Here is a 57,671-nt window from a genome sequence, read left to right on the forward strand (position 1 = left end):
TCCAGGCCCGAGGCGTCGACCGCGCGGCTGTAGTCGCGCAAGGCGCTGACCACACCGCCGGCATGCGTTTCGAACGCAGCCCAGTCGATGCGCGCCTGAACCGGCGCGGTGCCGCCCGCGCTAGCGGGTGCGGCTGGGGATTGAGGGGAAGCAGCGGTGTCACTCATGGTGAATCAGGTCCAAGCCAGATCGAACGGCGTCCGATGAAGCTCGCAGTTTCGCAGAGCCGGGCGCCCCTGCCGAAACTCAGGGGCGCAGCGTGGCCGCCTGCGCCTGCAGCAGATGGAAACCCCGCACCAGGTCCACCAGGGTCTGGGCCTGGGCGTGCAGGCTCTCGGCCGCGGCGGCGCTCTCTTCCACCAGGGCAGCGTTCTGCTGCGTGCTGGAGTCCAGATCGGTGATGGCCGAGTTGACCTGACCGAGGCCGGCGCCCTGCTCGCGCGTGGCTTCACTGATCTCGGCCACGGCGGTGCTGACGCGGCCGATGCTGTGCACGATCTCGCCCATGGAGCGGCCGGCGGTTTGCACCAGCTTCAGGCCGGCATCGACCCGCTCGCTGCTGCCGCTGATCAAGCCCTTGATCTCGCGCGCCGATTCGGCGCAATGCTGGGCCAGGCTGCGCACTTCCTTGGCCACCACGGCGAAGCCGCGGCCCTGCTCGCCGGCACGGGCGGCCTCGACGGCGGCATTGAGCGCCAGGATGTTGGTCTGGAAGGCGATCGCGTCGATGGTGCCGATGACCTCGCTGATCTTGCCGCTGGCACGGCTGATGCCGTCCATGGTCTGCACCAACTGCTCCATCACCTCGCCACCCTGCTGGGCAGCGGCATTGGCGCTGAGGGCCAGATCGCTGGCGACACCGGCGGACTCGGCCGTTTGGGTGACCGCCACGGTCAGCTGCTCGACCGAGCTGGCGATCTGCTGCAGGCTGCTGGCGCCGCTTTCGGTGCGGCTGGACAGGTCCTGGCTGCCCGCGGCGACCTGCGAGATGGCGGTGGAAATGCCATCGGTGGCCAGGCGCACCGAGCCGATGGTGCGGGCCAGCTGCAAGCGCATGCGCTCGACACTGCCGGCCAGCAGGCCCAGATCGTCATGGCGCAGGGCCTGCACCGGCTGGGACAGATCGCCCTCGGCCACGCGCAGCACGGCGGCATTGAGTGCGGCCAGCGGCTGGCCCACCCAGCGGCGCAGCAGCCCGTACAGGCCGGCCGCCAGGGCCAGGCTGGCCAGGCCCAGGGTCAGCCAAAGATGGCGCTGCACGCGCCAGTGCTCGCGCAAGGCCTCGGCATCCGAGACCTCGGCCAGCACCCACCAACCCGTGGCCTCGCTGCGCTGACCCACCAGCCAGGTGTCTTTCTGCTTGGGGTTCAGCAAGGCCGGCGCCGGGCCGGCGAAACCGGCCGGCTTCTTGAACATCTCCTGCAGGAAACGATCGGCCTCAGGGCTCAGCTCGGCCACCGGCTTGCCGGCCTGGCTGGGGTGGGCGCGCAGCAGGGGCTGGCCCTTGGCGCCAGTCGGGTCCACCAGGTAAAGGCCACCGGTTTCGAAGAGCTTGACCTCGCGCGTCAGCTGCTCCAGCGAGCGCTGGAACTCCGAGGTGTCGAAGCCGACGAAGAGAATGCCGACCACCCGACCCGCAGCGTCCTTGACCGGCTGGTAATGGTTCATGAAGGGGCGGCCGAAGAGGACGGCGCGGCCGACATAGGGCTGGCCCTGCATCAGCGTGGCATAGGCCGGGTGATTGCTGCCCAGCAAGGTGCCGACGGCACGCTCGCCGTTTTCCTTCTTGAGCGAGGTGCTGATGCGCAGAAAGTCATCGCCCTGGCGCATGAAGATGGTGGCGGCGCCGCCGGAATTGCGGCTGAAACGGTCCACCGCCTCGAAATTGCCGGCTAGGCGGGTCTGCTCGAATTGCAGGTCACGGCCATCGGCACTGAGGCTGAAGCTGCCCTGGAACTCGCTGGCAAAGGTGTTGTAGAAACGCTCGACCATCAGCCGCGCGCTGTTGTCAAAAGCATCGGCCATTCGGGCCACCGAGGCCGCCTCGCTGGTGGCCAGCGCGGCGGCGCGCTCGCGTTCCACGCCGTTCGATTGCAGGCTCAGGCCCAGGGTGGTCAGGCCGATCAGCAGGGCCACACCGAGGCCGCCGATCCAGGCCACGCGGCGGGCCAGGGAACTGGGGCGGCCGGCGCGTTGCGCGGCCGGCATGGCTTGGGTGGAGCGTTGGGTGAAGCGTTGGGCGGAAGAAGAAACAGCTACAGCGGGAGAGGCAAACATCGTCAGGGTCCAGGCGGTCGGTCGTCGTTGATTCGGTCATTCGCACAGCCATGCATGCCGCCCGGCGGTCCTCGGGGACTGCCGCTCAAAGGCGGAATGAAGAACGGAAAAGGAATCGCGATCGCCAACAAGCAAGGCCGGCCCGGTCCATGAGAACGGGCAAAACGCGTCAGACGATGAACACAGGCCTGAGATCGGGCGCACGCGGCGCCGGTGAAGGGCGAACTCGCGGGCAAGTTCGCAGTCGAGACCGGGATGAACCCGTCCTCCTTGTCAGGCTGTGGCGGCCCCGCTGTCGTGGCGCGCGGAAGCAGGCTGATGGGTTGTGGCGCGGCCAGGCGTTCACCATTCCGTGCCTCCGCGGTCGTAGACCGGAAGCTTTGCGACCCCGTTTTTCAATCGGGTGTGCCAACACCAGTTCTCGCCAGGCCTTGTGGGCCTCTGGTTCTGAACTGGTATTTGATTGTGATCAAGACTCGATCGCAAATCAAGGGAAAACCCTAGGTCTCGCGACGCAACGAGACATCGTTCACGGCCGCGCCTTCCCGGCCTCGCCTCGCTGCTCTTCGCTGCACCGCCGCAGCTCAAGGCCGGTAGAGGCGGATCTCCGAGCGCTGGTAGTTCCAGACCGACACATAGGATTTGAGGAACTGATAGCCCAGACCCAGATGCGGGCCCTGGCCCGGCGCATCGCTGGCGTCCAGGGTCAGGTGCAGCTCCTGCAAGGGCGGCAGGGCTACACCCTGGATGCTGAGCCCGCTGAGACTGGCGCGCAGATGCTGCGAGGGCTGGCCCAGCAGATAGCGCCCCGGCGTGACGCGCAGCAGCCCCTGGGCCTCCAGTTGCTCACGCAAGGCCGGGCTCAGGCGCAGGGAGCCCAGGTTGCCGGTGTCCACGGTGGCGCGCAGGCGCTGCCCGCCCAGCTGCACCTCCAGCTCCGGCATCTTGCCGTTCACCCCAGTGGGGCGAAATTTCATGACCAGAAGCAATGCCGCGGCGGGATCCGGCCGGTACTGCGGCACCTCGTCCGCTTCCGGGTCCGCAGCCCCTGCCGCAGGCAGGGCAAAGAAATCCAGGATCTGCTGCTGGTAATCCAGCGCGAACTCGTAGTCACGGCTGAAGCCATGGCCCAGCATGCCCAAAAAGCGTTCGCTGATGGCGGCCTCGAGAAAACTGAAGTCGGCATGCGGCAGCCCGGCCAGCGGCGCGAAGGCCAGCTCCCCCGCCAGCACCAGATCGCGCAAGGGCGCGCGCTGCCGGTACAGCACCAGGGCCTGCCCGGAGGCGGCATGGCCGCGCGCCATGAACTGGTCCTTGGCCATGGGCAGCACATGGCGGTTGATGAACAAGGGGAACTCGGTGCCGGTGTCGAACATCAAGCGCCCGGCCCGCCTGCCGACCTTGGCGTCGATCAGGATGTAGCCATTGACCCGATGAAAGGGCAGGCTGAAACGCGCGCGCGGGGTGGCCAGCAAGGCCGACCCAGGCCCCGCCCCTGGCACCCCATTCGCGCCGGCTGAACCCCAGGGCAACGCCAGGGCTGCGGCGCTGGCGCCCCACTGTTTCAGGCAGCGCCGGCGCGCGCCGCTCGTCAAAGACGGCGCGCGCTCCCGTTTCAAGAACCCACCTTGGCGGTCACCGCCTGGCGGGTCTTGGCATCCTCGATCCAGACGGTCGAGCCCTGCTTCTTCAGCTCGCCGCGCACCACGTACTGGCCGTCAGGCTCGGGCTTGAAATCGACCACGCCCTCGGTGGAATACCAGGTGCCTGCCATCTGGCTGGCCATGGCCTGAATCGGCGCTGCGGTGGCGTGGCTGGCCACCAGCTTGACCTTCATCGGCCGGGCCGGCAGCGCCCGGCTGGTGAACACCGTGGTCAGCGCAAAGCCCTTGCCCTGGCTGGCGCGGGCACTGTCGCCGATGGCGTTGTCGATGCGATTGCCATCGATCTCGGCCAGCACAAACATCTGGGCTTTGGTGCCGTCCTCCAGCCGGCCGGAATCGGTCACGGTGGCGGTCGGGCCTTTGTAATCCGCTGGAATGGGCTGGTAGCTGGCGCAGCCGGCAAACAGAGCCGAGACGGCCAGCAGCGCAAAAGTTGAACGCAGACGCATCGAAAAATCCTCCCTGTTGAACCGGGGCATTCTGCGGGAAAGGAGGGCTGCTCGAGCGCACATTCACTCAGGGTTTTACAGAGCCACCGGCGTGCGGCCGCCCGGAGGCTCAACGCCGGGTGTCTGGGTCCCAGTGTTCGACGATGCGGCCCTGCGCGTCCAGGCGGAAGAGATCGAACCAGGTGCTGGTGTAGGTCTGGCCCGGCGCCTTGGGATCGGCATGCACCGAGACAAACACCAGGTTCACCAGGTCGCCCTCGGCCAGGATGGCCACCAGAGGCGCCTCGACGCGCGCCGCCACCGGCCGCGGCTTGCTGAACTTGCGGAAGAACTCGACAAAGCCCGCCCGGCCGTTCGGCACATTGGGGTTGTGCTGAACATAGTTCTCGGCCAGGTACTGCTCGGCGCGGTCCAACTGGCCCGCCTCCAGCACCTCGCGCCAGAAGTCGTAGACCCGCTGCTTGTGGGCCGCCAGGCGGGCATCGTCGCTGTGCAACAGGCGGTCGTGATCAGGCTCCGGCATGACCGGGCTTTGCGCCTGCACGGCCGCAGCGCCCAGCAGCAGCATGGGCAGCGCCAACAGCCAGCCGGCGGCCCGGGGGCGCAAGCGGGCCGTGCTCAGCAGTGCAATCTTCATGAGGCAAGCTTCCTTCCGAGTTTTACAAATGCAGGCATTGGACGCCCGCCAGGCCGCACGCGCGCCCACCCTGTGCTCGGTGCCCGCCCGGCTGGGACGAAACGACCAGGGATTGATGCCCGGCCTCTGCCACCCCACGAGCCGCAGCGCGAGATCGGCCCGCCCGCGTGCACATCCCGTTATGCTGCGCGGCTGTTCACCGCGAGACCGTTTTCATGATGTCCACCCCGGCTTCAGACTCGAACACCCACCCGGCCGCCGGGGCGGCCCGCCCACGACGCGCCACCCGTGACATCTCCGTCGGTCTGGAGGTCTTGCTCGCCGAGATGGCGGACGCCGGGGCCCCGGCCAGCGAACCCTTCGATGTGCTCATCATCGGCAGCGGCTACGGCGGTGCGGCGGCGGCCGAGTATGTGTCGCGCTGCGCGACGGCCGATTCCCCCGATCGGCCCATGCGCATCGCCGTGCTCGAGCGCGGCCAGGAGTACCTGCCTGGCGCCTTCCCGCGCCGCATGGCCGATCTGCCCGGCCATGTGCGCTTCGCCACCGCGGGCAGCGCCGAGGTCAAGGGCTACCGCAAGGCCCTGTTCGACTTCCGCCTCGGGCCGGATATGTGCGTGGTTCTGGCCAATGGCCTGGGCGGCGGTTCGCTGATCAATGCCGGGGTGATGGAGCCGGCCCTGGCCTCGGTCTTCGAGGGTGAGCGCTGGCCGCAAGCCCTGCGCCGCGACCCCGGCCAGATGCAGGCCTGGTACGAGCAGGCCGGCCGCGCCCTGGGCAGCCTTGATGCGCAAGGCCAGCCCAACACCATCGCCCGCCTGAGCGGCCACCGCCCGCGCCGGGCCGACTTCCTGGCCCAGTTGGGCGCCGAGGGCGCCGTGCCGACTCGCCAGGTGCCCATCACCGTGGCCCTGGAGGCCGCGCCGCGCAGCGCCGCCGGCCTGCCGCTGGAGCGCTGCATCGCCTGCGGTGACTGCGCCACCGGCTGCAACCAGGGCGCCAAGGAATCGCTGGACACCAATTTGCTGCGCCAGGCCCAGGCCCGTGGTGTGCGACTGGTGACGGGGGCCACGGTGCGCCATCTGGAGCGCAGCGCGGGCGATGAGCCTGTTTGGACCGTGCACCTGTCCCACACCGACGAAAAGCTGAACGCCCGAGAGCCACGCGATCTGCAGCTGCGCGCCCGGCATGTGGTGCTGGCGGCGGGCAGCCTGGGCTCGACCGAGATCCTGATGCGCTCGCGCGAGCAAGGCCTGCCCCTGTCCGACCGGCTGGGCGAGCAGTTCAGCGGCAATGGCGATGTGCTGGCTCTGGCCGTCGATGCGCCGGGCGATCTGAACGCCCTGGCGGACGAAGACCAGGCGCCCGCCCAGCGCGAGGTCGGCCCCACCATCACGGGCCTCATTGATGTGCGCGAGGCGGGCGGCTTTGTGATCGAGGACCTGGCCATCCCGGGGCCGATGCGCTGGGCCTTTGAAGAGAGCTTCGCCATGGCCGAAACCCTGCACGGCCTGGCCCGGCCGGACCGCAGCGAGCATGGCAGCAGCCTCAGCTTCGACGACCCTTATGCCATCCCGGTGGCGCGGCGCCCGCGCATGCTGCCGGTGGCCGTGATGGGCCTGGATGCGGCCATCGGCCGCCTGCACAGCCCGGCGCGCAAGCAGCAAGCCCCCGAGCCCGGCACCCTCGGCGTGCACTGGCCGCAAGCCCGGCAAGACCCCGCGGTTCAGGCCCGCCACGACTGGCTGAACCTGCGTCTCGCTCGTCATGGCGCGCGCCTGCTGGCCAACCCCATGTGGCGGCTGCTGCCGGCCGAGATGAGCTTTCTGATCAATGACCAGCGCGGCCCCATGCTGACCGTGCACCCACTGGGCGGCTGCGCCATGGGCGACGAGGCCAGCCGCGGCGTGGTCAATGAATGGGGCCAGGTCTTCAGCGGCCGCTTCGGCGAGGCCGTGCACCCGGGCCTGGCCGTGCTGGACGGCGCCATCGTGCCGGCCGCCGTGGGCATCAACCCGGCGCTGACCATCACCGCTTTGAGCCTGCGCGCCCTGGCCGGCTTGCGCCAACGCTGGGGCTTGGTCGAGGGCAAGCCTCGCCAGAAGCAAGACCTGACACCGCGCCCCGTCTATCGCCCGATCGACCCCGAGCAGGCACCCGCGAGCCAGCCCACCCTGGCCGAGTTCCGCGAGCGCATGGGCGGCTATGTGCGCCTGCCCGGCGCGCCGGGCGGCGAGCTCAAGTATCTGGAGCTCACGTTTGTATTCGAGCCGGTGGCCCTGCAGGACTTGCTGCAGCCGGGGCCGCAACGCCGCTTGCAGAGCGGGCCCGGGGGCCAGAGCCGACTGCGCCTTTTCGACACCGCCGCCGACCCCGACTCGCCCGGCCGGCCCATGATCGTCAGCGCCGACCCGCAGCGCCAGGGCCTCAAGCTCTGGATGCATGCCGAGCGTGAGGACCGCGATGCGCGCTGGCTGGCGCCGCTGGAGCAGGCACAGCTGCAGGTCTTCCACCGCGCTCGCAGCAGCCACCGCCAGCGCCGCTGCAGCGCACTGAAAGCCTGGTTCATGAATCGCGGCTGGCGCGACAGCATGTTTGCCTTGATGGACAAGCTGCAGCAAAGCGAGGCGCCCAAACCCCGTTTCGGCCCTCGCCCCAAGGACTTTCTCGAGCGGGCCCGCAACGCCCTGGCCCTGGCCAGCCATGGCGGCCAGCTGCGCCTGATGGAGTACCACGTCCATCCCCAGCGGCCGGAGCCGGGTCAGGTCTTGCCCGCCTGGCTGCAGCCGCTTTATGCCCAGCCCCTGCACGGCGTGAAGCGCATCAGCTACACCCGTCGCTCCAACCCCTGGACCCAGCTCAGCCGCATGAGCCTGGAGGCGCCGCAGCTGCCAGGCCTGGACGGCGGCACGCCGCAGCTGGACCTGGATCTCTTCTACCTGGCCCGCCAAGGCCAGCCCCTGCTGCGCATCACCCAGCAGCAGGACCTGGCCAGCGCCATGCGCGATGTCGGCTCCCTGCTCAGCTATGTGCTGCGCCTGCTGATCGGCGTGCACATCTGGAGCTTCCGCAAGCCCGACGCGGCGCCGCCGCGCCAGCCCCAGCGCCTGCCGGCCGAGGTGCCGGGCCTGCCGGCGCCCGAGATCTGCGAGCTGGCCGTGGGCCGGCGTGGCGAAGCCGGGCTCTCGCGCCAGCCGGTGCAGACACGCGAAGCAGACGATGACGACCAAGCCGTGCACCTGCGCTTGACCCGCTACCGCGCCAAAGCCGGCGGCCATGGCCAGCCGGTGCTGATGCTGCACGGCTACAGCGCCAGCGGCACGACCTTTGCGCACCACTCGGTGCAGCCGGGCCCAGCCCAGCTCTTGTGGGACGCCGGCTTCGACATCTGGATCGCCGACATGCGCACCAGCGCCGGCATGCCCTCGGCCCGCCTGCCCTGGACCTTTGAGGAATGCGCGCTCAACGACATCCCGGTGGCGGTGGACCATGTGCTGCGCGCCAGCGGCAAGCCCCAGATCGATGTGCTCGCACATTGCATGGGCTCGGTGATGCTGCACATGGCCTTGCTGCAGCCTCAAGCCCAACCCTTCGAGCACTTCTACCCCCTGCGTCAGAAGCTGATGGCCGGCGGGCTGATCCGCCGGCTGGTGATCTCGCAGGTCACGCCCAAGATGATCTTCTCGCCGACCAACAGCTTGCGGGCGCAGCTGATGCAGTACATCCGGCCCTACCTGCCACTGGACGACTACAGCTTCCGCCCGAGCGAGCCGGCGGGCCTGACGGACCAACTGATCGACCGTCTGTTGTCCAGCCTGCCCTACCCGGACAAGGAGTTCGACATCGAGAACCCGCCCTTCCCCAGCCTGCGCAAAACGCCGTGGACGGCCACCCGCCATCGCATGGACCTGCTCTACGGGCGCGACTTCGCCATCGGCAATGTCGATCAGCCGGTGTTCGATTTCATCGATGACCATTTCGGCCCGCTGAACATGGACACCGTGGCGCAAGCCATCAACTTCGCGCGCAGCAACGAGATCACCGACTGGAGCGGCGCCAGCCTCTACCTCGATGACATGGCCAAGACCCTGGCCCAGCTGCAGCAGTTCCCGGTGTTGTCCATCCACGGCCAGGACAACGGCCTCTGCCAGGCCGAGAGCGCCGAGCTGACGGCCGATCTCTACGAACAGGTGGCGCCAGGCCGCTACCGTTTCCGCGTGATCGCCGAGCATGGCCACCAGGACTGCCTGATCGGCCGCCACATCGAGCAACGCGTCTTCCCCCACATCATCGGCTTCCTGAAGGAGGGCTTGTCGTGATGCCCCAGCGTCTCCCCCCTGCCGAAGCACAGAGGCTCGACCCGGAACTGCGCAGCGCCCACCCGCCCCTGCACCGCCTGGAAGTGCGCCACCGTGCGGCACCCGCCGCCCTGCCCGACACCGATGCGCCAGCTGGGCAAGACCTGGCCCTGGTGCTGACCGCCTTGCAGCCCGAGCTGGGCTGGCCGCGGCTCTGGGCCTGGCTGCCGATGCGGCGCGTGAGTGCCGATGAATGGCAGCCGTTGCAGCCCGATGCGCCCCTGGCCAGCCAGGCGCGGCTGCAGGTGTTTGAGAAGCCGGCCGGCGATGGCACGCGCGAACCCCTGCCCGGCGAGCCGCTGCGCCATGCCATACCGATGGACTTCTTCGAGGGCGGGCCCGATGAAGATGCCGCCCTGCTCTGCCTTCTCGTCTACGCCGACGCCCGCACGCCGCGCCGCGAGGGCGAGCGGCCGCCACCGGGCCTGGAAGACGCCCTGCGCGACGCCCTGGCCCAGCCGCCGCTGAGCTGGCGCCACGCCCTCGTACAGCGGCCCGACACCCAGCCCGAGCAGGCCCGGCCTGGCCAGGCCCTGAGCCTGGTACTGGCCGCCTGCCAGTACCCGCCGGGCGTGCTCGATGCCAGCCAGCCGGCCGACACCGCGCCCGAGCTGGTGGGCCCAGCCCAGGCCTCGCTGGCTCGATTGCTGGCTTTCAGCCGCGAGCATGCGCGCGGGGCTGAGCTGTCCTTGCTGCTGCTGGCCGGCGATGAGATCTATGCCGATGCCAGCGGCGGCCTGGCCGATGCGGGCACGCGAATCGAGCGTTATGCCAAGCCCTACCAGCATTTCAAGGCCGGTCTGGTTCGGCATCTGCCGCCCAGCCTGGCGCGCATCGTCCACGCCCCCGACGACCACGAGATCGAAGACAACTGGGAGCCTGTCGCTGACCCCTCGGCGCCTGGCGGCCTGCGCCGCGGCCCCTTCTTTGAGGCGGCGGTGGCCGCCGCCTGGGCGGCGCGCTGGGAGCCCGGTGATGAGCAGGAGCGCCCGGGGCTGTTCCAGCATTTCTGGCACGACTTCGTCTGGCGCGGCGCTGCTTTCTTCATCGGCGACACCCGCACCGAGCGCGAACCCCGGCATAGCAGCAACTGGCGCGAAGCCCGCATCTTCAGCCCGGAGCAGGAAGCGGCATTCGCGCACTGGCTGCGCAGCCATCGCGAGCGCCCCCGCCTGGTCTTGACCGGCTCCCTGCTGCTGCCGCGCCGCCGCGCCTGCCAGGAGCATGCCGCCAGCGCCCTGCACTCGGACGCCTGGTGCGGCTACCCGGCCAGCCTGAAGTCTCTGCTGGCCGAGCTCTGGGCCCAGCAGGCCGACGGGGTGGTGTTTCTCTCCGGCGACGAGCACCGCTCGGGCTTCGTCAGCGCCGAGATCTGCGCGCTGGACGCCAATGGCGAGGCCCAGGGCTCAACCGTCCGCCTGCACAGCATCCACAGCTCAGCCCTCTACGCCCCCTGGCCTTTTGCCGTCACCGATGTCGAGGCCCTGGCCGAGCCCGACGAGTTCACCTTCGCAGGCCCCGAGGGTCAGGTCTTGCGCTGCCGCGTCAGCGCCTGGACGGACTTCCCCGGCGATGGCTTCGCGCTCTTGCGTGTGGAAGGCAGCGAGCTGCAGCTTTGGTACGACCGGGCCGGGCGGCCGCTCCATCGCCTCAGCGGGCCGGACTTGCCGGCGCCGGATGGGCGCTTCCCGCTGGGGCTGTGAGCTGAAGGCTCAGGGCTTGGCAGCAAGCTCGGCGGCTTCGGCCAGGTGCTTGCGGTAGCTGTCGAGCACGCGCGGGCTGCGGCCGGCGGCCTCGGCCAGGCTCAGGGCGCGAGCGAACTCGGCGCGTGCTTCGGCGCGACGGCCCAGCTTGAGCAAGACCTCGCCGTGGCTGTCGGCGGCATTGTCTGACTTGGGGTAGAGCCGCGCATTGGCCCAGCACCAGGGCCGACAGTTGCACGCGCAGCACCTGCTTGCCGTCGCCCAGGATGGAGCACCTCCGCTATCAGCGTCGGCATCGCTCAAACCCGGCGCAAGGAACGCTCTATCCCTTCATCAACCTGATCAAAGCTTCCATGCACTTCGGGTATCGACGACCCCAATCCACGAGGTGCGACTCAAGCAACTCTGGGCCTGTTTGGCCAAATTCAGCAATGAAGTTGCGGGCTCCTACGGCCCAAATCTCTTGCAAAACTATCTCGTCACGGGATTCAGCAACCCGGGCCATCTCTTCCAGCAAGGCCCGCGCCGCCTGCGGGTCCCGGCTGCGCAGGTCGTTCAGCAGGTTGAACGCCGCTTGGGCCCACTGCTCCCACAGCGCCGCTTCGTCACGCGCTTTCGCGGCCTGGGCCATCTCGTCCAGCAAGGCCCGCGCCGCCTGCGGGTCCCGGCTGCCCAGGTCGTTCAGCAGGTTGACCGCCGCTTGGGCCCACAGCTCCCACAGCGCCGCTTCGTCACGCGCTTTCGCGGCCTGGGCCATCTCGTCCAGCAAGGCCCGCGCCGCCTGCGGGTCCCGGCTGCCCAGGTCGTTAAGCAGGTTGACCGCCGCTTGGGCCCACAGCTCCCACAGCGCCGCTTCGTCACGCGCTTTCGCGGCCTGGGCCATCTCGTCCAGCAAGGCCCGCGCCGCCTGCGGGTCCCGGCTGCGCAGGTCGTTCAGCAGGTTGAACGCCCCTTTGGCCCGCTGCTCCCACAGCGCCGCTTCGTCACGCGCTTTCGCGGCCTGGGCCATCTCATCCAGCAAGGCCCGCGCCGCCTGCGGGTCCCGGCTGCCCAGGTCGTTCAGCAGGTTGACCGCCCCTTTGGCCCACTGCTCCCACAGCGCCGCTTCGTCTGCGACTCGAGCAACTTGATGCATGTGCCGCGCGAGCTGCCAGGTTTCGGTTGGAAACTGTGCTGACAGACGGGCCAGCAAGTTGACACCAAGCAAAGCCCAAGCCAAGGTCCCTGAGTCCGGAGGCGCTTGGAACAACAAGGCCATGGCAGTTCTGGCGCCTCCTTGGTACTCAAAGAGGGAATCCTGACGCAGGGTTTGACTCAGACGGTCCAGGAAGGCTGCGCTACCCAATGGATTTGCCCGCCAAGCCACGGCCATCAGTGCCTGACATTCAGCTGTGGACTTTTGACTCAACTCGGAAAGAACAAAATGCTCGCCCACCAGATCCGGTTCGAGCGGCAAGACTTCGGTACGAGGGGGCTCGCGACCGGTCATTGCGGCAAACAAATCAGGGTGCAAATGAGGGTTCCAACTTGGCAACAAACCAGGGATAGGTACCTCCGGAACCCTGCCGTGTTGCAATGGCAATCCACCACTGAGAGTCGCCAAAGCAAGCAAGGTTTCCTCGGCCCGCCCGGATCCCAGGCCGGCCGCCTCACAAGCCGGGCGCCAGAACTTGGTGCGCCAACGACGGATGACTTCATCCATCAGGAGCCCAGTGTCAAAGGACTGAAGTTCGGGGCTGCCTTTTGACGACGCCAAAATCATGGCATCTGCCAGCATTAGCGCGAAAAGCGGCCGCTCTTGCGCATCCAAACGAGCAAGCGCCTGCAATGTATGGGCCCGCTCTGGGAGCGAGCGATGCGCAGCCTGGTAGGCCGCCTCAAACAAGGGCCAGGGGTCCGACAGTGCGCCCAGCTTCATTGGGCGTTTGAGCTCGCCGGTTTGCCTCAAAGCATGCTCGGCATCCCCTCGCGCCACAATGTCTTCGAGCAAACTGCGTTCATCGGCTTCACGCAGCAGAAGAAGGACTCGAACTGGACACGCCAAAGGATAGAGGGCCTCAGGCATGGTGCGACTGGCAAGGGCATGGAGCAAAGTTCGCGTGCGAGCTGAATCCTTGGTCGCGTAGTCCAGCACGATCAAGGTTGGAACCAATGGCTGCCACCTCAGCCAGTCACGCTCACGCTCTGCATCCGGTAGAAAACCTGCATACCATCCCTCGCGTTGGCTCAAACAGAGCTCCAATGCCAGACGGCTTTTGCCTGCACCGCCAGGCCCTTGAATCACCAACCAACGCAAGGGATCGGCACCTGAGAGAAAGCTGCCCAGTCGTTGCAACTCACCCTCTCTGCCAAAGAGCGGAACACTTCGCGACCCGAAATAGAGCCTGGACGCGTTCTCAGTGCTCCAAGCGGCTGGAGCGAGCAAGGGCAAACGGAGGTAGGGCTGCTCGTAATGCTTCTTCTCGACGGCGCGATGCCCGGGTTGATTCTGGGCAAGAAGAAAGCTGCGAGCCCGTTCAAAGGAAGCAGAAAATCGGTCTACAGGCTTGACCAAGCTCCGATGATCAGCCTCTGCCACAAAGTCGAAATCTCGATTCCGAAAACCGGCTGTAGAGCTCCACTCACCCACCACACCGTCGCCACCAGCCACCACATGACGCACTTCGATGTGGCGATCGGCCTCAGCCTCCGCCCAATCCCGTCCTAAACGACTCATGAAATCAGAGCCAATGGCGAGGTCACGATCCTGGTTACCCAGCCGCGGAGACAGAGCGGACCCTAAATGTGGAGTTGCAAAAGCCAGAATACGGCGCAAGCGCAAGGCACCCGGACCTTGCAATTCGTTCAATGCAGCCCTGCGCGCGAGCAGTCCACCCATGCTGTGAGCGAACACCACGATCATGTTGTATTGCTGAAACTGGGGCGTATCGAGGTGACCTAGGAAGCAACGAGCCAATTCATCAATGCCAGGGCCGGCACCTGCGAGGTTGGTGGCGTACTCATAGGGCTCGGCGATCTCAAACCGTTGCGCGACCTCCTGGTCAGCTCTGAGCAATTCAGGGAATTTTCCCCAAGTCTGCCTATCACCTCCTCTGCCGTGAACAAAAACAACCAGCGACTTGGTACCGGACCTACCCACCTGAATGCCTCCCCGTCTTCTGATTCTTCAGGCGCGAAGTCGCTGTTGCGGAAACAAACCGCCGCGACCCAGAGTCAGCACCTATCGTTTGCGATCACCTAAAGCCGTCCTCGGCCGCGGCCAACGACGGATCTTGCACGGAACATCGTAACGGCAAAAGTCGGCGTGCATGTTGATTAAGAATGGTTAATGCCATTCATGCACATGCTCCAACCACTCAGCAGAGCCGTCGAATTGCCCCGGGGACAAAACACCAGATGGCTCCACATCAACGCAGCCGCAGCCCCCACACCGGCCCGCCATCATCAATCCGCACATGGCTGGAATCGGCAAAGCCGAGTGAGGCCGCTGCCGCTGCGGCAGCGCGGCCTGCGGTGCCCACCTGCCCCACGGCGGCTTGCGCCTCGGGGCTCAGGAAGGACAGGTACAAGGTCTGGCGCGGCAGCAAGGCGGCGAGGTGGCTGCGCCAGGCTTCGCCGAGGCGCGCTTCGGCGGCGGCCGGGTCGCCGCTGAAGAAATGCGCGCCCAGGCCTTGCCAGAAGGGCGAGGCGCCGGACGCATCGCGGGGGCCGGCCAGTTCGATCAGGAGCTGGCGACCATAACGCTCAGGCTGGGCAGCCATGGTTTCCAGGGCTGCGCGCATCAGGCGCTGCAGAGCGGTCTGCTGCTGGGCCGCATCCAGCTCCGGCGCGCAGGCCAGATCGGCCAGCTCGCTCTCGCCCGTGTGGTCGTTGCCCAGCAGCAAGGTCGGCTGGGCGCGAAACAGGCCCAGCTCGGCGGCGGCGTGGACGATCTGGCCCAGGTGGTAGCTGTAGCGCGGCAGTGGCGCCTGGCCCAGGCGCACCACCAGACGCAGGCAGGCCAGCGGCCGCTCGTCCACCAGGTCGGCCAGCAGCAGCCATTGCTCGGCGGGGGCTTCCAGCTGCAGGGCGGCACCGGTCTGGTTGCGCCAGCCGCCCGCGCGGATGTGGGCGGCGTCTTCGGCGCGCCAGGGGCGCAGACGGCCGAAGTCAGTTGCTGCTGCGGCGCTCATGGCCGGCTCCTTTCTAAGGCTTCGGGCTGCAGCGGCGTCACCCACAGGCTTTGCCCCTCGCTCAGGCCCAGGCGTTGCACGGTTTCATGCCCGGGCGCCAGGGCCTGTGCGGCCGGTGGCAGCTCGGCCAAGACGGCGCGAAAGCCTGGCCGGGCGTTGTGAACCGCCAGGTGCCAGACCGGCTGACCCAAGGCCATGGCGTCGGCGCGCACGCTCAGCTCCCGGGCGTGGCGCACGCTGCGCAGCAGGTGCAGGCTGGCCTCGACCGTGGGGCCGCCGTCGAAGATGTCGATATAGCTGTCAGCATCGAAGCCCTCGTCCTGCAGGATGGAAAACGGCAGCTCGCCGACAGGATGCAGCTGGCCGATGGCGAACTGCGCGGCCTCGGGCAGCAGGGGCACGTAGATGGGCGACTGCGGCATCAGGTCGGCAATGAAGGACTTGCTGCGCCCGCCGGTGACGGCTTCGGCCTGCGGGTAGTCCATGTCGAAGAAGCGCCGGCCCACGGCGTCCCAGAAAGGGCTTTGCCCGGCCTCGTCGGCCAGGCCAGGGCTCTCGGCGGCGATGCGGTCGTTGAAGCGCTCCAGATGGCGCAGGATGAAGAGCAGGCGGGCGCGCGAGAGCAGCTGCGGCGCCGGGCCCTCGGCATAGTCCGGGTCGATGTAGAAGGAGGTGAGCAAGGTGTAGCCAGTCAGGTCGTGGCACAGATGCAGGGTGTGCAGACGGTGGCTCTCGCCCAGGGCGGCGCTGGCGTGGACCACGAATTCATTGCGGTAGCTGTAGAAACGGTCGTGAAAACCAGCGCTGGCGGCGATGCCGCTGCAGCCCACCACCTCGCCCCGGGCCAGGTCCTCCAGCACAAAGAGATAACGCTCTTCGCCACTGGCATCGTCGGCGCTGGCGAAGGACTCGATCGAGTGGGCGATGCGCTGGCGCAGCTGCTCGCGGTCATGCGGCAAGGAACTGATGCCGTGCTCGCTGGCGGCGGCAATGCGCTCCAGCGCCGCCAGGTCGGGCAGCGCCACCGGGCGCAAGACAAGCGCGCGCGGATCGTGCGGCTCAATGAAGTTCATGGGGGGCTCTCTCCTGCCGGGCGGCGCCAGGCCGCCGCGCGTTGGCTGCGCTCCTCGCGCGGGGTCTTGTCGAAATGGGCTTTGTAGGCGTTCGAAAAATGCGGGCCCGAGGAAAAGCCGCAGCTCAGGCCGATCTGCAGAATCGATTGGCTGCCCTGCTGCAGCAGGCGGCGCGCGCGGTTCAGACGCAGCTCCAGGTAGTAGCGCGAGGGCAGCGCGTCGAGATGCTGTTTGAACAGGCGCTCCAGTTGGCGCCGTGACACGCCCACCAGGCGCGCCACCTCCTCGGTCGGCAGGGGCTCGGCCAGATTGGCTTCCATCAGGCTCAGGGCCTCGGCCAGCTTGGGGCTGCCGCCACGCTGTTCGGCCACGGCGCGGCGCTGCCGCTCGTCGCGGCCGCGCGCGCGCTCCAGGCCCAGGGCCAGGGTCAGGTCTTGCGCCAGACGCTCGCCGTGGCGGCGGCCCAGCCAGGCGGTCATCAGATCGAGGCTGGCGCTGCCGCCGGCACAACTCATGAGCAGGCCTGAGGCATTCATCTCCCAGACCTTGTCGCTCCAGACCACGGCCGGCTGCTCTTCCTGCAAGGCCTCGATCCATTCGCTGGCCACGGTGGCACGCTCGCCGTCCAGCAGGCCGGCAGCGGCCAGCCAGGCGCTGCCGCCGTCGATGCCGGCGATGGCCATGCGCTCGGCGCCCCGCTGCGCCTGCCGGCTCAGCCAGGACAAAAGACGCTCATCGTCCAGCGCAGCCTCGCCGCTGAAGACCAGCAGGAGCTCGGCGTCCAACGCTGCGCCGCCACCTTCTTCGCCACCTTCTCCGCCTCGCATCGGCACCGTCTCGGGCGCCAGCAGCGCCAGGCCGGGCCAGGCGGGCGCTTGGCCCTCCAGCGTGAAGCAGCGCCAGTCGTAGCGGCAGGCCGTTTGCAGCGCATTGGCACGCTGCAAGGCTTCCAGCACGCCAGCCACCGACAAGAGCGCGGCGCCAGGCAGCAGCAAGAGCGCGCAGCGGCAGTGCGTGGCCGTCTCGGGGGCGAGCGCGGCCACCTGCGGCTCAGGCGCCGGCATACGGATGGAGATCGAGGTGTCGCCGTTCACGCGGTCACTGTACGGCAAGCGGCGCGTGGCACGGGCTCAGTGCCACTGAATCCAGCTCGGCACCGCCAGCAGCAGCAAGGCCAGCAGCAGGTAGGCCAGCTGCAGGGGCAGCATCCAGCGGGCCCAGCGGCTCCAGGGGATGCCCGCCAGGGCCAGCACGCCGACCGTAATCCCCGAGGTGGGGATGACCGGCGTGGTCAGCTCGCCGAACTGGAAAGCCAGGATGGCGGTCTGCCGACTCACCCCCACCAGATCGGCCAGCGGCGCCATCACCGGCATGGTCAGGGCGGCCTGGCCGGTGCCGGAGTGGATGAAGAAGTTGATCACCGACTGGATCAGAAACATCTTCTGCGCCGAGAAGATGGGGCTGCTCGATTCCACCAGGGGCACCAGGCTGTGCAACACGGTGTCGATGATGTGGCCGTCGCGCATCAGCACCACGGTGGCCTTGGCCAGGGCGATCACCAGGGCGGTGCTGACCAGGTCCTTGGCGCCTTGCATGAAGGCGGCGACGAAATCCTCGGCCGAGAGCCGCGCCACCCAACCCACGGCCAGGGCCATCACCAGGAACAGGGCCGCAATCTCCTCGATGTACCAACCGAAGCGCACCACGCCGACGATCATGGACAGCAGGGTCAGAACGAACAGGCCCAACACCAGCTTGTGGCGCGGCTGCAGGCCCTCAAACTGCTCGAAGCTGCTGAGGTCCAGGTGGCGGCGGCGCTCCTGGTCTTGTTCAAAGCAGGGGCTCAGGCGCGGATCGCGCTGCACGCGGGCGGCGTACCACATCAGAAAGGCGATGGTCACCGTGGTGAAGATCAGCCAGCAGAGCAGGCGGTAGCCCAGGCCCGAGAACATGGGCACACCGGCAATGTTCTGGGCCACGCCGACATTGAAGGGGTTGAGAAAAGCCGTGGCAAAACCGATCTGCGAGCCGACGAAAGGAATCGCCACGCCGACGATGCTGTCGTACTTCAGCGCCAGGGCCAGGGGGATGAAGATCAGCACAAAGGGAATCGCCTCCTCGGCCATGCCGAAAGTGGCACCGCCCAGGGAGAACAGCCCGACGAAGAGCGGGATCAGGCCGGCGCGCACCAGGGCCGAGTGCCGATGGGCGCGGGCCACGGACTTGATCATCGCGTCGATGGCCTCGCTGCGCTGCAGCACCGAAAAGGCGCCACCGACGATGAGCACAAAGCCGATGATCAGGGCCGCCTCTACGAAACCCTTGATCGGCGCCGTCATCAGGGCCACCAGGCCTTGCGGCTGGCTTGGGATGTGGCGGAAGGAGTCGGCCACGATCACCTTCTTGCCATCAACCAGCTCCGTCTGGTACTGGCCGCCGGGCAGCACCCAGGTGGCCAGGGCGATCAGGGCCAGCAGGGCGAACAGCAGGACAAAGGTGTTAGGGAACTTGAGGGGTTTGACGGAGGTTGCGGCGGGGTTGGCTGGGGTGATGGGCGTGGACATGGCCGGGCTCACATGGAAAGCAGCTTGCCGCTGCGGAAAGGAATGGCGCCTGCAACCTTGCAGACCCGCATGCCGGCGCTGGCATAACGCCGAGACACACGGGCAAACATCAGGCCCGCGGCGCGGGCGCAGAGCAGGCTGCGCTGCTCGCTCAAGGGCTCGATCAGCTCGGCCACGGCCTCGCCGGCGGCGACACGATCACCGGGCGCCTTGAGGAAGACCAGCACGCCGGCATGGGGCGCGACGATGGGCTCCACCGCCTCCAGCGCCGTGGCGGGACAGGCCAGGCCCTGGAGCGCGGCAGGCGGGCGATCCACGACATCGCCGGTGTCGCGCATGAACTCGATCAGGGCGGCGGCATCGGCCGCAGCCAGCTCGTGCGACACCTCGGTCTCGCCACGCAGCTCCACCGTGGCGGCCAGGCAGGCCAGGGGCACCGGCGTGGCCGGGCCGAAATGCTCGGCCAGCTCCCACCAATGGCGGGCCAGGGATTCATCGAAAGGGTCGTCCCCCGACTCGCGCGAGATCAGATAGGCCTGGGCGCCCAGGCGCGCAGCCAGCGGCGCCAGGGCCGAGGCCAGGGGCGTGCCGGTGTAGACATGGAGCACGGCCTGGTTGTCGCAGTGCAGGTCCAGCACCACATCGGCATCTAAGGCCAGGGATTGCAACAGGCGCTTGAGGGCCTCGGTCTCGGTGGCCACGGGCCGCTCGGCAAGCAGGGCCTGGGCAGCCGCGCGCACCGTCCGCACATTGGCCACGGCATCGGCGCCCAGTTGCCCCTGCAGGCGCGGCAGCAGGGCCGGGGTCAGGTGTTGATAGCCGCGGTTGAAGTTGACGCCGGTGCTGAGATCGAAGCGGCCGAAGGACGTGCCCTGCAGCTCCTGGGCCAGGCCGATGGGGTTGGCCAGGGGCAGCAGCACGATCTCGCCGGGAATATGGCCGGCCGCCTCCAGCGCCAGCAATCGATCTTTCAGGTGCTGGGCCACCAGCATGGGCGGCACCTCGTCGGCATGGAGGGAGGCCTGTATGTAGACCTTGCGGCCGCTCTGACCGGCACCAAAGTGCAGGCTGTGCAGCTGGCGGGCGCTGCCGGCATGGGCCGGCGGTAGGGCATGAAGTTGGCGGCGCATGGGGGTGTGAGTGAAGAAGTGAAAGTGCTTGGGGGAGTTGGGCGGGCATAGCCCTGCCCCGCTCGGCTGGGCGAGAGCCCAGGGCCGAGATCGAGAACGACTTGGAGGTAGACCGCGCGCGAGCCGCGCGGACTCGGCTCAAGGCATGGGGCTGATGGGCTTGTAGAAAGGCTGCTGCACCCGCACCGGCAGCACATCGAGGCGCAGATTCAGCACGGTGTAGTCCTCGCCGCCCAGGGCGCCGGTGAACCAGGCCAGGCTGTCGGGGCCTTTGTAGAGGCGGAACTCAAAACCCAGCTCGCTGTCCGGATCACTGCCCGTCGCGCTCGCTGCCGATGCCGATGCCGAAACAGGCACCGCGCGCGGGCCGGCGAAGGCCAGGCCCAGCACTTCCTGGAAGGGGCTGTCGATCAGCTGGGCCATGGCATTGGCAATCGTGTTGTCGCCCAGCATGTCCATCAGAAAGGGCTGCTGGATGACGAAGGGCTTGAAGTCCGGCGCACGCGGGTCGATCTTGAGACCCGCGCGCTTGGCGGCCGAGGGCGTGGTTTCGCCGCGGCCCAGATGGTGGCGATCACCGCGGTCGAGAAAGCTCAGGCGCACGCCGCGGATGTTGAAGGCGGACAGGCGCGCATCACGGCGGGCCTCGCCCAGGTCCACCAGCAGCACCCCGCGCGCACCGATCACCTCCAGGGCCTCGCCCTTGATCACGGCGGCGCTGTTCTCTTCCACGCCCAGGCCCAGGCGATAGCCCTCGGCCTGCATCAGGGGCAGGAGGCGGCCGATGCGGCCGCGCTTGAGGAAATGCTGGTCGATGAAGAGATGGGGGCCGACAAAGCCCAGGCCGCGGTCCACCTCCTGGCCCCGGCGAAGCTGGCCTTTGAGCACCTTGAGCGAATCCTGCGCGTCGCGGAACATGGTGCTGCTCATGATGGCCGCGCCGGCGCTGGTGCCGGCCACCACACCGCCGCGGCGGTAGAGCGCCCAGATGGCCTCGAGCATGGGCGTGGGCTGGCCGCCGGGCTGCAGGCTGTCGACGATCAGCTCCTGCGCGCCGCCCGAGAAGAACACGCCTTGCGCCGCATTCACCTTGGCCAGCAGGGCCGGGTCGCGCACGGCGGCGGCCACATCGCTGCCGGCCAGGCGCGGCGCCACGGGAATGTGCTCGGCGCGGGCGCCCTGGCGCTGCAAGGCTTCGATGATCTGGCCGGCGCTGCGCTCGGGGTTGGCCGCAGCGGTGGCGAAGACTGCAAAGCGCGCGCCGGGGCCGCCGGCCTCGTCAACGATGCGTTTCCAGACCGCGTCGTTGTCGTACTTCAGCGCGCCGCCGATGACGATGGCCGTGCCGCGCGGTGCGGCTTCAGCCGAAGTTTGCGCATGGCTGGGTGTGGCGAAGAGGCCCGTGCCGGCGAGCAGCGAGGCCAGCAGCGAGACCAGCAGAAGGCGACGGCGGCCTGCGGCGCGCGCACCGGATGCGATGGAGTGGCTTGGGGTTTGCATGGCGCCAGTCTGTCAGCGCGCGCGCCGCAAAACCAGCGGGTTGGCCCGCTGCAGCGCCTGCAAAGGGCGCAAAGCGCAAGTGCGTGTCGCATCCATGCAAGCGCGTTTCACCCCTGTTCATCGAGGTTTGCGCGCTTGCGACATGCATTTACACGCAAGCGACCGAGGCGCCAAAACCCCATAGGCAAGTCACGAGGGCCACTTCTAGAGTCCGTTCGAACCCCAGCCACCCCGGCGCCCAAGGTTGTTCGTCCCCTCACCTGTTCACCCCTTCACCTGTTCACTTCTCCTTCCTCCAAGGTTCCACCATGACGCAAGCCCGCAAGCCGCATCGACTCTTTCAACCCCAGCGCCTGGCCCAGGCCGCCATGCTGCTGCTCGGCAGTCAGCTCTTGAGCAGCGCCCAAGCCCAGGAAGCGAAACTGGAACGTGTGGAAGTCACCGGCACCAGCATCAAGCGCCTGGAGGGCGAGACCGCCTTGCCGGTGCAGACCCTCAAGCGCAGCGACATCGACAAGACCGGCGCCACCACCGCGGCCGAGATCATGAAATCCATCAGCGGCAATGCCGCCGGCCTGACGGATGGCGCCTCCATCACCGACAGCACCGGCGGCCAGCGCGGCTTCAACGGCGCGAACCTGCGCGGCATCGGCGTCTCCAGCACCCTGGTGCTGCTGAACGGCCGGCGCATGGCCAATTTCGCTTCGCCCGGCGACAACTCGGGCGTGGACCTGAACAACATCCCGGCCGGCGCCATCGAGCGCGTGGAAATCCTCAAGGACGGCGCCTCGGCCATCTACGGCACCGACGCCATCGGCGGCGTCATCAACTTCATCACCCGCAAGGACTACCGCGGCACCGATGTGAACGTCTACGCCTCGCGCACCCAAGAGGGTGGCGCCGAGAAGACCGCCGCCTCGCTGGGCGGCGGCTTCGGTGATCTGGCCAAGGACCGCTTCAATGTTTTCGGCGTGATCGACGCACAAAAGCTCGGCGCCCTGCGCAGCAGCGAGCGCGACTTCCTGAAGGAGCGCCCCCTGGCCAGCACCCTGCCCTTCTACATGAGCAGCCGCACCTTCCCCGGCAACATCCGCCTGGCCAGCCGGGCCGCCGCCCGCAAGGTGCAGCTCGATGCCCTCAACGCCGCCGGCTTCAGCTTCAATGGCAAGCCGCTGACCCAGCGCACCATCAACCTCTCGGCCCCGGCCTGCAACCCGCCGGCCACGGTCTATGCGCCCGACAACCTGTCCGAGGCCTGCAGCTTCGACTACATGCAGGACACCGAGCTCTATCCCGAATCCGAGAAGCTCGCCTTCCTGGGCCGCGGCGTCTTTCAGCTGAACGAGCAGCACCAGCTCTTCGCCGAGGTGCTGAAGAGCAAGACCACGACCCAGTACGTGGCCAGCCCCAACCCGATCGAAATCACCGCGGTGCCGACCAGCGCCATCAACCCCTTCCTGAGCAAGCCCCTGCCCTTCGGCGGCACGGTGGACATCCGTCAGCGCGTGACCGAAGCCGGCAACCGGACCAATCAAGTGACCAGCGATGCCGAGCGCCTGGTGGTGGGCGCCAGCGGCAGCCTGGCCTTGTTCGGCGGCTGGGATTACGACATCGCCCTGAACCGCGCCGTCAACCGCTCGACCGATGCCATCGAGGATGGCTACTTCCTTTACAACGAGTTCGTGGCCGGTGTGCGCACGGGCAAGATCAACCCCTTCGGCCCTTCGCCACAGGCCGGCAAGGATTTGCTGAACAGCATTCGCGTGCAGGATGAATCGCGCCGCTCCAAGGGCACGACCACCACCCTGGACTTCAAACTCAGCGGCAGCCTGGGCAAGCTGGACGGCGGCGACCTGGGCCTGGCCGTGGGCGCCGAGCTGCGCCGCGAGGTGACCGAGTTCACACCCTCGGCCTTGCTGCTGACCAACAACATCCAGGGTGACCGCAGCTCGCGCGGTGATGCGCCTGTGGCCAGCAGCAACAGCCGCAAGGTCGGCGCCGTGTTTGCCGAGCTGAACGCCCCCGTGAGCAAGACGCTGGAACTGCAAGCCGCGCTGCGCTACGACAAATACAGCGGCGTGGGCGACACCCTGAACCCCAAGCTCGGCGTGCGCTGGCAACCGAACAAGCAGCTGGTGCTGCGCGGCTCGGCCGGCACTGGCTTCCGGGCGCCCACCATCACCGAGCTGACCCGCCCGACCTCGTTTGGCAGCAGCTCGGCCTTCCTGACCGACCCGGGCTGCGTGGCCCAGGGCTTTGCCGTCGCCGACTGCACCGACCAATGGCGCGTCGAGCGCCGCAGCAACCCGAATCTCAAGCCCGAGAAGTCCAAGCAGGCCTCCTTCGGCGTGGTCTTCGAAGCCAGCAAGGACGCGACCGCCAGCCTGGACTACTGGCAGATCCGCAAGACCGATGTCATCAGCGACCTCTCGGAACAGGTGATCCTGGGCAATCTGCCCAAGTACGAGAAGGACTTCGTCAAGCGCGACGAGTTCGGTGAATTCATCGACACCATCTTGCTCAAGAAGGACAACCAGGGCGAGCTGCGCACCTCGGGCCTGGACCTGGAGTTGACCCTGCGCCAGGCCACCGAGGGCTGGGGCCGCTTCACCGCCTCGCTGAGCGGCACCTATGTGCTCAAGTACGAACGCCAGCCCGGCGCCGGCGAGCCCTTCATGAACAACGCCGGCCAGTTCCTGAGCGACCAGGTGATCCAGAAATGGCGCCATCGCCTGTCGGTGGGCTGGGATATGGGGCCTTACGGCCTGACCCTGGGCAACACCTACTACTCGGGCTACCGCGACCACAACACCGCCTTCAATCCCAACACCGACGAACTGCTGCCCGCGCGCAGCGTGCAGGCCTACTCGCTGTGGGATCTGTCGGGTTCCTGGCGCATCAACAAGCAGCTCAAGCTGCGCGCCGGCATCCAGAATCTGCTGGACACGCAGCCGCCGTTCTCCAACCAGGGCTACTACTTCCTGGCCACCTATGACCCGACCTACACCGACCCGCGCGGCCGCAACTTCTACCTCAGCCTGAACTACAGCTTCCGCTGAAACCGGGCAGCCTCAAAGCAAAGGGGCCGGGCGCATCACGCGCCCGGCCCTTTTTTCACTTCAATCGGGGCTGGCTTGTCGTTTCACTTGCTCGGCCCGTCGCCCCGCTCGGGGGCCGGGCCGGTGGCGCGGTCGGGGCCGGGCCAGGCGCTGTACAGCGGCTGGGGCATGCGCACCGGGGTCACGTCGAGGTAGAGATTGACCACGGTGAATTCCTCACCGCCCCACTCCTCGGTGCTCCAGCCATAACTGCCCTTGCCCTTGTACAGGCGGAACAGGAAACCGAGCTCGGCGACCGGGTCACCGGGCTTGGGCAGCACATCGAAGGACAGGCCTCGCACCTCGTTGCGGTTGCTGTCGATCAGATAGGTCATGGCATTGGCGATGGTGGAGTCGCCCAGCATGTCCAGATCGAAACGGTCTTCGGTGAAATAGGGCTTGAAGTCCGGCGACGTGTGGTCGTGCTTGGCACCGCGCAGCTTGATGGGCGCGGGCGTGGTCTGCCGGGTCTTGAGGTTGTAGCGGTCGCCCTGGTCCAGGAAGCTCAGGCGTGCACTGGTCACATTGAAGGCGCCCAGGGTCGGGTCGGTCTTCACATCGGTCAGGTCCACCAGCAAGGCGCCCTTGGCGCCGATCACCTCGACCTCATCGCCATGCACCACGGCGGCCGAGTTCTCTTCCACACCCAGGCCCAGCTTGTAGCCCTTGGCCATCATCAGCGGGATCATGCGGCCAAAACGGCCGCGCTTGAGGAAATGCTGGTCGACGAAGAGATCGGGGCCGACAAAACCGAGGCCACGGTCGATCTGTTTGCCCTCGGCCCACTTGCCTTTCATGATGTTGATGACGCTGGGTGCGTCACGGAACATCACCGTGCTCATGATGGCCGCACCGGCCGAGGTGCCAGCCACCACACCGCCGCGACGGTAGACGTCCCAAATGGCTTCCAGCATGGGCGTGCTGTTGCCACCCGGCATCAGCACGTCAACGATGCGCTCTTGCGAGCCGCCGGTAAAAAACACGCCACGGGCGTTCTTGACCTTGGCGATCAGGGACGGGTCGCGCACCACCTTGCTCAGGTCCACCCAACTGAACTTGGGGGCCACCGGCAGGGCCTCAGCCACGGCGCCGCGCTTTTGCAACATGTCCACCGCCGTCTTGGCGCTGGCCTCGGGGTCCTCGGCCGCCGTGCCGAAGACGACAAAACGCGCGCCCTTGCCGCCGGCCAGCTGCACGATGCGGCCCCAGACGTCTTCGTTGTCGGCCTTCAACGCCCCCCCGATGGGCACGGCATAGCCTTTGATGGCGCCCTCTCCCGCGCCCAGCGGGCCGGGGCCGGCGCTGCTGCCGGACGCGGCGCTGTTGCCTGCCGTCGAACTGGTCGGTTTGGCCGTGACCGGCGAGGGCGCATGCACGCCCTTGACCGGCGTGGTCGGCGGCGGCGGCGTGGCGCCGAGCACCGTGCCGGCGGGGCCGAAGGTGCCCGGCTTCAGGGTGTGCACCGTGCCACCCTGGGCAGATGCGCCAAGGCTGGCCGTGGCCAGGAGGCCCGCAGCCAGGGTGGAGATCAACAAATCAGAGACGTGCTTGGTGTTCATGGCCTGGGAGACTGTGTGAATGAGCCAACGCAAAAACAGAAGATTCAGGCGGGGCGATGCGAATCATGGCACGGCCGCACTCGCGGCCTTGTGCACCGGTCAGTCTGAGGCCGCCCCGAGGGCGTTTGGAACGCTATGCGAACGAACTGCACCCTGAGTTGCGCTGATGCGACTGGCGCGTGAATCCCCTATGGCCCGACAGGTCCATGCTTCCTAGACTGGTGCAAACCCCTTACATCCTGGGAGAAGTACCGATGACACCGCCCCGCGCTTGCACCCGCCCCGTTCTTCGCGCCACGGCCCTGGCGGCCCTGATGGCCTCGACCGCCGTGACCAGCCACCTGGCCCAAGCCCAGGAAGCCACCAGCACACTGAACCGTGTCGAAGTGACTGGCTCGGCGATCAAGCGCCTGGAGTCAGAAACGGCGCTGCCGGTGCAGGTGATCACCAAGGCTGACATCATCAAGGCCGGCATCACCACAGCTGCCGAACTGGTGGCCAGCATCAGCGCCGCCAGCAACAGCCTGACTGACGGAGCCTCCATCGCCATCGGTGGCTACAAAGACCAGATGGGATTCAACTCCGCCAATTTGCGTGGCCTAGGCACCTCATCCACGCTGGTTCTGTTGAACGGCCGACGCATGGCGAACTTCGCTTCGCCGGGCGATGACGCCGGCGTGGACCTGAACACCATCCCCATGGCTGCCATCCAACGCGTGGAAGTGCTGCTAGACGGCGCATCCGCTTTGTACGGGGCCGACGCCATCGGCGGCGTGGTCAACTTCATCACCAGAAAGGACTACCAAGGACTGCAACTCGATGCCTACGCAGGCGCCAGCAAAGAAGGCGGCGCAGGCAAGCGAAGTGCATCGCTGGCCGGTGGCTTCGGTGACTACGCCAAAGATGGCTTCAATGTGTTCGCGGTGCTCGATGTGCAGAAGACGGATGCGTTGAGCACCTCGCAACGCAAGTTCATTTCGGACCTGAAAGTCCCTGAGCGGCTGCCGCATCTGCTGTCCAGCTATCCGATGCCGGCCAACATTCTGCTTTCCGACGATCAATTGACGGCCTTGCAAGACCAAGGATTCAAGATCAACGGCAGGGTCCCCACATCGACCACCATCAACCTCAGTGCCCCGAACTGCAATCCCCCGCATTCGCTGAACCTGAAGGACGGCATTGGCGGCCCCGATGGCTGTACGTTCGATTACATGCGCGATGTGGAGCTGTACCCTGATTCCAAAAAACTCAGCTTTTTGAGCCGTGGCGTACTCGATCTGGGCGGCGGTCATCAAGCGTTTGCCGAACTCTCCCTGGCCAAGGCTGAGACCAACTATGTTGGCACATCAACCCGAATTCGGCTGCGTCGCGCCAACGAGTTACCGACGTCCATGATTCCCGGTCTTGATTCAGCTCTGCCTGACGAAACTGTCGAAGTACGCGCCCGTCTTTTGGAAGCCGGCCCACGAAAGTCAAACCTCGAGAGCCGTGGCGAACGTCTGGTTCTTGGGATGTCGGGCGCCTTGGCAGGATGGGACTATGACTGGGCGCTCAATCACAGCACCAACAAGGTGGCAGACCGAGATGTCAGGGGCTATCTGCTGTACCAGGAACTGATTGACGGCATCCACAAAGGCCTGATCAATGTTTTTGGTCCATCGTCGGCAGCCGGCCGCGACTACCTAGAAAAGATCCAGGTCAATGACGAAGTTCGCAGCGCCAAGGGCAGCATGAGTTCCTTCGATGCCAAAGCCTCACGCGAACTGATGCGTCTGGATGGCGGAGCGCTTGCCATTGCATTTGGCGGCGAACTCCGGCGGGAGAAAGTGGAGTCTCGCGCCTCCGAACTGCTGCTCTCGGACAACATCAACGAGGACTGGACGCCAGGTGACTCCCAGTTCGTCAAGAACTCACGCAAAGTCTGGGCCGCCTATGGCGAACTGAATGCCCCATTCACCAAACAAGTGGAATTGCAGCTGGCACTTCGCCACGATCACTACCAAAAGATCGGCGGCAGCACCAACCCGAAAATCGGCCTGCGTTACCAGCCCAGCACTGATCTTTTGCTGCGCGCCTCCGCGGGCCGGGGCTTCCGTGCTCCATCCATGAACGATCTTTACCGTCCGACCAAGTTCGGCAGTACCCAGGTCCTGCCAGACCCGGTGTACTGCGCCGATGTCAACAACGATTTTGGTCGCTGCGCCAACAACTGGGATACCCAGACCTACTCCAATCCCAACCTCAAACCTGAGCGCTCCCGTCAGTTCTCCTTGGGCATGGTGTTCGAGGCCACGCGAAACCTCAGCGTCAGCCTGGACTACTGGAACATCCAGAAGTCGGATCTGATCAGCACCATCGGTGAGGACATCATCCTGGCCAACCTCGACAAGTACGGCAAGCTGGTCCATCGCTACAACATGGATGAAGGGCTCGAGGGTTGCGACTACGACCCGGACGATTACGAAATTTGCTTCATCGAATTGCGCAAGGAGAACCGGGGCAAGCAAAGAACCTCGGGGCTCGATATCACGATGGATTTGAAGGGCCTGCGCACCGGCGTGGGCGACTTTGGAGCCAAGCTCGTGGGAACCTTGGCGCTCAAGTCAGAAAAGCAAACGGGCTATGGCGATGGTTTCGTCAGCAATTTGGGCAAGTTCGTCACCGATGGCGTGGTGCAGCGCTGGCGCCATCGCCTGACCGTTGATTGGAGCCAAGGCCCCTGGAGTTTGAGCCTGTCCAACAACTACATCAGTGCTTACGACGACCAGAACTCGGCGATTGACACCAACTCCGGCAAAGTGGTCGAGAAGAACAAAGTCAAGGCCTACTCGCTTTGGGACTTGTCTGGCGCCTGGAACGCGAGCAAGGATCTGACCTTGCGGGCCGGCATCAAGAACCTCTTTAATACCGCGCCCCCCTACTCCAACCAGGCCTATTTCTTCATCTCGGGCTACGACCCCAGCTACACCGACCCGCGTGGCCGCTTCGGTTATCTGAGCGTGCAGTACCAGTTCCGCTGAAGCGGAGCATGGGCGGGCGGGCGATCGAGAAGGTGGGCATGAAGCGCCGTCTCGGATTGCAGGCCTTGGCCGCGGCGGGGCTGTCGACCGCTGGGGTGCGCGCCCGGCCGGCTGGGGCCACGGTCGAGCCGGGTTCCGGCAACTCTCCCGCCTGGCAGGCCCTGTCCTTGGCGCGGCGGCTGCTGGAGCGGCGCGAGGAGGTGGAGCAGCAATGGCCGGGCTTGATGGCCAAACTCGGCGTGCCAGGCCTGGCCTTGCAGCTGATCCAGCATGGCGAGCTCAGCGAAGCCTGGCACCTGGGTCGGCGCGAGTTCGGCGAGGAAAGCTCGGAGCCGGTCACGGCCGGCACAGTGTTCGAATGCGCCTCCATGAGCAAGCCGGTGTTTGCCTACCTGCTGATGCAACAGGTGCAGCGCGGACGGCTGGGCCTTGATCAGCCAATTCTGGATTTCTACCCCGAGCGCTTTCAACCGCCGCAGCCCGCGCAGGCGCGCATCACCGCGCGCATGCTCTTGTGCCACCGTTCCGGCCTGCCCAATTGGCGCAGCGGCGACGAGAACCGCGGCCCCCTGCCCCTCAAGTTCATGCCCGGCGAGGGTTTTGAATATTCGGGCGAAGGCTATTTCTACTTGCAGCGCGCACTCGAGCATCTGCTGGGCGAGCCCCTGCAGACCACGGCGGAACGCGAGCTGTTCGCGCCGCTCGGCATGAGCAGCAGCAGCTTTGTGCTGACGCCGGCGCTCGAAGCCCGGCGTGCGCGCGGCCATGGCGAGGACGGCCAGCCCCTGCCCTGGAGCCGCTACGAGCGGGCCAATGCGGCCTACACCTTGCACACCACGGCGCAGGATTACGGCCGCTTTCTGGCGGCGCTCTTGCGCCCGGTACCCACGGCCAGCGCTTTGCTGAATGAAGAGTGGCGGCGCGAAATGCTGGCCGCGCAGACCGTGGCCAGCGACCGCCAGCCGCTGGAGCGGCCCGGGCGCGCCCTCGATCTGCCAGGCCAGCCGGCCAAGGCCTACTGGAGCCTGGGCTGGATCCTCAACCCCATGGCCGATGGCAGCCGCGTGATCTATCACACCGGCACGAACAGCAGTGGCTTTCGCGCCTACTGCCAGTTCAACCCTTCACAGGGCAGCGGCCTGGTCTTTCTGAGCAACAGCCTGAACGGCCACCAGCTCTGGCAGTCTCTGATCAAACGCTGGGGCGATCTTTGATCGGCGTGCAGCCCACAAGCCGCGCTGGCGCCCGTGGTCCTGCCAAGCAACCGCCGTCAGCGATCAGCCCACCCCAGCCCAGAACGGTCATTTGCCCTTGGCGCTGGCCGCCGCGGCAGCTCCAGCCGCACCAGGCAAACCGGCTTGGAATGCTTCCTTGTCCACCAGTTTGACGTTGTCTGGCAAGCGGCCGGCGTCCTTGTTCTTGCGCGGCAAATTGCTGCCAGTGGTGTACTCGGGGCGCTCATAGCTGCCTTGTGCCTGGTCTTCGGCCGCGGTGCTGGCGCAGCCACTCAGACCGATTGCAGCCAGGGCACTCAGGCTACAGAAAAAAAGGCGATTCCGTGTGCGGATCAACGTCATGGTGCAGGTCTCCCTCGAAGCTGGGGCTCGATGTGTTTGAAATTCATCGATGCCCTTGGTCAATAGCCCAGCCGAACCCAGCACCCGCCCATCCACTCGGCCACCAGGAAAGGTGAGGCCGGCAAAAGTAGCACCTGCTGAGGGTCAGCTGAGGCTGGAGTCTATGCCCAACTCACCTGCCATCCGCTGTACCAAAAGTTTGAGCTGCTCGAGCTCGCGGCTCAAACGTTGCTGCTCGGCGCGCAGATGGGCGATGTCTTCGGCTTGCTCGGGGCTGCTCGCTCCTGGGGAAAATCCGGTTTGCGCCTCGATGACCGGCTCACCGCAGAGCAGATGGGCCCAGCGCGATTCGCGGGCGCCAGGCGCACGGGCGAGCTTGACGACAAAGGCCGGACGCTTGTCCGTGGCCTCAGCCAGTTCCTCGAGAAAGCCCTCGACCGAGGACACATCGGCAAAGCGGTGCAGGCGCTCGGTGTGCAAGCGCAGCTCGGCCGTGGTCTGCGGGCCGCGCAGCATCAGCAAGGTCAGCAAGGCCAGGCCGGCGCCGGGCACGCCCAGGCCGCGCGCGCCGTTGTGCTCGAAACGCACCACGCGGCTGCCGCTGACGCTGTTGACCAGGTGCATGGCCTTGAGCTCCTCCAGCGCCAGCAGCACATCGGCCTCGCTGGCGTTCATGACCGGATCACGGGCGGTCTTCTGGTTGCAGCCCAAGGTCAGGGCGTTGAGGGACAGGGGATAACTGTCCGGCACCGTGGATTCCTTCTCCACCAGCACCGCCAGCACACGCGCCTCCAGGGCGCTCAGGGTTCGCAAAGACATGGATGTTCAGACCCCGAAACCGTCGTCGGCCTGGATGATGGCCCCGTTGATGAAATGGCTCTCGTTGGCGCAGAGCATGAGCAGGGAGGTGTCCAGATCCTGCGGCTGGCCGACGCGCTTGCGCGGCAGCAGCTCCACCAGCTTCTTGCCCTGCTCGGTGCCCCAGTGGTGGTGGTTGATCTCGGTGTCGATGTAGCCCGGGCAGATGGCGTTGACATTGATGCCGTACTTGCCCCACTCCAGCGCCATGGCGCGGGTCATGTGGATGACCGCGGCCTTGCTCATGGAGTAGACGCCGATCTGGCTCAGCACGCGCAGGCCGGCCATGGAGGCGATGTTGACGATGCGGCCGCCGATGAAGGTGCCGGGCGCCGAGCCCTGGGCACGAGCCAGCATGCGCTTGCCCACCTCCTGCGCCACGAAGAAGGCGCCGCGGACATTGGTGTCCATGACGAAGTCGTAGTCGTCGGGCGTGACCTCGGTCAGGCGCTGGGTGGTGCTGACGCCGGAGTTGTTGATCAAGATGTCGAGCGTGCCGACTTCGGTCTCGGCATGGGCCACGGCCGACTTGATGCTGTCCAGATCGGTGACATCCAGGGTCACCACATGGGCGTCGCCACCGGCGCCTTCGATTTCGCTGCGCAAGGTCTTGAGCCGCTCGGTGCGGCGGCCGGCCAACACCACACAGGCGCCGGCCTGGGCCAGGGTTCGGGCGAACTGGGCGCCCAGGCCGCTCGATGCGCCGGTCACCAGGGCCACGCGGCCCGACAAATCAATGCTGTAACTCATGGTCATCCTCTGGGAAAACTGCGGAAGAAGCGTAGCACGCGACCCCGGGGCCTACGAGGAAAACAAAGCGCCCGGCCGAGCTCTGATTGACATGCGACAAGCCGCTAGAGCCTTGCACCTAGCGGCAAGAAAAGCACGATCGTTCGTTTTATCAAAGCCCCTTATAGAATGCCGCGCAGACAAGCCAGCTCTACAGCTTCAGCCAGGACAAGAACACCATGACGACAAACCAAGAACTTCTGAGCCAGTACGGACCGCGTGAATCGATGGAATACGACGTGGTCATCGTCGGCGGCGGCCCCGGCGGCCTGGCCACCGCGATCCGGCTCAAGCAGCTGGCGGCGGCCAAGAACCAGGAGCTCTCGGTCGTGGTGCTGGAAAAAGGCTCGGAGCCGGGCGCCCACATCCTCTCGGGCGCCGTCATGGACCCACGCGCGCTGACCGAGCTGCTGCCCAACTGGAAGGAACTCGGCGCGCCGCTGAACCAGGCGGTGCAGGCCGACGAGGTGCTCTTCCTCAACGAAACCGGCGCCACCGCCACGCCGCAGTGGCTGATCCCCGGCTGCTTCCACAACGATGGCAACTACGTCATCTCGCTGGGCGCCGTCACCAAATGGCTGGGCGAACAGGCCGAGGGCCTGGGCGTGGAGATCTTCCCCGGCTTCACCGCCGCCGAAGTGGTCTACGGTGAAGACGGCAGTGTGCGCGGCGTCGCCACCGGCAATCTGGGCGTGGGCAAGGACGGCGAGCCGACCGAGAACTTCCAGCTCGGCATGGAGCTGCTGGGCAAGTACACCATCTTTGCCGAAGGCGCCCGCGGCCATCTGGGCAAGCAGCTGATCGCCAAGTTCCAGCTCGACGCCGGCAAAGACCCGCAAAGCTACGCCATCGGCATCAAGGAACTCTGGGAAGTGCCGGCCGCTCAAGCGCAGCCCGGCCTGGTGGTGCACACCGCCGGCTGGCCCATGGACGGCGACACCTACGGCGGCGGCTTCCTCTACCACCTGGAGGGCAACAAGGTCACCTTGGGCTATGTGGTCGGCCTGGACTACAAAAACCCCTGGCTCTCGCCCTTTGAAGAGATGCAGCGCTGGAAGACCCATCCCAGCATCCGCAAGCACATCGAAGGCGGCAAGCGCCTGGGCTACGGTGCCCGCGCCATCACGGCCGGAGGCCTCTTGAGCCTGCCCAAGACCGTGTTCCCCGGCGGCGCCCTGGTCGGCTGCGATGCTGGCTACCTGAACGCCGCCCGCATCAAGGGCAGCCATGCCGCCATCAAGACCGGCATGCTGGCGGCCGAAGCCGCTTTCGAGGCACTGGCCGCCGGCCGCCAGCATGACGAGCTGAGCGCCTACCCCGCCGCCTTTGAGCAAAGCTGGCTGCATGAAGAGCTGAACCAGTCGCGCAACTTCAAGCAGTGGTTCAAGAAGGGCAACACTGTCGGCACGCTGATGACCGGCATCGAGCAATGGCTGCTGCCCAAGCTGGGCATGAAGAGCCCGCCGTGGACCATCCATCGCCCCCTGCCCGATCACCTCTACCTCAAGCCCGCGGCCGAGTGCGCCAAGATCGACTACCCCAAGCCGGACGGCAAGCTGACCTTTGACCGCCTGTCCTCGGTCTTCGTGTCCAACACCAACCACGAAGAAAACCAGCCCGCCCACCTGACGCTGAAAGACGCCTCGGTGCCGGTGTCGCTGAACCTGGCCAAGTTCGCCGGCCCCGAGAGCCGCTACTGCCCGGCCGGCGTCTACGAGTTCGTCAAGACCGATGCCGGCGAGGACCGCCTGCAGATCAACGCCCAGAACTGCGTGCACTGCAAGACCTGCGACATCAAGGACCCGAGCCAGAACATCGTCTGGGTCACGCCCGAGGGCGGTGGCGGGCCCAACTACGCCGGCATGTAACAGAAAAATCGCGCCGCAAGCGGGCCCTGCACAGGGCCCGTTTTCTTTTCTGCGCCGCTTGCATACAAATTCTCACAATTGCGCGATGTGCGCTCTGCGCCCCTGGACTGCCACAGACCCCGGCCCTATCGTCCCGGCACCCGCAAACCTTGTGAAAGCAAGGGACGCAAAGCCTCCGGCCTACAGCGCACCGCCTGACAGCGCGCCACGGTAGCGGGGCTGCCAGGTGAGCGCCTAGAGATGGCGGAGCCTGGCCTCGATCCTCCCGAGGCAGATCCCTGATGCTGTACCTGGCCACATTCCCTCTGCGCGCCACCCAGCTCGCCGCCGCACTCACCCTGGCCACCTGGGCCAGCTCGGCCAGCTTCCCGGCCCAAGCCCGCCCGCCCCTGCAGCTCGACGATCTCACGCCCACGATGGCGCGCTTCGAACCGACCCCGCACACCGACCGCCTGATCGTCAAATACCGCAGCGGCGCGGTCAGCAGCAATGCCGACGGCAGCCCCAATGCGCGCAGTGCCGCGGCCATGCAGGTGGCTGCCAACCGGCAAGGCGTGCGCATGAAGCACCTGCGCCGCATGGCCAACGGCGCCCAGGTCTTCCACCTCGACCGCCGCCTGAGCCTGGCCGATGCCGGCGCCATGGCCGCCAATCTGCGCATGGGCGATGCCGCCATCGAATATGTGGAGCCCGACCGCCTGCACCACCCGACCCTGCTGCCCAACGATGCCATGCTGGCCCAGCAATGGAGCCTCAACGACAACGTGGCCGGCATCCGTGCCCCGGCCGCCTGGGACCGCAGCAACGGCACCGGTGTGACCGTGGCCGTGCTGGACACCGGCGTACGCCCCCATGCCGACCTGGCGGCCCGCCTGCTGCCAGGCTATGACTTCATCAGCAGCGCCAACTTCGCCGGCGATGGCAATGCCCGCGATGCCGATGCCAGCGACCCCGGCGACTTCACCCTTGCCAACCAGTGCGCCAGCGGCTCAAAAGCCAATAACAGCTCCTGGCACGGCACCCATGTGGCCGGCATCGCCGCCGCCAGCGGCGGCAACGGCCTGGGCGTGGCCGGCGTAGCCTATGCCGCCAAGGTGCTGCCCTTGCGCGTGCTCGGCCGCTGCGGCGGCTATGACTCGGACATCGCCGACGCCATCGTCTGGGCCGTGGGCGGCAGCGTCAGCGGCCTGCCGGTCAACCCCAACCCGGCCAAGGTGCTGAACCTGTCCCTGGGTGGCAACGGCGCCTGCAGCACCACCACCCAGAATGCCATCAACACCGCGAGAGCCAAGGGCGCCGTGGTCGTGGTGGCGGCCGGCAACAGCAAGGTCGACGCCGCAGGCAGTTCGCCCGCCAACTGCAGCGGCGTGATCGTGGTGGCCGCCACCGGCAAGACCGGCGGCCGCGCCAGCTACTCCAACTTCGGCAGCAAGGTGAGCCTGGCCGCCCCGGGCGGCGACGGCAGCTTCGGCATCCTCTCCACCTGGAACGCCGGCACTACCACGCCCGGCGCCGACAACTACGGCTCGATGATGGGCACCTCCATGGCCACGCCGGTGGTCAGCGGTGTCGCCGCCCTGATGCTGGCGGCCAACCCCAAGCTGACACCGGATCAGGTGACCAGCCTCCTCAAGAGCAGCGCCCGCGCCTTCCCGGCCGCCTGCAGCGGCTGCGGCAGTGGCCTGGTCGATGCCAATGCCGCGGTGCTGGCCGCCGTGGCGGCCAAGACCAGCGCGCCGGCCCCTGCGCCCGCACCAACCCCGGCGCCGGCACCCGCCCCGGCCCCGACACCGGCGCCCAAGCCAGCCCCGGTGCCCGCACCCACCCCCGCACCGAAGCCGGCACCGGCCCCCTCGCCCATCCCGGCATTGCTCAAGCTCAGTGACAAAGAGCCCAACGAGACCATCGCCACGGCTCAAGCTGTTGCCAGCCTGCCCGCCCAGGTGGCCGGCAGCATCAGCAGCACCAGTGACAACGACTACTTCAAGTTCACCCTGCCGGCCGGCAAGACGGTCACCGCCGTGCTGAGCGCCAGCAACTCGGCCTCAGGCTTCGGCGTCGGTGTCTACATGAGCACGGGTCAGACCGTGCTGCTGTCCAATGGCATCGTCGGCGCCAGCCAGCAGCTCAAGATCAGCAACCCCGGCGGCAGTGCCGTGACCCTGGTGCTGCGTGTGATGCGCAGTGCGGGCACGACCGGTGCGTACACCTTGAAGATGACGCTCTGACGCACCAGCGCACTCGCGTCATCCTCGACTCGAGACCGAGCCGCTCTGCCCCTGGCAGTGCGGTTTTCGGCCTTGCTGCGCGAAGCACGCACGCAGCTCAGAGCATGGCTGCAGCGCGAGCCCGCCCCCTGCGAAACACCCACACAAACAGCAGCGCCGCTGGCACCGTCAGCGCCAGCTCTGCCAGCAAGGTCAGGCGGCCGCCGAACTGCGCAAACACCCAGCCGTACAGCGCCGTGGTCCAGCCGATCGGGGTGTTGGAGAGCGAGGCCATGAGGTTGTACTTGGTGGCGGCAGCGCCCTTGCCGATGGCTTCCAGCGTCACGGCCGAGAAACCGGCGTAGCACAGGCCGGTGATCAGGGAGTAGAGGCTGGTCCAGAGCACGAAATGCCACTCGGTGTGCGGCGCCACGGCCATGGCCACGCTGGCGCCGGCCAGCAGCAGGCCGAAGATCACATAGGCCATCTGCCGGTTCATGCGGTCACAGACATAACCCCCAATCAAACAGCCCAGGGCGGAAAGCAGGCCGGCCACCGTGCCGGTGACCAGGGCCACGGTGTTGGCCGAGGCCTGCCACTCGGTCGCCATGATGGAGTACATATTTGCCATCGAGCCGGTGCCCAGCGGCAGGAAGACCAGCAGCATGGCCAAGGCGCCGTTGCGCGAGCGGACCACGGACCAAAGATCGGCCCAGGTTTCACGCAAGCGCTGGCCGATGCGCGCCGGTGTCGCGCCCTCGGCTTGATCGGCGGCCTGCTCGGCGGCCGGCTCGCTGCCCTCAGACACCCAGAAAATCGGCCAGGCACAGAGCACGCACAGGCCCGCCAGGGCCGCTGCGCCCATCTGGGGCGAGAGCCCACCGGACTGGATCAGCCACAGGGCCGCTCCGCCGCCCAGGCCGCCACCGCCGAGATTGCCGGCCTGGAACCAGCCCGCCGCGCGGCCCTTGGCATGCTCGGGCGTCTGATGCGCCATCAGGCTGTCCACCGCCATGGCCAGAAAGGTGGAAGCCGTGCCCATCACCAGCACCCAGATCGTCAGCCGGGTCATGGAGGCGGCATTCAGCGGGCTGCTGCCCACCAGCAGCATGGACAGCACGATGCCCACCAGGCCCAGCACATACCAGGTCTTGCGGCTCAGGCTCAGGTCCACCACCGGGGCCCAGAGGAACTTCCAGGTCTGCGGCAGATAGGCCAGGGCCAGCAGGCCGGCCACCGACTCGGCCCCCACCTGGGCCTGGGTCAGCAGATAGGCCAGGCAGACCGCGGTGTAGCCGGTGGTCGCGCCGAACGGCGCGATCAGGAACATGAAGAACGAAGGGTGAAGGGTGCGGCGCTCGGAATCAAGCAAGGTCTTGGCAGCGGTGCTCATCGGATGGGTCGGTCAGCAAGGGTGAACACAGGCTGAACCGTCCGTCGAGCGGGAGCGCCACAGCTTCCAAGCCAGCACCCTAACACCCGGCACCGCCCCAGCGGCTCCGGACTGACCCTGCGTTTCCCCGGCCCCTGAGCCCAGGACCGCCCGTCAGCGCAGCATCGCGTGCAGCCGCGCTTTCACCGCCGGCCACTCCTGGTCCAGCACCGAGAAGTAGACGGTGTCGCGCACGCGGCCGGTGTCGGTCAGGGTGTGGCGCCGCAAGATGCCCTCTTGCTGCGCGCCAATGCGGGCGATGGCAGCGCGCGATTTGGCATTGAGCGCATCGGTCTTGAGCTCCACCCGCCAGGCGCCCAGGGTCTCGAAGGCATGGGTCAGCAGCAAGGTCTTGGCTTCGGTGTTGGCGCCGCTGCGCTGCCAGGCGCGGCCCAGCCAGGTCCAGCCGATCTCCAGTCTATGGTCGCGCGGTGAGATATTGCCGAAGCGGGTGCAGCCGATCACCCGGTCCTCGGCCAGGGAGCGGATGGCAAAGGGCAGCGAGCTGCCGCGCGCCTGCTCCTGCAGTGCCGTCTCCACGTACGCCCGCATCTGCGCTTCGCTGCGCACCTGGGTGGGCACCCACTGCCAGAGCTCGGGGTCCAGGCCCACGGCACACAAGCCCGGCAGGTGTTGATCGAGGTCCAGAGGCTCCAGACAGACCACGCGGCCTTGCAGGCGCACCGGCTGAATCTGCATCGGGGCGATGTCCGGCGGCACTGGGACTTGAAGTTGTTGCGGTTCAGCTTGCATCTGCTGTGTCAGTGGGTGGGTTGATCGGTGTCTCACAGGCCCAGCCGGTCCATCCAGGCCGCCAGCTCTTGCTCGCGCGGCTGGCCGCCCTCGCTCCAGGCGGCGCGGATGCGCTGGCGCTCGGCCGCGCTGCGGTTCTGGCTCAGCTTGAACTTGGCCTCCCAGCGCCGGATGTGCAGGCGAAAGCCGACGATGGCGCCCAGCAAGCGCTGCTGATAGTCGGGTGAGAGGTCGCGCCATTGCTCGGCATAGGCCGGCTCGTGCGATGCGATCAGGCGCTTGAGCAGCGCATCCTTGGACTCGGCTTCGTCCACCAGTTCCAGCTCACCGTAGACATGCACGGCCATGTAGTTCCAGGTTGGCACGTTCTGCAGGCTGTCGTAGTGGCGCGGCGAGACATAGGCGCCGGGGCCGCTGAACACCGCCAGCACCTGCGGGCCTCCTGCCTGCAGCAGCCCGGCCAGCCAGGCCCAGTGCGGGTTGGCGCGGGCCATATGGCCTTCCAGACACCAGGCCGGCTGGCCCTGCGCGTCGGCGGGAAGCTCCAGCAGGCTCAGCGGCAGATGGCTGCCAAAGCTCTCGCCCTGGGCATCGGGGCCGACCAAGAGGGCCAGGGGCTGCTCGGCCATGAAGCGGCGGGCGTGGGCGAACTCTTCGCAGCGGAAATGGGCAGGTTGGTACATGGCGCTCAGCATAGGGCGCCGCTTGGTACCATCAAAGAGCCACTTTTCAAAAAAATGATGGAACCAATTTCCAAGCGGCGCCCGCCACAAGCCGCGCTGGCACTGGACCCGACCGGCATGCAACTGCTGGGCGAGGCGGGCACCGGGAATGACGCGGTGCCTGGCCTGAGCCAGCAGATCCACGGCCAGATCAAGGCCCGCATCCTGCAGGCCCAGCTGGCACCCGGCGCGCGCCTGCCGACCAGCCGCGCCCTGGCCCAGGCCCTGGCGGTCTCGCGCAACACGGTGCTGCGAGCCTACGAGCAGCTGGAGAGCGAGGGCTTCATCCGCTCGCGCATGGGAGCGGGCAGTTATGTCAGCGATCTGGCTGCACCGTCTTCATCCGCCTCGCCCACGGCCCCAAGCCGCGCCGCGAGCCCGCGCACGCCCGACAGCCCGCTCTGGTTGCGCCTGCAGGACTACCAGCCCAGCCCGGTGGTGCAAGGCCCGGGCCGGGCCTTCCGCCACGGCCTGCCGGCGCTGGACCTCTTCCCCCATGCACTCTGGTCGCGCCTGCAGGCCCGCTTCTGGCGCGCGCAAGCGCGGCCCGGCCCTCGGGCCTCCTTGAGCTACGAGGATGCCGCCGGCCTGCCGCGCCTGCGCGAGCTGATCGCCGGCTATCTGAGCCACTCGCGCGGCTTGCACTGCCGCGCCGATCAGGTGCTGGTGACGGCCGGCTCGCAGCAGGCGATTGCCATGGCCGCCCTGGCCCTGCTGCGCCCGGGTGACCGGGTGGGCATGGAATCGCCCGGCTACCGCGCTGCCGCTGCGGCCCTGGGGCTGAGCGGCGCGCAGGTGCTGCCGGTGCCGCTGGATGGCCAGGGCCTGCGCATCGGCGCACTGCAAGCCCTGGGGCGGCTGCGCCTGGTCTACACCACGCCCTCGCACCAGTACCCGACCGGGGTGGTGATGAGCGCGCAGCGGCGCCTGGAACTGCTGGCCTGGGCGCGCCAAAGCGATGCCTATGTGCTGGAGGACGATTACGACGGCGAGTACCGCTTCAGCGGCGTGCCGCTGGCGCCTCTGGCCTCGCTGGAAGGCGAGGCGGATGCGCGCACGCTGTATGTGGGCAGCTTTTCCAAGCTTCTGTTCCCGGGCCTGCGCCTGGGCTATCTGGTGGCACCGGCGGCCTGGTTGCCGACGCTGGCGCGCCTGCGCTCGGTGCTGGACCGCCAGGCCTCGATCGCCGACCAGGCGGTGCTGGCCGAGTTCATGGCCGAGGGGCATTTTCTGCGCCATGTGCGGCGCATGCGGCGGGCCGCACGCGAGCGGCGCGACGCCCTGCTGCAGGCCTGGTCCCAGCACCTGCTGCCCCTGCACCCGCAGCACCGCCTGCAGCCGGTGCCGGCCGGGCTGCAGGCCTTTCTGCCCCTGGCCGATCGTGCCGAGGAGACGCGCCTGGCCGAACGGGCGCGGCGCGCCGGCATCGAGCTGGGCGCGCTGGCACAGATGGGCGGCCTGCCGGCGCACAGCCAGCAAGCCGGCCTGGTGCTGGGCTTTGCCAGCGTGCCCACGGCCGAGATCGGCCCGGCCGTGCGCGCACTGGCCCAGGCCTGGTGGGATGGATCCAGCTGATCCATCCCGCCCCTCCCTGGCTCAGCTCTTGCCGTACTTGAGCTTGGCCTGGGCGACGCAGTTGTCCTTCGCCGTGCCGGCCATGGCATCGCACTTCTCAGTCGCGACCTTGTAATTGGCATCGCGCTTGTCGTCCTTGGCTTCGGTGACGGCTTCACCGACCTTCTTGGCCAGGGTCAGGTCGGCCAGGGCCTTGGTCTCGATGGCCTTGGCTTCCTTGACGCAGACATCCTTGTCGTTGCCGGACTTGTCGTCGCAGCGCTCCTTGGCCACGGCATAGGCCGATTCGGCCTTGGCCACGCCGACCTTGCGCTGGTCGGCCAGCGTGCCGCTGAAGGCGAACTCCTGCTCGGCCAGGGCGACCTTCTCCTTGGCCTTGGCTTCCTCGATGCAGATGTCCTTGGCGTTGTGTGCCATGGCATTGCAGGCCGCGCGATCGGTCTTGTAGCTGCTCTCGATGCGGCTGCGCGCATCGGCGTTCTCGGCCTTGCTCATGGCCCAGGCGCTGCTCAGCGGCAGGGCCGCCAGCAACAGGCCCAGCGCGCTGTGCTGGAACAGGGATGAGGCGATGGAGGTGTTGAGTTTCTTCATGGTGGGTCTTCCTTGATGGGCTGCGTTGAAACATGAACCGCGACGCGCCACTCAGGGCTTGCGGCTCGGGCCAGGGCCAGTGTGGGCGGGCCGCAGATCGGCCACCAGCGGACGACACCGCGAGCCCGCGTAGGCCCTGGCCTACAGGCCGCCAGCCACACTTCGGCTGTAGGCCTTGTCTGACACGCCCTCACCGGCTTCTCCGATGGCGCCGGCCTCGCCGGCGCCCGACACTGGGCCCCATGCTTGAACTCAAGGCCTTTCTCGTCGAAGACAGCCCGCTGCTGCAAGCGGAGCTGATCGCCACGCTGGAAGAGCTGCTGCCGCTGCGCGTGCTCGGCGTGGCCGACAGCGAGGCCGCGGCCCTGCGTTGGCTGGCCCTGCCCGGCCATCATGTCGATCTGCTGCTGATCGACATCTTTCTCAAGGGCGGCTCGGGCCTGGGCCTGCTGCGCGCGGTGCAGCGCCTGCCGCCACCCGATCTGCCGCGCCGCCTGGTGGTGCTCAGCAACTACGCCACGCCGGAGATCCAGCGCAGCTGCCTGGAACTGGGCGCCGACCGCATCTTCGACAAGTCCGGCGAGATCGATGCGCTGATCCTCTACCTGCGCGGCCTGCCGCCCCAGCTGCTGCCGCAGCTGGACCCGGCCCTCACAGGATCAAGCCGTGACGCAAGGCGTAATGCGTGAGCTCGCTGTTGCTGCTCAGGCCCATCTTGTCCATCACGCGGCTGCGGTAGGTACTGACCGTCTTGACGCTGAGGCACAGGGCCGGGGCCAGCTGGCCCACGGTCTGGCCGGCGGCCAGGCGCAGAAAGACCTGCAGCTCGCGCTCGGACAGCTGCTGATGCGCCTGGGCGGCATCCACGCCACCGGCCGCCAGGCCATCGGCCAGCTGCTCGGCCACGGCCGCGCTGATGTAGCGCCGGCCGCGGCTGAGCGTGCGGATGGCCTGCAGAAGGGCCTCGGGTTCGCAGTCCTTGCTCAGATAGCCGCTGGCACCCTGGCGCAGCAAGAGGCTGGCGTACTGGGTCTCGGGGAAGCCACTGAAGATCAGGACCGGCAAGCTGGGCGCGCGGGCGCGGATGGCCTGCAAGGCATCGACGCCGCTCTGATCGGGCATGGCGATGTCCAGCAGCATCACGTCGATGGCCATGCCGGTCTGCTCGGCAGCGCGCAGCAGCGCCAGGGCTTCGCGGCCCTGGGAGGCCTCGGCCACCACGCAGAAATCGGCCTGCTCGGAAAAATACTGGCGCAGACCCGCCCGCACAACGGCATGATCGTCCACGATGACGATATGGATCATCGCAAGGAGCCCCTGTTGCCTTGTTCCATGCACCGCCCCTCGGCGCACCGCGCCACCCGAAGGCCTGCCCCATGAAGACCCGCGCCCAGCGACGCCTGGCCCAGCTGGAAGCGCTGGTGCAGCAGCGCACCGCCCAGCTGGCCGAGCTGAACCTGCATCTGCAAAGCGCGCGCGAAGACGAACGCCAGCGCCTGGCCGCTGATCTGCACGACGAGCTGGGCGCCCTGCTGACCTCGGCCAAGCTGGACACCGCGCGCATCCAGGCCCGGCTGCGCCATCAGCCGCCCGATGCCGCCGTGGCGCTGGAGCGGCTCGATCACCTGAGTGCCACCCTGAACAGCGTCATTGCACTGAAGCGCCGCATCATCGAAGACCTGCGGCCCTCGGCCCTGATCCACCTCGGCCTCTTGCCGGCGCTGCAGGGCCTGTGCCTGGACTTTGCCGAGAGCAGCGGCCTGCAGCTGCGCAGTGCCTTGCAGCCGGTCACGCTGAGCCCGGCGCGCCAGCTGGTGCTCTACCGCGCGCTGCAAGAGGCGCTCAGCAATGTGGCCCAGCATGCAGCCGCGCAGCGCCTGGAGGTGCGGCTGCTGACCCTGGCCGCTGCGGCACCCGAGCCGACCTGGGTGGAGCTCAGCGTGCAGGACGATGGCCGCGGCTTCAGCGGCAGCGCGCCCGCGCGCAGCACCTCCTTTGGCCTGCTGGCCATGCGCTTGCGCATCGAGGCCGAGCAGGGCCGGCTGCTGCTGCATGCGCCGGCCGGTGAGGGCTGCCGCTTGCAGGTGCGCTTGCCGGCGGGCTGAGTGCACAGCGGCCAGCTTCATGAAGCCGCCGCCTCGTCGTGCGCCGCCCGCGCGGCCAGTCGCGCCGCCTCCGCCCGATCAAGCAGGGCCAGGGCCTCATCCGCGCCGGCCAGGCTTTGCGCCATGCCCAGGCTCAGACGAAGCGGCACGGTCAAGGGCGCCAGCCGCACCGGCCCGGCCAGGGCCAGCAAGAGCTTGCTCGAGGCCAGGCTCAAAGCCTGGGCGTCACCGCCCTGGTTCAGGCGCAGGCAGGCGAAATGGGCCCCGTCGAGCCGGGCCAGCATGTCCTCGGGCCGCAGCACCCGGCTCCAGCGCGCCGCCACCACCTTGAGCAGGGCCTGGCCGAACTCGGGGCCATGTTCGGCCTCGATGGCGGCGAAGCCCTCCACGCAGAAACTGAAGACCGCGATGCAGGGCTGCTCGCTGCGCCGATGCACCAGGCCATGGGCCAGGCGCTCCAGGAAGAAACGGCGGTTGGGCAGATCGGTCAGCGCATCATGCAAGGCCAGGTGGCGGCTGCGGCTGAAGGCATCGGGGCCGGGTGGCGCACGCCCTGGCGCCGGCTCGGGCTCCCTCACCTTGGCGCCCAGCGAGGTGCGCCCGCCCAGCTCCGCCTGCGCCTGGGCCAGCGCCACCTGGCCATCAAAGACCTGCAGCTCCAGCTGCAGCCGCCGCGCCAGCTCGTGCAACAAGGTGCTGTGTAGCTGATCCAGGGCCTGCACGCATTCCAGCACGGTGCGCCGCAAGGCTTGTGGCTCGGCCAACTGCCGCGGTGATGGGCCCGGTGGGCCTTGGCGCCTGGCGCTGCCACTGTCTCGCCTTGCGCTGCCACTGTCTCGCATGCCGCTGCCATCGTCGTGCGAGGCGTTGACGCTGGCGCGCAAGCGCTGCTTGACGGCATCGAGCAAGACGCTCCAGTCGGCCAGAGACACATCGCCGGCCGTGGGGTCCAGAACCAGGTCCTTGCCGCTTTCGCGCGCCGGGCTCGCCAGCGTGGCTTGCGGCGCTCGTGACGGCGGACTCAAGCATCCTCGGGCCTCGTGGGAATCAGCAGGTTTCATGGGCGCCCTCCTCCTTGTTGCGTGCCGCGGCCTTCAAAGGCGCAGGCAAGCAGGCTCAGATGCGGCCCAGCAGCATCAGGATCAGCACGACGAGCAGGATCAGGCCCAGCCCGCCGCTGGGCAGATAGCCCCAGCCCCGGCTGTGCGGCCAGGTCGGCGCCACGCCGATCAGCATCAGGATCAGGACGATCAACAAAATGGTGGACAAGCTCATGAGAGGCTCCGGGTCTGTGTGGATGCGAGGGCAGCGCACGGGATGTCGCTCCACCTTCAGACTACGCCGGCGCGCACCCAGCCTCGGTGCGCTTGCGAACATACCGCTCACTTGGGCCGTGCAGACAACACCGCCGCCAGCGAGGGCTGCCGGGCTCAGGACCAGCTCAGATCGCTCAAGCTCAGCGGCAGCTGGCGCACACGGTGGCCGGTGGCGGCAAAGATGGCATTGCACACGGCCGGCGCCAGCGGCGGCAGGGCCGGCTCACCCAGGCCGGTGACCGGATGGTCGCTGCGCAGGAAATGCACGTCGACCCGGGTCGGCGACTCGTGCATGCGCAGCAGCGGGTACTCGCCCAGATTGCCCTGCACGATGCGGCCCCGCTGCAGGTCGAGCTGGGCATGCATCAGCGTGCCCAGGCCATCGAGCACCGAGCCCTGGACCTGGTTCTCGGCACCGCTGAGATTGACGATTTGGCGGCCGATGTCGGACACCACCACCACCCGGTCCACCTTGAGCTGGCCGCTCTTGCTGACCGTCACTTCGGCCACCTCGGCGATGTAACCGCGGTGGCTGAAATGAAAGGCCATGCCCTGGCCCTGGCCGCGCGGGAATTTCTTCTGGCCCCAGCCGGACTTGGCCGCCAGCTCCAGCAGCACGGCGCGCATGCGGCCGGCATGGTAGGGCTGGCCGCGCTCATTGCTGGGCGGCACGATCTCGCGATCGCCGAGCAGCTCCAGACGCATCTCCAGCGGGTCGCGCCCAGCCGCATGGGCCAGCTCGTCGATGAAGCTGTGGAAGACCCAGGCGAACACGCAGCTGCCCGGCGCCCGCCAGGGACCCATGGGCACACCGCATTCCAGCGCGGTTTGCTCAAGCACGATGTTGGGCAGCCAGCGGCCGGGGAACTCATCGCCCGACAAGCTGCCGCCGCTGCCCGGCTGCAGCAGCGACTGACCCTCGCGCTGCACCCGGTTGGCAAAGGTGACGAAATGGTTGTGCCAGGCGCTGACCCGGCCTTGCGCATCGACGGCGCCACGCAGGTGGTGGAAGCCACCCGGGCGGAAATGGTCGTGGCGCAGATCATCTTCGCGGCTCCAGCAGAGCTTGACCGGCGCGGCCACGCGCTGGGCGATGGCCGCCGCCTCGACGATGAAATCCGAACTCAAGCGCCGCCCGAAGCCGCCGCCGCTGCGCGTGATGTGCAGGCTAATTTTTTCCTTAGGGATATTCAGGGTGTTGGCCACCAGGTTCTGACCCGAGGCCGGGTTCTGGGTCGGGGCCCAGAGTTCCAGGCTGGCACTCTCTGGCTTCCACCAGGCCGTGCAGTTCTGCGGCTCCATGCTGGCGTGCGAGATGAAGGGGTAGCTGTAGCTGGCCTCCACCACCTTGGCGCCGCTGGCCCGCAAGGCCTGCTCGACATCGCCGTCACGGCGCAGGCTGCTGGCACCGGGCTTGCCGCGCAGGGCCGCGGCTTGGGCGGCAAAGCCGTCCCAGCTCTGCGTGGCCACGGCGCCCTCGTCCCACTGCACGCGCAGTTGCTTGCGAGCGCTGAAGGCGGCCCAGGTCGTCTCGGCCACGATGGCCACACCGGGCATCAGGCCGTTGAGATTGCTGGTGCCCTCGATCACAAAGGCATCGCGCACGCCGGGCAGCGCCTTGACCGCCGCCAGATTGGCGCTGATCACCTTGCCGCCGAAGGCCGGGCACTTCTCGTACACCGCGTAAAGCATGCCGGGCAGCTTGACGTCAATGCCGAACAGCGGCGCGCCGCGCACCAGCGCAGCATTGTCGACACCGCCGATGCGCTGGCCCAGCAGCTGGTAGTCCTTGGGGTCCTTGAGCTGCACGCTGGCGGCATCGGGCAGGGGCAGCGTGGCGGCCAGGCTGGCCAGCTCGCCATAGCCCAGCTTGCGGCCTGTGGGCCGGTGGTGGACGAAGGAGTCGCGCGCCTGGCAATCTGCCACTGGCACGCCCCAGCGCTGCGCCGCCGCTTGAACCAGGAGCGTGCGGGCGGTGGCGCCCAGGCGCAGGAAGTCCTGGTAGTTGGTGGGCGTGGAGGTGGAGCCGCCCGCGCCCTGGCTGCCGTAGATGGGGTCCAGATCGCCCTGCACGATCTTCACATCGCGCCAATTCACCGACAGCTCTTCGGCAATCACCATGGGCAGCGAAGTCTTGATGCCCTGGCCGATCTCGGGCTGCTTGGAGATCAAGGTCACCACGCCCTCGGGCGAGATGCTGATGAAGGCGCTGGGCTTGAACGCCTGGGCCGCTGGGGGCTTGGCACTTTGCGCCAGGGCCACGGTCGAGCCGCTGAGCGCCAGCACCAGGCCGGCGCCGCTGTGCCCGAGGAAGCGGCGGCGGCTGGGGTTCACCAGGGCGGGGCGACTCATACGCCCTCCTTCGCTTGCGGCTTGGTCTTGCGGGACACCGGAGATTTGACGGGCACAGCCGCAATCTCGGCGGCACGGTGGATGCCCGCGCGAATGCGCAGGTAGGTGGCACAGCGGCAGAGGTTGCCGGACATGGCGCCGTCGATGTCGGCGTCGCTGGGCTTGGGGTTGTCTTTGAGCAAAGCCGCGGCCGTCATGATCTGGCCGGCCTGGCAGTAGCCGCATTGCGGCACGTCCAGCTCCACCCAGGCCTGTTGCAGGGGATGGCGGGCCTGGGCATCCAGGCCTTCGATGGTCAACACCTTCTTCAAACCGACGGTGGCCACCGGCGTCATGCAGGAGCGAGTGGGCACGCCGTTGAGGTGCACGGTGCAGGCACCACAGGCACCGACGCCGCAGCCATACTTGGTGCCGGCCAGGTCCAGGCTGTCGCGCAGCACCCAGAGCAGGGGCGTGTCGGGCGCCACATCGACCTGGCGGACGTCACCGTTGATATGAAGACGGAACTGGCTCATGCTGCGGGCTCTCTGCGGTTCTGGGCTGGCACGGCTGCCGTGTGGCGGCAGCCCGTGAACTTGGCGCGAGGCAGCATAGCAAGAACAGGGCGCGGGCGCTTGGCCGCCACCGCGACCCGCCCAGCCACTGCGGCTATTGCTGCTGGAGCAAGAGCTGCAGGATCACCCCGGTGGCAATGGCCACCAGCAGGTAGTCACCGCCCGACTGCACCCAGTGGTAGCCGCGCGGCGGCGCGCTGAGCCGGTGGCCGCGCCAGTCCTCCACCACATAGCGAGGGCCACGGTACTCGCGCGGCAGACGGCTGCCGCGGTAGTAGGCATGGTCGGGGCCGGCGCCGCGGGCCTCGCCACGGCCGTGAAACTGCCCCCGGTCTCCCGGCTCATCGCGAGCATGTCGCCCTTCGCGGCGTTCCTGGCGCTCGTCACGCTGCCGGCGCTCCTCACGCTGTTGGCGCTCCTGCCTGTCCCGGCCTTGCGCTTCGCCGCGCCCCCGTTCGCCCCCGGGCTGAGCCTGGGCCGGCACCAGGGCGGCACTGAGGGCCAGCAGGCCCAGGCAAGCCGCCCGAGCGATGCGGCGGAACGGGGGTGGGCGCGGGAGTGGGCGCAGGGGTGTGAGATTCAGCGTCATGGCAGTTCTCCGGTGGCAGGGTTCGAAGGGCTGGAGCCTCGGGCCATCATCAATGGCCGCTGCTGTCGCCATGCCGACCCGACTCGAACAGAAACCAGGTGCGGCGCTCGCCGGCATCGATCCAGGTTTCGATCAGGCTGGCCGTGGCCAGGTCGCGGTGCTCGACGCACAGTTCATGGCCCTGTCGCAGCCATTGGCTCAGCGTCTTGTTGTCCTCGCAAAGTTCGGCCAGCATGTCGGCCGGCTCGACAAAGGGCGCGTCGTTGTCCAGCAGTCGCTGGCTGCGGGTGATGTGGCCGATGGAGCGCAAGGTGGAGCCGCCGAGCTTGCGAATGCGCTCGGCCAGCGGGTCGGTCATGGCCAAGAGCTCCAGCGATTGCTCGTCCAGCATCAGGTGGTAGTCGCGGAAATGCGGGCCACTCATATGCCAATGAAAGTTCTTGGTTTTGAGGTAGAGCGCAAACACATCGGCCAGCACGCCGTTGAGGCTGGCCGACAGGTCACGGGTGGCGTTGGGGTGCAGATCGGTCGGGGTTTGCAGCGCGGCGCCGCGGTGCGCCAGGGCACCCTGGGTGTTGTGGACAGGGGTGGGAGTGGGGTACATGCGGAGGCTCCGGTGGGGTGAAGAATCCACCCCGCCTTAGGCGCGAGCGCCGCTTGAATCTGTGCGCCGACGCACGTTGAGCGCCGGAAACTGGGCGGCATAGTGGCGCTGGTCGCAGGCATAACAGCTGCACGCAGCGGCTTCAAGACCGGCCCGGTCCAGCACCGTGAGCAGGCCACGGTGGTAGCGGATCAGGCCGCTGCGCTGCATGGCGCCGGCCGCTTGGGTCACACCCACGCGCCGCACGCCCAGCATGAAGGCCAGGAACTCCTGCGTCACCGCCAGCTGGGCATGGCCGGCGCGATCCTGGCTCATCAGCAACCAGCGCGCCAGGCGCGGGCCGATCTGGTGGAAGCGCAGGCAGCCGGCGGCGCTGGCCAGCTGGGCCAGGCGTACGTAGAGGTAGCGTTGCAGCAGCAGGCGCAGCGGCAGGCTGCGCAAGAGCTCGGCCCGAAAGGCCGACGCGCCCAAGCGCCAGGCCCGGCCCTCACCTTGCACCATGGCGCCCAGCGGGGCCCGGCTGACGCCGAGGATCAGCTGCAGGCCCAGCATGCCCTCACGGCCCACCATGCCCATTTCCAGGCTTGGGTGCTCATCGATCTGAGCCAGCAAGGAAATGAAAGCATCGACAGGAAAATAGACGTAACGCGTGGCCTCACCGGCTTCGAACAAACGCTCCGAAAGCTTCAGATCCACCGGTTCGCACAGCGCCAGCAAACTGGCCCGTCGCGCCGCAGGCAGCGCCGCAATCAGGCGATTTTGTGCGGGCAGACGGGCATCGCCCTTGTGCGGACGCGTGGAGACAGGCGGTGTCGTCGAGTTCACGGCAACTTTCGTTTGCGCCGCAAAGACTGCGGCGCTGCTGCCGCCAGATTGAGGCCGGCGCGGCAAGCTCTCTGTCTGCAAGCGCACATGCGGCGGCATCCTGCGTGGCAGTCTGCGCCGCCGTATCGCATCAGACCGCGATGCGCTCCGGCAGCAGGCGGTCGTATTCCTTCTTGACCACGCCGTAGCACTCGCAGCTGCGCTGCTCCAGACCGGCACGGTCCAGCACCGAGATGTGACCGCGCGCATAGCGGATCAGGCCCAGCTTCTGCAGCTTGAGTGCGGCCTCGGTGACACCCTCGCGGCGCACACCCAGCATATTGGCGATCAGCTCCTGGGTCATCACCAGTTCATCACCCTGCAAGCGGTCCAGGCTCAAGAGCAGCCAGCGGCAAAGCTGCTGATCCAGGCTGTGGTGGCGGTTGCAGGCGGCCGTCTGGGCCATCTGCGTGATCAAGGCCTGGGTGTAGCGCAGCAGCAGATGCATCAGCGGGCCGCTTCGGTTGAACTCCTCGGTCAGCGCGCCGGCGCGCATGCGGTAGCCCAGGCCGGCGCTCTGCACCACCGCGCGGCTGGGCGTGGAGCCGCCGCCCATGAAGAGCGAGATGCCGACGATGCCTTCATTGCCCACCACAGCGATCTCGGCCGAGGCGCCGTTCTCCATCACGAACAGCAGGGAGACGATGGCATTGCAGGGGAAATAGACATGGCTCATGGGCCGGCCCGATTCGTACAGCACCTGGCCCAGGGGCAGGTCCACCGGCTCCAGAAATCCTCGGCAGCGCAGCCATTCGGCCTCGGGCAAGGCGGCCAGCAGGTGATTCTTCTTCGGGTCCATCGTGTGTGCCATCGCAGCTCCCTGTGGTGGTGCGCAGAGCTCGCTCCTGCGCCGAACGCCATCAGCAGCCAGGGTCTGGCGTGCAGGGCGTTCGCCCGACTATAGGCAGCCGAGCCTGGCCGGTATGTTCGCCAGCGTACACAAGGACCAAGCCGACCGCCTGCGTCCAAACGCATCCGCTGCACCCCATGCCCCATCGGTGCGCAGGCGCACAGAGCGCAGGCACCTCCGGCGCTTAGCCTGGGCCGGGCGGCCAACAGGCCACGCCTCCTGTCCTCGTCCTTGCCAAGGAATCCCATGCCCCTGATCACCTTGCGCCAAAGCCGGCGCGCCTGCCTGGCCGATCTGGCCTTCTACGCCCTGGCCATTGCCGGCCTGGCGGCCGCCCTGTGGCTGAACGCCGCAGCGCCAAGCTGGCAGCCGCAATCTGCAGCGCGGGTGCTGGGCCTGTTCCTGCTGGGCCTGCTGCTGTGGTCGCTGCTGGAGTACCTGACCCACCGCTTTGTGCTGCACGGCCTGCAGCCCTTCCAGCGCTGGCACGCCCTGCACCATGCCTTGCCACAAGCCCATGTGGGCCTGCCCACCTGGCTCAGCGCCAGCCTGTTTGCCACGCTGGTATTTGCGCCCCTGTACTTGCTGCTCGGCGGCGTATGGAGCACGCTGGTGATGCTGGGGGTCTTGAGCGGCTACCTGGTGTACTCGGCCATCCACCATGCCGTGCATCAAGGGCTGGCGGCCGAGCGAGCACCGGGCGATTGGCTGGCCCGGCGTGCACGCTGGCATGCCCTGCATCACCAGGGCGGCGCTTCACGCTGCTACGGCGTCAGCAGCAGCTTCTGGGACCGGGCCTTGGGCAGCCATCTGCGCGCGCGCGGCTCGGCGCCCGCTGGATCGGCCCCGCCCAAGCCTGCCGCGCCGGAGGCACGCCACAGCGCTGCGGTACGCCAGCGTACAGACCCCTGAGGCAAAGCCGCTGAGACTGAAAGTTCGCAGTCTTTCAGGGCGCTTTGGCTCCCTGCCCCGTCTTCACTCCACAAGGATCACCATGTCGCATGGCACACACCTCCGCAGCAGCCGCCCCTCACTCCGGCTTGCGGCTCGTCCGCTCATGCAAGGCCTGGCGAGAGCGGGGCTTTGCAGCGCGATCGGCCTCCTGCCCTTGCTGGCCCTGCCCGCCTGGGCGCAGTCCGATGAGCCGTATATGTACGGCGGCTTCGGTGCCGGCCAGGCGCGGGCCAAGCTCGATGCCGAACGCGCCCTCGGCGTGGTGCTGCCTGCCGGCGTCACCGCCACCAGCATCTCGCGCGATGAGCGTGACACGGCTTACAAGCTCTTTCTCGGCTACCAGATGAACCGCTACTGGGCGGTCGAGGCCGGCTACTTCCAGCTCGGCCGATTCAATATCGATGCCAGCACCACACCGGCCGGCACAGTCAACGGCCGCTTCGACCTGAAAGGCATCAATCTCGATCTGGTCGGCAAGCTGCCGATGAGCGATCAATGGTCGCTGCTGGGCCGAATCGGCACGCAGTTCAACCGCACCCGCACCCATTTCGACGGCAGCGGCGCCGCCGCGCTGAACGGCTATGACCCCAGCCGCCGCGACACCAATATGAAGCTCGGCGCCGGTCTGGAATGGAACCCGGGTGGCATGGCCGTGCGCGCCGAAGCGGAGCGCTATCGGGTGCGCAATGCCCTGGGCTATCACATCCCCGTCAACCTGGTGTCGCTGAGCCTGGTCTTCCCCTTCGGCCGCTCGCCCACCTCGGCCCCGCGCATGAGCAGCGTGGCGCCCAGCTACAGCCCGCCCGCCGCGGTGATGGCCGCCGCGCCGCCGCCACCGCCGCCCGAGCCCGTGGCCACACCGATGCTGCTACCGCCGCCCGCGGCCGGCATCCCCATCCCACCGCGGCGCCTGAGCTTCTCGGCCGAATCGCTGTTCGGCTTTGACGAGGCCCAGATCCGCCCCGAGGGCGCGCGTGCGCTCGATGCCCTGGCGGCCGAGCTCAAGGGCAGCAGCTTCCAGCTCGTCACGGTCGAGGGCCACACCGACCGCATCGGCCGCAGCGACTACAACCAGACCCTGTCGCAGCAGCGCGCCGATGCGGTCAAGGCCTATCTGATCAACCCTGGCGGCATCGAGGCCAGCAAGATCAGCGCCCTGGGCAAGAGCGAATCGATGCCGGTGACACGCGCGGGCGACTGCAAGGGCGAGCACAAGTCTGCGGCCCTGCTGCGCTGCCTGCAACCTGACCGCCGGGTCGAGGTGGAGGTGCAGGCCGAGGTCAGCAGCAGCGGCATGAGCAAAAGCAGCGGCAACAACAACAGCAGCCCGCGCTGAGATCGGAGTCACGCATGAACCCCAGCCTGCCCGCCTTCACCGCCCCGAACCCAGCCTGCGCGCAAGACCGCCTGGCCCCGCCAGGTCGTGGTGAGGATTCCGCGGCCAGCGCCGCCGCCCTGGGCGCCCATCTGGGCCTGTGCCGGGCCTTGCGCGGGCGCTTGTTCGCCCTGCGTTGCGGCGCCGATGCCCTGGTGGGCTTTGTCAGCCGCCGCAGCGTCACCAGTGCCCTGCTGCTGGCCACCCTGGCCGCCCTGCTCTACCAGGCCTGGCGCTGAGCGATGGAGCTGCTGCACGCCCTGCTCGACCCCCGGCAGGGCCGCATGCTGGCGCCCATCCGCGCGGAAATCTTTGGCCGGCAGCGCTTTGCCCAGCATGGCCGCAGCCTGGCCGCCACCCACCGGGTGCGCGCGGCCCGCGAACAGCGGCGCGGCCAAACCTTTGTGCCGCGCCTGCGCAGCAATATCGACAGCCTGCGCCAGGCCCATCGCTTCCTGGCCCGCCAGGCCAGCACCGGCTTCGACATCAGCCCGGCGGCCGAATGGCTGCTCGACAACTTCCACCTGATCGAGGCCCAGCTGCAAGAGGTGCAGCAAGGCCTGCCGCGGCGCTACTTCCGCGCCCTGCCCGTGCTCAGCGAAGAGCCGCTGGCCGGCCTGCCGCGCGTCTACGGCGTGGCCTGGGCCTGCATCGCCCACACCGATGGCGCCTTCGATGAAGACCTGCTGGTCCATTTCCTGTGTGCCTACCAAGGCGTGCGGCCGCTCAATCTGGGCGAGATCTGGGCCCTGCCCACCACCTTGCGCGTGGTGCTGATCGAGAACCTGCGCCGCCTGGCCGAGCGCGTGGCCGGCCAGAAGGCCGCGCGTGAGCTGGCCAACCAGGCCTGTGACCGGATCGCCGAACTCGATGTGGCCACGCTGGAAGCCCAGCGCACCGCCCTGCAGCAGCGCGGTCTGGACCAGCCCTTTCTGGCGCAGATGGCCCAGCGCCTGCTGCACCGTGCCGAGCCGCTGGATGCGGCGGCGCCTCTGGCCAGCCAGGCCCGCCGCGCCTGGCTGCTGCAAGCCCTGCCCGACCCGGCCGCCGCCCAACTGCAACAAGCGGCCGAGCAGACGGCCGACAACCTCAGCGTCAGCAACGCCGTGCACTCCCTGCGCGTGATCGGCGAGGCCGATTGGCCCGAGATCATCGCTCGCAGCAGCCCGCTGATGCAGCTGCTGCTGGGCTGCGAGAGCTTTGCCGCCGAGCACAGCCGCACCCGCGACCAGACCCTGCATGCCATCGAGGCGCTGGCGCGCCGCTGCGGTCGCAGCGAACTGGGCGTGGCCCAGCTGCTGCTCGATGTGATGCGCTGCCCACGCGCCGGCGTCGTTCTTCCTGCGGCCCACACCCAGACCTGCGGCCACTGGCTGCAAGGCGAGGGCCGGCCGGCCCTGCTGCAGGCCCTGGGCCTGCGCGAATCGCCCGGCCTGGCCCTGCGCACCGTGCTGCGCCGCCGTGCGCTGCCGCTCTACCTCGGCAGCCTGGGCCTGGCCACGGCCGCGGTGCTGGCCATGTTCTGGTGGCTGGAGCCCTCGCTGGCGGCCGCGCCCTGGCCGGCCCTGCTGGCCTGTGCGGCCCTGATGCTGCTGCCGGCCTCCGAGGCCTGCCTGGCCTTGATGAACCGCCTGCTCAGCGAATCGCTGCGCCCGGCCGAGCTGCCCCGCCTGGCCCTGGCCGACGGCATTCCACCGGCCCAGCGTGTGCTGGTGGTGATGCCGGTGCTGCTCAGCGACGCGGCCACCATCGCCGCTCTGGCCCACCGCCTGCACCTGCACCAGCTGGCCAATCCCGAGCCGCAGGCGCAGTTCGCCCTGCTCAGTGATTGGGCCGATGCCGATCAGGCCAGCAGCGAGGGCGACGAGGCCCTGCTCGGCGCCGCCGTCGCCGCCCTCGGCGCGCTCAACCGAGCCGCGCCGGTGGCGCCCGAGGCCCCGGCGCGCTTTCTGCTGCTGCACCGCCCGCGCCGCTTCAGCGACAGCGAGCAGCGCTGGATGGGCTGGGAGCGCAAGCGCGGCAAGCTGGAGCAGTTGGTCGAGCATCTGGCCTGCCCGGGCGAGGCGGTGTCGCCCTTTGTCGAGCTGGGCCGACTCTCGCAGCCGGCGCCGGGCATCCACCACCTGCTGACCCTGGACAGCGACACCCAGATGCCGCCCGGCCGCCTGCGCGAGCTGGTCGGCGTGGCCGCCCACCCGCGCAACGAGCCGCGCCTGAGCGAGGCCGGCGCCACGCCCGAGCAGCCGCGCCGCGTGCTGGCCGGCTATGCCATCCTGCAGCCGCGCGTGGTCACGCCGCTGCCGGCGCGCAGCGACTTCACGCCCTACCACTGGCTGTTTGCCGGCCAGTGCGGCATCGACCCCTACGGTTCGGCCAGCTCCGAGACCTACCAGGACCTGTTCGACGAAGGCAGCTTCAGCGGCAAGGGCCTGCTCCATGTGCAGGCCTTGCAGGCCGTGCTGAACGGCCGCCTGCCCGAGGGTCAGGTCTTGAGCCACGACCTGCTGGAAGGTGCGCTGGCGCGATGCGCCGCGGTCAGCGACATCAGCCTGGTCGAGGATGCGCCCTTCCATGCCGAGGTGGCCGCCTCGCGCCTGCACCGCTGGATCCGCGGTGACTGGCAGCTGCTGCCGTTTCTGCTGCCCGCCCTGATGCCGCAGCGCTGGAGCCGCCAGGCCCTGCGCCTGGGTGGGCTGAACCGCTGGAAGCTGGCCGACAACCTGCGCCGCTCCCTGGTGGCGCCGGCCTCGCTGCTGCTCTTGCTGCTGGCCCTGGGCCTGCCGGCCGGGCTCTGGCTGGCACCGGGCGCGGCCCTGGCTCTGGTGCTGGCCGCCCATCTGGCCGGGCCGCTGCTGGGTGCCCTGGCCGGCCTGCTGCCCAGCCGCAGCGGCATCGCCCTCGGTCATTTCCTGCGCGAGGGCGGGGCCGAGCTGGCCCGGGCCCTGCTGGCCAGCCTCTGGCAGCTGGCCCTGCTGCTGGAGCAAAGCGCCCTGGCCCTGGATGCCATCGTGCGCGCGCTCTGGCGCAGCGGCCACAGCCACCGCCTGCTGCTGCAATGGACCACCGCTGCCGCCGCACAGGCGGCCCTGCTGCACAGCGGCACGCACTGGACAGCGATCTGGGCCCGGCACCGCCGCGTCACCGTGGCCGGCCTGCTGCTGGCCGCAGGCCTGAGCCTGGCGCCCGCCACCGCACCGCGCCTGGCCCTGGGCCTGGGCCTGTGCCTGCTCTGGGCCGCCAGCCCGCTGTGGCTGGCCTGGGCCAGCCGGCCCGGCTGGCTGCAAGCCGGGCGGCGATCGCAGCGCATGGATGGGGCCGAGCAGCGCTATCTGCGCGGCATTGCCCGCGACACCTGGCGCTTCTTCGAGCGCTGCGTCGGCCCGCAAGACCGGCAGCTGCCCCCCGACAATCTGCAGCTGCTGCCGCAGGAGATGGTGGCCCACCGCAGCTCGCCCACCAATATCGGCCTCTACCTGCTGAGCGTGGCCTGCGCCCGCCAGTTCGGCTGGATCGGCAGCGAGGAGCTGATGCGCCGCCTCAGCGCCACCCTGGACAGCCTGGCCGCGCTGGAGCGCCACCGCGGTCATTGGCTGAACTGGTACGACACCGAAACTGGCACCGCCCTGCTGCCGCGTTATGTCTCCACCGTGGACAGCGGCAATCTCTGCGGCCATCTGCTGGCCGTAGCCCAGGCCTGCCGCAGCCTGGCGCTGGCGCCCTGGGCCAGCAGCCCCGCCGAAGCCGCGCTGGAAGACTCACGCCAGCGCCTGCAGCCGCTGCGGGTGCTGTGGCCGCTGGCAAGTGAAGGCCGGGAACCGAGCTGGCCCCGCCTGCGCGAGCTGATCGAACTGCCGGCGCCGCTGGCCCAGGCGCGCGCCGATGCGGCGGGCTTCGAGCTGCTGCTCGAGCAGGCGGCCGGCGAGCTGGCCCAGCGCCGCACGCACAGCACCGGCGCGCATGAGGCGCCGCCCGAGCTCAGCAGCGACCCGCGCGAGCAGCTGAACTGGCTGCTGCTGGACCATCTGAACCTGCTGCGCTCGGCGCTGGAGGACATTCAGGCGCAGGCCAAGGGCCGCACGGCCACGGCCAGCCCCCAGTTGCTGGCCCTGGCCCAGCGCTGCGAAGCGCTCGCCGCCGAGCCCGACTTCGGTTTTCTCTACCACCCCAAGCGCCATCTGCTGCACATCGGCTTCCGCGTGGCCGAGCAGGAGCTGGACGCCGGCTTCTACGACCTGCTGGCCTCGGAGTCGCGCCTGACCAGCCTGCTGGCCATGGCCAAGGGCGATGTGCCGGTGCGGCACTGGGCGGCGCTGGGCCGGCCCTTCTTTGCCTCGGGCCTGGCAGCGGGGCTGCGCTCCTGGTCGGGCTCGATGTTCGAGTACCTGATGCCCAGCCTGATGCTGGACGAGCCGGTGGGCAGCGCCCTGCGCGGCGCCTGCCGTGCGGCGATTGCCGAGCAGCGCGCCTTCGGTGCCCGCACCGGCCTGCCCTGGGGCATCTCGGAATCGGCCTATGCCGGGCGCGACCACAGC

General features: G+C 68.0%; 44 protein-coding genes and 2 riboswitches (2 of these 46 only partly in view). Of the genes, 14 read left to right on the forward strand and 30 right to left on the reverse strand.

Annotated features, from left to right (window positions below; translation table 11 throughout):
• The 5 genes from OOB33_RS18925 to OOB33_RS18945 all read right to left on the reverse strand — a co-directional run.
• Nucleotides 1-167: the beginning of a carboxymuconolactone decarboxylase family protein gene (locus OOB33_RS18925; protein WP_271009784.1), read on the reverse strand. Its footprint begins 352 nt before the window's first position; 167 of the gene's 519 nt are visible here — the first part of the coding sequence; the start codon lies at nt 165-167; its stop codon lies beyond the left edge, outside the window.
• A 79-nt stretch (nt 168-246) separates the two neighbouring features.
• On the reverse strand, nt 247-2,277 hold the full coding sequence (locus OOB33_RS18930; RefSeq protein WP_271009785.1) for a methyl-accepting chemotaxis protein: 2,031 nt from the start codon (nt 2,275-2,277) through the stop codon (nt 247-249).
• 279 nt (nt 2,278-2,556) lie between these two features.
• Nucleotides 2,557-2,697, reverse strand: a riboswitch (cyclic di-GMP riboswitch).
• Nucleotides 2,698-2,861: 164 nt separating this feature from the next.
• Entirely contained in the window at nt 2,862-3,752 is an 891-nt protein-coding gene (locus OOB33_RS18935) for a hypothetical protein (protein ID WP_102767115.1), read from the reverse strand.
• A 140-nt stretch (nt 3,753-3,892) separates the two neighbouring features.
• On the reverse strand, nt 3,893-4,390 hold the full coding sequence (locus tag OOB33_RS18940) for a hypothetical protein (protein ID WP_171829293.1): 498 nt from the start codon (nt 4,388-4,390) through the stop codon (nt 3,893-3,895).
• A 109-nt stretch (nt 4,391-4,499) separates the two neighbouring features.
• Entirely contained in the window at nt 4,500-5,027 is a 528-nt protein-coding gene (locus OOB33_RS18945) for a nuclear transport factor 2 family protein (RefSeq protein ID WP_271009786.1), read from the reverse strand.
• Between the two features lie 215 nt (nt 5,028-5,242).
• Between OOB33_RS18945 and OOB33_RS18950 the strand changes: the two genes are divergently transcribed.
• The gene (locus tag OOB33_RS18950) at nt 5,243-9,346 is read left to right on the forward strand and encodes an FAD-dependent oxidoreductase (RefSeq protein ID WP_271009787.1); all 4,104 of its coding nucleotides are present in this window, start codon (nt 5,243-5,245) and stop codon (nt 9,344-9,346) included.
• Complete coding sequence (locus OOB33_RS18955; RefSeq protein WP_271009788.1) at nt 9,346-11,088, forward strand: alkaline phosphatase D family protein; 1,743 nt, start codon at nt 9,346-9,348, stop codon at nt 11,086-11,088. Before OOB33_RS18950 ends, OOB33_RS18955 begins: the two co-directional genes overlap by 1 nt.
• A 9-nt stretch (nt 11,089-11,097) precedes the next feature.
• Here the strand turns inward: OOB33_RS18955 and OOB33_RS18960 are convergent, their stop codons facing one another.
• From OOB33_RS18960 to OOB33_RS18995, 8 genes are all read right to left on the reverse strand, one after another.
• Nucleotides 11,098-11,244, reverse strand: a complete 147-nt coding sequence (locus tag OOB33_RS18960) for a hypothetical protein (RefSeq protein WP_271009789.1) — start codon at nt 11,242-11,244, stop codon at nt 11,098-11,100.
• Nucleotides 11,245-11,410: 166 nt separating this feature from the next.
• Nucleotides 11,411-14,227 carry an alpha/beta hydrolase gene (locus OOB33_RS18965; RefSeq protein WP_333780339.1) on the reverse strand — a complete coding sequence of 939 codons (2,817 nt, stop codon included), beginning with the start codon at nt 14,225-14,227 and terminating at the stop codon, nt 11,411-11,413.
• Nucleotides 14,228-14,495: 268 nt separating this feature from the next.
• Nucleotides 14,496-15,260: an arginine N-succinyltransferase gene (locus OOB33_RS18970; RefSeq protein ID WP_271009791.1), complete on the reverse strand. Its 765-nt coding sequence runs from the start codon at nt 15,258-15,260 to the stop codon at nt 14,496-14,498.
• Complete coding sequence (locus OOB33_RS18975; protein WP_271009792.1) at nt 15,257-16,333, reverse strand: arginine N-succinyltransferase; 1,077 nt, start codon at nt 16,331-16,333, stop codon at nt 15,257-15,259. Before OOB33_RS18975 ends, OOB33_RS18970 begins: the two co-directional genes overlap by 4 nt.
• Nucleotides 16,330-17,427: a GlxA family transcriptional regulator gene (locus OOB33_RS18980; RefSeq protein WP_271009793.1), complete on the reverse strand. Its 1,098-nt coding sequence runs from the start codon at nt 17,425-17,427 to the stop codon at nt 16,330-16,332. Before OOB33_RS18980 ends, OOB33_RS18975 begins: the two co-directional genes overlap by 4 nt.
• Before the next feature lie 36 nt (nt 17,428-17,463).
• A complete protein-coding gene (locus OOB33_RS18985) occupies nt 17,464-18,897 on the reverse strand; it encodes a YfcC family protein (RefSeq protein WP_102767127.1) in 1,434 nt (477 codons plus the stop codon).
• An 8-nt stretch (nt 18,898-18,905) separates the two neighbouring features.
• On the reverse strand, nt 18,906-20,027 hold the full coding sequence (locus OOB33_RS18990; RefSeq protein ID WP_271009794.1) for a succinylglutamate desuccinylase/aspartoacylase family protein: 1,122 nt from the start codon (nt 20,025-20,027) through the stop codon (nt 18,906-18,908).
• 138 nt (nt 20,028-20,165) lie between these two features.
• Nucleotides 20,166-21,527: a cyanophycinase gene (locus OOB33_RS18995; RefSeq protein ID WP_271009795.1), complete on the reverse strand. Its 1,362-nt coding sequence runs from the start codon at nt 21,525-21,527 to the stop codon at nt 20,166-20,168.
• A gap of 308 nt (nt 21,528-21,835) precedes the next feature.
• On the opposite strand from OOB33_RS18995, the gene OOB33_RS19000 reads away from it, so the two are divergent.
• Nucleotides 21,836-24,586, forward strand: coding sequence for a TonB-dependent receptor (locus OOB33_RS19000; RefSeq protein WP_271009796.1), 2,751 nt, complete (start codon nt 21,836-21,838; stop codon nt 24,584-24,586).
• A gap of 83 nt (nt 24,587-24,669) precedes the next feature.
• On the opposite strand, the gene OOB33_RS19005 is transcribed toward OOB33_RS19000, so the two are convergent.
• Nucleotides 24,670-26,184 carry a cyanophycinase gene (locus OOB33_RS19005; RefSeq protein ID WP_171826012.1) on the reverse strand — a complete coding sequence of 505 codons (1,515 nt, stop codon included), beginning with the start codon at nt 26,182-26,184 and terminating at the stop codon, nt 24,670-24,672.
• A 254-nt stretch (nt 26,185-26,438) separates the two neighbouring features.
• Here OOB33_RS19005 and OOB33_RS19010 point away from each other — a divergent pair, with 254 nt between their 5' ends.
• Entirely contained in the window at nt 26,439-29,204 is a 2,766-nt protein-coding gene (locus OOB33_RS19010; protein ID WP_102767132.1) for a TonB-dependent receptor, read from the forward strand.
• 38 nt (nt 29,205-29,242) lie between these two features.
• The gene (locus OOB33_RS19015) at nt 29,243-30,418 is read left to right on the forward strand and encodes a serine hydrolase domain-containing protein (RefSeq protein ID WP_271009797.1); all 1,176 of its coding nucleotides are present in this window, start codon (nt 29,243-29,245) and stop codon (nt 30,416-30,418) included.
• Between the two features lie 87 nt (nt 30,419-30,505).
• On the opposite strand, the gene OOB33_RS19020 is transcribed toward OOB33_RS19015, so the two are convergent.
• From OOB33_RS19020 to OOB33_RS19030, 3 genes are all read right to left on the reverse strand, one after another.
• Nucleotides 30,506-30,781: a hypothetical protein gene (locus tag OOB33_RS19020; RefSeq protein ID WP_271009798.1), complete on the reverse strand. Its 276-nt coding sequence runs from the start codon at nt 30,779-30,781 to the stop codon at nt 30,506-30,508.
• A 144-nt stretch (nt 30,782-30,925) separates the two neighbouring features.
• Entirely contained in the window at nt 30,926-31,600 is a 675-nt protein-coding gene (locus tag OOB33_RS19025; protein ID WP_165794509.1) for a YceH family protein, read from the reverse strand.
• A gap of 6 nt (nt 31,601-31,606) precedes the next feature.
• Nucleotides 31,607-32,389: an SDR family oxidoreductase gene (locus tag OOB33_RS19030; protein ID WP_102769501.1), complete on the reverse strand. Its 783-nt coding sequence runs from the start codon at nt 32,387-32,389 to the stop codon at nt 31,607-31,609.
• A 218-nt stretch (nt 32,390-32,607) separates the two neighbouring features.
• Here OOB33_RS19030 and OOB33_RS19035 point away from each other — a divergent pair, with 218 nt between their 5' ends.
• Nucleotides 32,608-34,296 (forward strand): electron transfer flavoprotein-ubiquinone oxidoreductase, encoded by a 1,689-nt coding sequence (locus OOB33_RS19035; RefSeq protein ID WP_271009799.1) that lies wholly within the window; start codon nt 32,608-32,610, stop codon nt 34,294-34,296.
• Nucleotides 34,297-34,427: 131 nt separating this feature from the next.
• Nucleotides 34,428-34,523: riboswitch (cyclic di-GMP riboswitch) on the forward strand.
• 54 nt (nt 34,524-34,577) lie between these two features.
• Entirely contained in the window at nt 34,578-36,524 is a 1,947-nt protein-coding gene (locus tag OOB33_RS19040; RefSeq protein ID WP_271009800.1) for a S8 family peptidase, read from the forward strand.
• Nucleotides 36,525-36,621: 97 nt separating this feature from the next.
• Here OOB33_RS19040 and OOB33_RS19045 read toward each other — a convergent pair whose 3' ends face one another.
• From OOB33_RS19045 to OOB33_RS19055, 3 genes are all read right to left on the reverse strand, one after another.
• Nucleotides 36,622-37,896: an MFS transporter gene (locus OOB33_RS19045; RefSeq protein WP_271009801.1), complete on the reverse strand. Its 1,275-nt coding sequence runs from the start codon at nt 37,894-37,896 to the stop codon at nt 36,622-36,624.
• Between the two features lie 153 nt (nt 37,897-38,049).
• Nucleotides 38,050-38,634: a GNAT family N-acetyltransferase gene (locus OOB33_RS19050; protein WP_271009802.1), complete on the reverse strand. Its 585-nt coding sequence runs from the start codon at nt 38,632-38,634 to the stop codon at nt 38,050-38,052.
• Nucleotides 38,635-38,720: 86 nt separating this feature from the next.
• Nucleotides 38,721-39,371 (reverse strand): FMN-binding negative transcriptional regulator, encoded by a 651-nt coding sequence (locus OOB33_RS19055; protein ID WP_271009803.1) that lies wholly within the window; start codon nt 39,369-39,371, stop codon nt 38,721-38,723.
• Nucleotides 39,372-39,425: 54 nt separating this feature from the next.
• Between OOB33_RS19055 and pdxR the strand changes: the two genes are divergently transcribed.
• Entirely contained in the window at nt 39,426-40,985 is a 1,560-nt protein-coding gene (gene pdxR / locus OOB33_RS19060) for a MocR-like pyridoxine biosynthesis transcription factor PdxR (protein WP_271009804.1), read from the forward strand.
• Between the two features lie 21 nt (nt 40,986-41,006).
• Here pdxR and OOB33_RS19065 read toward each other — a convergent pair whose 3' ends face one another.
• A complete protein-coding gene (locus OOB33_RS19065) occupies nt 41,007-41,576 on the reverse strand; it encodes a hypothetical protein (RefSeq protein ID WP_271009805.1) in 570 nt (189 codons plus the stop codon).
• A 242-nt stretch (nt 41,577-41,818) separates the two neighbouring features.
• Here OOB33_RS19065 and OOB33_RS19070 point away from each other — a divergent pair, with 242 nt between their 5' ends.
• The gene (locus OOB33_RS19070; protein WP_102767139.1) at nt 41,819-42,265 is read left to right on the forward strand and encodes a response regulator; all 447 of its coding nucleotides are present in this window, start codon (nt 41,819-41,821) and stop codon (nt 42,263-42,265) included.
• Here OOB33_RS19070 and OOB33_RS19075 read toward each other — a convergent pair.
• The gene (locus OOB33_RS19075) at nt 42,228-42,881 is read right to left on the reverse strand and encodes a response regulator (protein WP_102767140.1); all 654 of its coding nucleotides are present in this window, start codon (nt 42,879-42,881) and stop codon (nt 42,228-42,230) included. The two genes, OOB33_RS19070 and OOB33_RS19075, sit on opposite strands and share 38 nt — an antisense overlap.
• 71 nt (nt 42,882-42,952) lie before the next feature.
• Between OOB33_RS19075 and OOB33_RS19080 the strand changes: the two genes are divergently transcribed.
• Nucleotides 42,953-43,681, forward strand: coding sequence for a sensor histidine kinase (locus OOB33_RS19080; protein WP_271009806.1), 729 nt, complete (start codon nt 42,953-42,955; stop codon nt 43,679-43,681).
• A gap of 17 nt (nt 43,682-43,698) precedes the next feature.
• On the opposite strand, the gene OOB33_RS19085 is transcribed toward OOB33_RS19080, so the two are convergent.
• The 8 genes from OOB33_RS19085 to OOB33_RS19120 form a co-directional block, all read right to left on the reverse strand.
• Entirely contained in the window at nt 43,699-44,742 is a 1,044-nt protein-coding gene (locus tag OOB33_RS19085) for a GGDEF domain-containing protein (RefSeq protein WP_271009807.1), read from the reverse strand.
• A gap of 55 nt (nt 44,743-44,797) precedes the next feature.
• Entirely contained in the window at nt 44,798-44,956 is a 159-nt protein-coding gene (locus OOB33_RS19090) for a DUF3309 family protein (protein WP_171825999.1), read from the reverse strand.
• 155 nt (nt 44,957-45,111) lie between these two features.
• The gene (locus tag OOB33_RS19095; RefSeq protein ID WP_271009808.1) at nt 45,112-47,349 is read right to left on the reverse strand and encodes a xanthine dehydrogenase family protein molybdopterin-binding subunit; all 2,238 of its coding nucleotides are present in this window, start codon (nt 47,347-47,349) and stop codon (nt 45,112-45,114) included.
• Entirely contained in the window at nt 47,346-47,864 is a 519-nt protein-coding gene (locus tag OOB33_RS19100; RefSeq protein ID WP_271009809.1) for a (2Fe-2S)-binding protein, read from the reverse strand. Before OOB33_RS19100 ends, OOB33_RS19095 begins: the two co-directional genes overlap by 4 nt.
• Nucleotides 47,865-47,997: 133 nt before the next feature.
• Nucleotides 47,998-48,492: an RcnB family protein gene (locus OOB33_RS19105; RefSeq protein ID WP_271009810.1), complete on the reverse strand. Its 495-nt coding sequence runs from the start codon at nt 48,490-48,492 to the stop codon at nt 47,998-48,000.
• A 49-nt stretch (nt 48,493-48,541) separates the two neighbouring features.
• On the reverse strand, nt 48,542-49,096 hold the full coding sequence (locus tag OOB33_RS19110; protein WP_102767147.1) for a Dps family protein: 555 nt from the start codon (nt 49,094-49,096) through the stop codon (nt 48,542-48,544).
• 36 nt (nt 49,097-49,132) lie between these two features.
• Nucleotides 49,133-49,921, reverse strand: a complete 789-nt coding sequence (locus OOB33_RS19115) for a Crp/Fnr family transcriptional regulator (RefSeq protein WP_271009811.1) — start codon at nt 49,919-49,921, stop codon at nt 49,133-49,135.
• 130 nt (nt 49,922-50,051) lie between these two features.
• A complete protein-coding gene (locus tag OOB33_RS19120; protein ID WP_271009812.1) occupies nt 50,052-50,771 on the reverse strand; it encodes a Crp/Fnr family transcriptional regulator in 720 nt (239 codons plus the stop codon).
• Nucleotides 50,772-51,056: 285 nt separating this feature from the next.
• Here OOB33_RS19120 and OOB33_RS19125 point away from each other — a divergent pair, with 285 nt between their 5' ends.
• The 4 genes from OOB33_RS19125 to OOB33_RS19140 form a co-directional block, all read left to right on the forward strand.
• Nucleotides 51,057-51,722, forward strand: a complete 666-nt coding sequence (locus OOB33_RS19125) for a sterol desaturase family protein (protein WP_271009813.1) — start codon at nt 51,057-51,059, stop codon at nt 51,720-51,722.
• 196 nt (nt 51,723-51,918) lie between these two features.
• Nucleotides 51,919-53,100, forward strand: coding sequence for an OmpA family protein (locus OOB33_RS19130; protein ID WP_271009814.1), 1,182 nt, complete (start codon nt 51,919-51,921; stop codon nt 53,098-53,100).
• Nucleotides 53,101-53,114: 14 nt separating this feature from the next.
• Complete coding sequence (locus OOB33_RS19135; protein WP_271009815.1) at nt 53,115-53,378, forward strand: hypothetical protein; 264 nt, start codon at nt 53,115-53,117, stop codon at nt 53,376-53,378.
• 3 nt (nt 53,379-53,381) lie between these two features.
• Nucleotides 53,382-57,671, forward strand: partial view of a GH36-type glycosyl hydrolase domain-containing protein gene (locus OOB33_RS19140; protein WP_271009816.1) — the 5' portion only. It continues 4,563 nt past the right edge of the window; only the first 4,290 of its 8,853 coding nucleotides appear in the window; its start codon is at nt 53,382-53,384; its stop codon lies beyond the right edge, outside the window.

The organism is Paucibacter sp. B51, assembly GCF_027863535.1.
Classification (GTDB): Bacteria; Pseudomonadota; Gammaproteobacteria; order Burkholderiales; family Burkholderiaceae_C; genus Paucibacter_A; species Paucibacter_A aquatilis.

Coding starts and splice junctions, on each gene's coding strand:
- OOB33_RS18930 (WP_271009785.1), bottom strand. CDS start 2,277: ATGTTTGCCTCTCCCGCTGTAGCTGTTTCTTCTTCCGCCCAACGCTTC.
- OOB33_RS19120 (WP_271009812.1), bottom strand. CDS start 50,771: ATGGCACACACGATGGACCCGAAGAAGAATCACCTGCTGGCCGCCTTG.
- OOB33_RS19075 (WP_102767140.1), bottom strand. CDS start 42,881: ATGATCCATATCGTCATCGTGGACGATCATGCCGTTGTGCGGGCGGGT.
- OOB33_RS19000 (WP_271009796.1), top strand. CDS start 21,836: ATGACGCAAGCCCGCAAGCCGCATCGACTCTTTCAACCCCAGCGCCTG.
- OOB33_RS19005 (WP_171826012.1), bottom strand. CDS start 26,184: ATGAACACCAAGCACGTCTCTGATTTGTTGATCTCCACCCTGGCTGCG.
- OOB33_RS18945 (WP_271009786.1), bottom strand. CDS start 5,027: ATGAAGATTGCACTGCTGAGCACGGCCCGCTTGCGCCCCCGGGCCGCC.
- OOB33_RS19055 (WP_271009803.1), bottom strand. CDS start 39,371: ATGTACCAACCTGCCCATTTCCGCTGCGAAGAGTTCGCCCACGCCCGC.
- OOB33_RS19015 (WP_271009797.1), top strand. CDS start 29,243: ATGAAGCGCCGTCTCGGATTGCAGGCCTTGGCCGCGGCGGGGCTGTCG.
- OOB33_RS19030 (WP_102769501.1), bottom strand. CDS start 32,389: ATGAGTTACAGCATTGATTTGTCGGGCCGCGTGGCCCTGGTGACCGGC.
- OOB33_RS19090 (WP_171825999.1), bottom strand. CDS start 44,956: ATGAGCTTGTCCACCATTTTGTTGATCGTCCTGATCCTGATGCTGATC.
- OOB33_RS19010 (WP_102767132.1), top strand. CDS start 26,439: ATGACACCGCCCCGCGCTTGCACCCGCCCCGTTCTTCGCGCCACGGCC.
- OOB33_RS19035 (WP_271009799.1), top strand. CDS start 32,608: ATGACGACAAACCAAGAACTTCTGAGCCAGTACGGACCGCGTGAATCG.
- OOB33_RS19100 (WP_271009809.1), bottom strand. CDS start 47,864: ATGAGCCAGTTCCGTCTTCATATCAACGGTGACGTCCGCCAGGTCGAT.
- OOB33_RS19105 (WP_271009810.1), bottom strand. CDS start 48,492: ATGACGCTGAATCTCACACCCCTGCGCCCACTCCCGCGCCCACCCCCG.
- OOB33_RS18990 (WP_271009794.1), bottom strand. CDS start 20,027: ATGCGCCGCCAACTTCATGCCCTACCGCCGGCCCATGCCGGCAGCGCC.
- OOB33_RS18940 (WP_171829293.1), bottom strand. CDS start 4,390: ATGCGTCTGCGTTCAACTTTTGCGCTGCTGGCCGTCTCGGCTCTGTTT.
- OOB33_RS19025 (WP_165794509.1), bottom strand. CDS start 31,600: ATGTCTTTGCGAACCCTGAGCGCCCTGGAGGCGCGTGTGCTGGCGGTG.
- OOB33_RS19135 (WP_271009815.1), top strand. CDS start 53,115: ATGAACCCCAGCCTGCCCGCCTTCACCGCCCCGAACCCAGCCTGCGCG.
- OOB33_RS18955 (WP_271009788.1), top strand. CDS start 9,346: ATGCCCCAGCGTCTCCCCCCTGCCGAAGCACAGAGGCTCGACCCGGAA.
- OOB33_RS19050 (WP_271009802.1), bottom strand. CDS start 38,634: ATGCAGATTCAGCCGGTGCGCCTGCAAGGCCGCGTGGTCTGTCTGGAG.
- OOB33_RS19125 (WP_271009813.1), top strand. CDS start 51,057: ATGCCCCTGATCACCTTGCGCCAAAGCCGGCGCGCCTGCCTGGCCGAT.
- OOB33_RS19065 (WP_271009805.1), bottom strand. CDS start 41,576: ATGAAGAAACTCAACACCTCCATCGCCTCATCCCTGTTCCAGCACAGC.
- OOB33_RS18985 (WP_102767127.1), bottom strand. CDS start 18,897: ATGTCCACGCCCATCACCCCAGCCAACCCCGCCGCAACCTCCGTCAAA.
- OOB33_RS18975 (WP_271009792.1), bottom strand. CDS start 16,333: ATGAACTTCATTGAGCCGCACGATCCGCGCGCGCTTGTCTTGCGCCCG.
- OOB33_RS18970 (WP_271009791.1), bottom strand. CDS start 15,260: ATGAGCGCCGCAGCAGCAACTGACTTCGGCCGTCTGCGCCCCTGGCGC.
- OOB33_RS18950 (WP_271009787.1), top strand. CDS start 5,243: ATGATGTCCACCCCGGCTTCAGACTCGAACACCCACCCGGCCGCCGGG.
- OOB33_RS19110 (WP_102767147.1), bottom strand. CDS start 49,096: ATGTACCCCACTCCCACCCCTGTCCACAACACCCAGGGTGCCCTGGCG.
- OOB33_RS18995 (WP_271009795.1), bottom strand. CDS start 21,527: ATGCAAACCCCAAGCCACTCCATCGCATCCGGTGCGCGCGCCGCAGGC.
- OOB33_RS19095 (WP_271009808.1), bottom strand. CDS start 47,349: ATGAGTCGCCCCGCCCTGGTGAACCCCAGCCGCCGCCGCTTCCTCGGG.
- OOB33_RS19070 (WP_102767139.1), top strand. CDS start 41,819: ATGCTTGAACTCAAGGCCTTTCTCGTCGAAGACAGCCCGCTGCTGCAA.
- OOB33_RS19080 (WP_271009806.1), top strand. CDS start 42,953: ATGAAGACCCGCGCCCAGCGACGCCTGGCCCAGCTGGAAGCGCTGGTG.
- pdxR (WP_271009804.1), top strand. CDS start 39,426: ATGATGGAACCAATTTCCAAGCGGCGCCCGCCACAAGCCGCGCTGGCA.
- OOB33_RS19020 (WP_271009798.1), bottom strand. CDS start 30,781: ATGACGTTGATCCGCACACGGAATCGCCTTTTTTTCTGTAGCCTGAGT.
- OOB33_RS19045 (WP_271009801.1), bottom strand. CDS start 37,896: ATGAGCACCGCTGCCAAGACCTTGCTTGATTCCGAGCGCCGCACCCTT.
- OOB33_RS19040 (WP_271009800.1), top strand. CDS start 34,578: ATGCTGTACCTGGCCACATTCCCTCTGCGCGCCACCCAGCTCGCCGCC.
- OOB33_RS19085 (WP_271009807.1), bottom strand. CDS start 44,742: ATGAAACCTGCTGATTCCCACGAGGCCCGAGGATGCTTGAGTCCGCCG.